General features: G+C 49.0%; 45 protein-coding genes, 2 tRNA genes and 1 pseudogene. 26 read left to right on the plus strand and 22 right to left on the minus strand.

All coding sequences use genetic code 11. The annotated features are described in order from the left end of the window. The 3 genes from AC4GL5_RS04940 to AC4GL5_RS04950 form a co-directional block, all read left to right on the plus strand. Window positions 1-1,237: ATP-binding response regulator (locus AC4GL5_RS04940; RefSeq protein WP_490381681.1), on the plus strand; the 1,237-nt coding region annotated here is incomplete at its 5' end. Between the two features lie 143 nt (window positions 1,238-1,380). Beyond that, window positions 1,381-3,837 carry a transporter substrate-binding domain-containing diguanylate cyclase gene (locus AC4GL5_RS04945; RefSeq protein ID WP_490381682.1) on the plus strand — a complete coding sequence of 819 codons (2,457 nt, stop codon included), beginning with the start codon at window positions 1,381-1,383 and terminating at the stop codon, window positions 3,835-3,837. Between the two features lie 143 nt (window positions 3,838-3,980). Further along, entirely contained in the window at window positions 3,981-4,616 is a 636-nt protein-coding gene (locus tag AC4GL5_RS04950) for a transglutaminase-like domain-containing protein (RefSeq protein WP_490381683.1), read from the plus strand. On the opposite strand, the gene AC4GL5_RS04955 is transcribed toward AC4GL5_RS04950, so the two are convergent. From AC4GL5_RS04955 to AC4GL5_RS04985, 7 genes are all read right to left on the minus strand, one after another. Continuing rightward, a complete protein-coding gene (locus AC4GL5_RS04955) occupies window positions 4,600-6,036 on the minus strand; it encodes a GGDEF domain-containing protein (protein ID WP_490381684.1) in 1,437 nt (478 codons plus the stop codon). The genes AC4GL5_RS04950 and AC4GL5_RS04955 overlap by 17 nt on opposite strands. A 1-nt stretch (window position 6,037) precedes the next feature. Next, the gene (locus tag AC4GL5_RS04960; RefSeq protein ID WP_490381685.1) at window positions 6,038-6,805 is read right to left on the minus strand and encodes a substrate-binding periplasmic protein; all 768 of its coding nucleotides are present in this window, start codon (window positions 6,803-6,805) and stop codon (window positions 6,038-6,040) included. A gap of 33 nt (window positions 6,806-6,838) precedes the next feature. Further along, window positions 6,839-7,543: a substrate-binding periplasmic protein gene (locus AC4GL5_RS04965; protein WP_490381686.1), complete on the minus strand. Its 705-nt coding sequence runs from the start codon at window positions 7,541-7,543 to the stop codon at window positions 6,839-6,841. 216 nt (window positions 7,544-7,759) lie between these two features. Continuing rightward, entirely contained in the window at window positions 7,760-10,954 is a 3,195-nt protein-coding gene (gene ydiJ / locus AC4GL5_RS04970; RefSeq protein ID WP_490381687.1) for a D-2-hydroxyglutarate dehydrogenase YdiJ, read from the minus strand. 854 nt (window positions 10,955-11,808) lie between these two features. Then, entirely contained in the window at window positions 11,809-13,410 is a 1,602-nt protein-coding gene (locus AC4GL5_RS04975; RefSeq protein WP_490381688.1) for a glycerol-3-phosphate dehydrogenase/oxidase, read from the minus strand. A 225-nt stretch (window positions 13,411-13,635) separates the two neighbouring features. After that, entirely contained in the window at window positions 13,636-14,154 is a 519-nt protein-coding gene (locus AC4GL5_RS04980; protein WP_490381689.1) for a substrate-binding periplasmic protein, read from the minus strand. A gap of 484 nt (window positions 14,155-14,638) precedes the next feature. Next, window positions 14,639-14,926, minus strand: a complete 288-nt coding sequence (locus tag AC4GL5_RS04985) for a hypothetical protein (protein ID WP_490381690.1) — start codon at window positions 14,924-14,926, stop codon at window positions 14,639-14,641. 302 nt (window positions 14,927-15,228) lie between these two features. Between AC4GL5_RS04985 and AC4GL5_RS04990 the strand changes: the two genes are divergently transcribed. Next, window positions 15,229-15,744, plus strand: a complete 516-nt coding sequence (locus AC4GL5_RS04990) for a MarR family winged helix-turn-helix transcriptional regulator (RefSeq protein WP_490381691.1) — start codon at window positions 15,229-15,231, stop codon at window positions 15,742-15,744. Window positions 15,745-15,850: 106 nt separating this feature from the next. Here AC4GL5_RS04990 and AC4GL5_RS04995 read toward each other — a convergent pair whose 3' ends face one another. Next, window positions 15,851-17,188 carry an adenylate/guanylate cyclase domain-containing protein gene (locus AC4GL5_RS04995; protein WP_490381692.1) on the minus strand — a complete coding sequence of 446 codons (1,338 nt, stop codon included), beginning with the start codon at window positions 17,186-17,188 and terminating at the stop codon, window positions 15,851-15,853. Window positions 17,189-17,329: 141 nt separating this feature from the next. Between AC4GL5_RS04995 and AC4GL5_RS05000 the strand changes: the two genes are divergently transcribed. After that, window positions 17,330-19,474 (plus strand): SLC26A/SulP transporter family protein, encoded by a 2,145-nt coding sequence (locus tag AC4GL5_RS05000; protein WP_490381693.1) that lies wholly within the window; start codon window positions 17,330-17,332, stop codon window positions 19,472-19,474. Between the two features lie 97 nt (window positions 19,475-19,571). Here AC4GL5_RS05000 and AC4GL5_RS05005 read toward each other — a convergent pair whose 3' ends face one another. The 6 genes from AC4GL5_RS05005 to AC4GL5_RS05030 all read right to left on the minus strand — a co-directional run bounded on the left by AC4GL5_RS05005 (window position 19,572) and on the right by AC4GL5_RS05030 (window position 27,495). Continuing rightward, entirely contained in the window at window positions 19,572-20,252 is a 681-nt protein-coding gene (locus tag AC4GL5_RS05005; protein ID WP_490381694.1) for a DUF3540 domain-containing protein, read from the minus strand. Window positions 20,253-20,255: 3 nt separating this feature from the next. Then, a complete protein-coding gene (locus AC4GL5_RS05010) occupies window positions 20,256-20,666 on the minus strand; it encodes a PAAR-like domain-containing protein (protein WP_490381695.1) in 411 nt (136 codons plus the stop codon). Window positions 20,667-20,728: 62 nt separating this feature from the next. Beyond that, the gene (locus tag AC4GL5_RS05015) at window positions 20,729-21,826 is read right to left on the minus strand and encodes a pentapeptide repeat-containing protein (protein WP_490381696.1); all 1,098 of its coding nucleotides are present in this window, start codon (window positions 21,824-21,826) and stop codon (window positions 20,729-20,731) included. Then, entirely contained in the window at window positions 21,827-22,753 is a 927-nt protein-coding gene (locus AC4GL5_RS05020) for a pentapeptide repeat-containing protein (protein WP_490381697.1), read from the minus strand. Continuing rightward, window positions 22,750-24,564 carry a DUF2169 family type VI secretion system accessory protein gene (locus tag AC4GL5_RS05025; protein WP_490381698.1) on the minus strand — a complete coding sequence of 605 codons (1,815 nt, stop codon included), beginning with the start codon at window positions 24,562-24,564 and terminating at the stop codon, window positions 22,750-22,752. Before AC4GL5_RS05025 ends, AC4GL5_RS05020 begins: the two co-directional genes overlap by 4 nt. Before the next feature lie 6 nt (window positions 24,565-24,570). Next, complete coding sequence (locus tag AC4GL5_RS05030) at window positions 24,571-27,495, minus strand: type VI secretion system Vgr family protein (protein ID WP_490381699.1); 2,925 nt, start codon at window positions 27,493-27,495, stop codon at window positions 24,571-24,573. 304 nt (window positions 27,496-27,799) lie between these two features. On the opposite strand from AC4GL5_RS05030, the gene tssB reads away from it, so the two are divergent. The 17 genes from tssB (at window position 27,800) to hisA (ending at window position 48,513) form a co-directional block, all read left to right on the plus strand. Next, the gene (gene tssB / locus AC4GL5_RS05035; RefSeq protein WP_490381700.1) at window positions 27,800-28,288 is read left to right on the plus strand and encodes a type VI secretion system contractile sheath small subunit; all 489 of its coding nucleotides are present in this window, start codon (window positions 27,800-27,802) and stop codon (window positions 28,286-28,288) included. A 10-nt stretch (window positions 28,289-28,298) separates the two neighbouring features. Next, a complete protein-coding gene (gene tssC, locus AC4GL5_RS05040) occupies window positions 28,299-29,762 on the plus strand; it encodes a type VI secretion system contractile sheath large subunit (RefSeq protein WP_490381701.1) in 1,464 nt (487 codons plus the stop codon). Between the two features lie 25 nt (window positions 29,763-29,787). Beyond that, the gene (gene tssD / locus AC4GL5_RS05045; protein ID WP_490381702.1) at window positions 29,788-30,306 is read left to right on the plus strand and encodes a type VI secretion system tube protein TssD; all 519 of its coding nucleotides are present in this window, start codon (window positions 29,788-29,790) and stop codon (window positions 30,304-30,306) included. A 140-nt stretch (window positions 30,307-30,446) separates the two neighbouring features. Continuing rightward, window positions 30,447-31,136: a type VI secretion lipoprotein TssJ gene (locus tag AC4GL5_RS05050; protein ID WP_490381703.1), complete on the plus strand. Its 690-nt coding sequence runs from the start codon at window positions 30,447-30,449 to the stop codon at window positions 31,134-31,136. A 146-nt stretch (window positions 31,137-31,282) separates the two neighbouring features. Further along, window positions 31,283-32,677, plus strand: coding sequence for a type VI secretion system baseplate subunit TssK (gene tssK / locus AC4GL5_RS05055; RefSeq protein ID WP_490381704.1), 1,395 nt, complete (start codon window positions 31,283-31,285; stop codon window positions 32,675-32,677). A 2-nt stretch (window positions 32,678-32,679) separates the two neighbouring features. Then, window positions 32,680-33,354: a type IVB secretion system protein IcmH/DotU gene (gene icmH, locus AC4GL5_RS05060; RefSeq protein ID WP_490381705.1), complete on the plus strand. Its 675-nt coding sequence runs from the start codon at window positions 32,680-32,682 to the stop codon at window positions 33,352-33,354. Between the two features lie 37 nt (window positions 33,355-33,391). Beyond that, window positions 33,392-36,877: a type VI secretion protein IcmF/TssM N-terminal domain-containing protein gene (locus AC4GL5_RS05065; protein ID WP_490381706.1), complete on the plus strand. Its 3,486-nt coding sequence runs from the start codon at window positions 33,392-33,394 to the stop codon at window positions 36,875-36,877. Next, window positions 36,878-38,515, plus strand: a complete 1,638-nt coding sequence (locus AC4GL5_RS05070; protein ID WP_490381707.1) for a type VI secretion system contractile sheath domain-containing protein — start codon at window positions 36,878-36,880, stop codon at window positions 38,513-38,515. Next, window positions 38,515-39,006 (plus strand): type VI secretion system tube protein TssD, encoded by a 492-nt coding sequence (tssD, locus tag AC4GL5_RS05075; RefSeq protein WP_490381708.1) that lies wholly within the window; start codon window positions 38,515-38,517, stop codon window positions 39,004-39,006. Before AC4GL5_RS05070 ends, tssD (AC4GL5_RS05075) begins: the two co-directional genes overlap by 1 nt. Then, the gene (gene tssE / locus AC4GL5_RS05080; protein ID WP_490381709.1) at window positions 39,006-39,440 is read left to right on the plus strand and encodes a type VI secretion system baseplate subunit TssE; all 435 of its coding nucleotides are present in this window, start codon (window positions 39,006-39,008) and stop codon (window positions 39,438-39,440) included. The genes tssD (AC4GL5_RS05075) and tssE overlap by 1 nt, the downstream gene beginning before the upstream one ends. A 98-nt stretch (window positions 39,441-39,538) precedes the next feature. Continuing rightward, window positions 39,539-41,263 (plus strand): type VI secretion system baseplate subunit TssF, encoded by a 1,725-nt coding sequence (tssF, locus tag AC4GL5_RS05085; RefSeq protein WP_490381710.1) that lies wholly within the window; start codon window positions 39,539-39,541, stop codon window positions 41,261-41,263. Beyond that, complete coding sequence (gene tssG, locus AC4GL5_RS05090) at window positions 41,227-42,264, plus strand: type VI secretion system baseplate subunit TssG (protein ID WP_490381711.1); 1,038 nt, start codon at window positions 41,227-41,229, stop codon at window positions 42,262-42,264. The genes tssF and tssG overlap by 37 nt, the downstream gene beginning before the upstream one ends. Window positions 42,265-42,277: 13 nt before the next feature. After that, window positions 42,278-43,630, plus strand: a complete 1,353-nt coding sequence (locus AC4GL5_RS05095) for a TAXI family TRAP transporter solute-binding subunit (RefSeq protein ID WP_490381712.1) — start codon at window positions 42,278-42,280, stop codon at window positions 43,628-43,630. Between the two features lie 13 nt (window positions 43,631-43,643). Further along, window positions 43,644-44,474 (plus strand): hypothetical protein, encoded by an 831-nt coding sequence (locus AC4GL5_RS05100; protein WP_490381713.1) that lies wholly within the window; start codon window positions 43,644-43,646, stop codon window positions 44,472-44,474. Between the two features lie 48 nt (window positions 44,475-44,522). Further along, window positions 44,523-46,502, plus strand: coding sequence for an MFS transporter (locus tag AC4GL5_RS05105; RefSeq protein WP_490381714.1), 1,980 nt, complete (start codon window positions 44,523-44,525; stop codon window positions 46,500-46,502). A 3-nt stretch (window positions 46,503-46,505) separates the two neighbouring features. After that, the gene (locus tag AC4GL5_RS05110) at window positions 46,506-47,540 is read left to right on the plus strand and encodes an ABC transporter substrate-binding protein (RefSeq protein ID WP_490381715.1); all 1,035 of its coding nucleotides are present in this window, start codon (window positions 46,506-46,508) and stop codon (window positions 47,538-47,540) included. Window positions 47,541-47,751: 211 nt separating this feature from the next. After that, window positions 47,752-48,513, plus strand: a complete 762-nt coding sequence (hisA, locus tag AC4GL5_RS05115) for a phosphoribosylformimino-5-aminoimidazole carboxamide ribotide isomerase (RefSeq protein WP_490381716.1) — start codon at window positions 47,752-47,754, stop codon at window positions 48,511-48,513. A gap of 85 nt (window positions 48,514-48,598) precedes the next feature. On the opposite strand, the gene AC4GL5_RS05120 is transcribed toward hisA, so the two are convergent. The 6 genes from AC4GL5_RS05120 to AC4GL5_RS05145 form a co-directional block, all read right to left on the minus strand. Beyond that, on the minus strand, window positions 48,599-49,669 hold the full coding sequence (locus AC4GL5_RS05120; protein ID WP_490381717.1) for a 3-deoxy-7-phosphoheptulonate synthase: 1,071 nt from the start codon (window positions 49,667-49,669) through the stop codon (window positions 48,599-48,601). Window positions 49,670-49,859: 190 nt separating this feature from the next. Next, window positions 49,860-50,189: a TusE/DsrC/DsvC family sulfur relay protein gene (locus AC4GL5_RS05125; RefSeq protein WP_490381718.1), complete on the minus strand. Its 330-nt coding sequence runs from the start codon at window positions 50,187-50,189 to the stop codon at window positions 49,860-49,862. 1 nt (window position 50,190) lies between these two features. Then, window positions 50,191-50,481, minus strand: a complete 291-nt coding sequence (tusB, locus tag AC4GL5_RS05130; RefSeq protein WP_490381719.1) for a sulfurtransferase complex subunit TusB — start codon at window positions 50,479-50,481, stop codon at window positions 50,191-50,193. Window positions 50,482-50,507: 26 nt separating this feature from the next. Continuing rightward, a complete protein-coding gene (gene tusC, locus AC4GL5_RS05135; RefSeq protein ID WP_490381720.1) occupies window positions 50,508-50,864 on the minus strand; it encodes a sulfurtransferase complex subunit TusC in 357 nt (118 codons plus the stop codon). Between the two features lie 2 nt (window positions 50,865-50,866). Next, window positions 50,867-51,259 carry a sulfurtransferase complex subunit TusD gene (gene tusD / locus AC4GL5_RS05140; RefSeq protein ID WP_490381721.1) on the minus strand — a complete coding sequence of 131 codons (393 nt, stop codon included), beginning with the start codon at window positions 51,257-51,259 and terminating at the stop codon, window positions 50,867-50,869. Window positions 51,260-51,402: 143 nt separating this feature from the next. Further along, on the minus strand, window positions 51,403-52,068 hold the full coding sequence (locus tag AC4GL5_RS05145) for a Bax inhibitor-1/YccA family protein (protein ID WP_490381722.1): 666 nt from the start codon (window positions 52,066-52,068) through the stop codon (window positions 51,403-51,405). 145 nt (window positions 52,069-52,213) lie between these two features. Here AC4GL5_RS05145 and AC4GL5_RS05150 point away from each other — a divergent pair. The 4 genes from AC4GL5_RS05150 to AC4GL5_RS05165 all read left to right on the plus strand — a co-directional run bounded on the left by AC4GL5_RS05150 (window position 52,214) and on the right by AC4GL5_RS05165 (window position 54,946). Then, window positions 52,214-52,304 (plus strand) — tRNA-Ser (locus AC4GL5_RS05150). Window positions 52,305-52,561: 257 nt separating this feature from the next. Then, a tRNA-Ser gene (locus AC4GL5_RS05155) sits at window positions 52,562-52,652 on the plus strand. A 512-nt stretch (window positions 52,653-53,164) separates the two neighbouring features. Continuing rightward, complete coding sequence (gene hda, locus AC4GL5_RS05160) at window positions 53,165-53,869, plus strand: DnaA regulatory inactivator Hda (protein WP_490381723.1); 705 nt, start codon at window positions 53,165-53,167, stop codon at window positions 53,867-53,869. A gap of 162 nt (window positions 53,870-54,031) precedes the next feature. Continuing rightward, complete coding sequence (locus AC4GL5_RS05165) at window positions 54,032-54,946, plus strand: GGDEF domain-containing protein (RefSeq protein ID WP_490381724.1); 915 nt, start codon at window positions 54,032-54,034, stop codon at window positions 54,944-54,946. A 353-nt stretch (window positions 54,947-55,299) separates the two neighbouring features. On the opposite strand, the pseudogene AC4GL5_RS05170 reads toward AC4GL5_RS05165, so the two are convergent. Both AC4GL5_RS05170 and AC4GL5_RS05175 read right to left on the minus strand, forming a co-directional pair. Next, a pseudogene (locus AC4GL5_RS05170) lies at window positions 55,300-56,118 on the minus strand (IS110 family RNA-guided transposase). Between the two features lie 109 nt (window positions 56,119-56,227). Beyond that, complete coding sequence (locus AC4GL5_RS05175; protein WP_490381755.1) at window positions 56,228-57,547, minus strand: sodium-dependent transporter; 1,320 nt, start codon at window positions 57,545-57,547, stop codon at window positions 56,228-56,230. Between the last annotated feature and the right edge of the window lie 124 nt (window positions 57,548-57,671).

The following is a 57,671-nucleotide window of genomic DNA, read 5'->3' on the forward strand; positions in this document are numbered from 1 at the left end:
GGGTTTTTTTGTACTGACACAGGATATTACGGAACGCCGCCGAACGGCTCAGGCGCTCAGAGATGCCAATGTGCTGCTGGAGCATCGGGTTGAAGAGCGTACCTCTGAACTGCTGGAAGCGAAAAAGCAGGCGGAAGAAGCCAATCTCTCGAAAACGAAATTTCTTGCGGCGATCAGCCATGATTTGCTGCAGCCGATGAACGCTGCCCGTTTGTTTAACAGCGCGTTATCGGAATATCCGTTGGACAATGCCGCCCGAAAACTGGTGACGTCCACGGCCTCATCCCTGAGTGATGTTGAGGGCCTGATTGGTGCCCTGGTTGATATCTCTAAGCTGGACGCCGGTGTCGTTGAAGCCCAGATGAACAATTTCTCTCTGGATGATTTATTGCAGAGCCTGTGTCATGAATATCAGGAACAGGCTGCGCTCAAACAGCAACGATTCCGTGCTCGTGTCGGTGGCTGTCGGGTCTATTCTGACTCCCAGCTTCTGGGGCGGATTCTGCGTAACTTCCTTACCAATGCTAACCGTTATACCGAACCCGGAGGCCAGATTATGCTGGCAACCCGAAAAAAGGGCAGCTGTATCAGTATCGAGGTGTGGGATACCGGTGAGGGGATCGAATCTGAAAAGATGAGTGAGATCTTCCGGGAGTTCAGTCGTCTGAAACGCCGTTCTTCTGCCAGTGATAAAGGGCTTGGTCTGGGACTGGCCATTGTCGATAAAATCGCCCGGGTACTGGATCACAAAATCCGGGTGAGTTCTGTACCCGGTAAGGGGTCCAGATTCTCTGTAGAGGTGCCTTTGGCAGACCCTAACCAGTTCGAGCAGACAGATCGGGTTCAGCCTGCGCCACAGATCAACCCTCTTGAAAACCGACCGGTACTGGTCTTGGATAATGACCCCGCGATCTGCCAGGGAATGGAACAGTTGCTGGATGGCTGGGGCATGGATGTTATGACCGCTCTGGGGCGTGAAGAGGCCCTTCAGCTGATTGAGGATGGCTTTCGACCGGATCTGATGTTGGTGGACTATCATCTTGATAACGATGAAATAGGCGTTGATGTGGCTCGTGAATTGAATGATTTGATTGATAATCCTGTGCCTGTCATTGTGATCACGGCGAATTATTCAAAAGCGCTGAATTCTGAAATTCAGGCGATCAGTTACCAGTTACTCAATAAGCCCATTAAACCGATGAAATTACGCCTGATGATGGGACAGCTGATGAGTTAGGCCCGATTCGCCTTTAGGGTAATCCCTAGTCGATTTCTTTAACGCTTCATCGTAAAGTCATCTTTAACCAGCGACTAGACTTCAGTGTCTTTAAGGGCTTCTTAGTGGCAGATACAGGCAGACCCGAAGGTTCGTTTTCTTTTATGTCAGATCTTTTCCACGATCTTCAGCCCCTGAGGACCGTACAGCCTGTCACTCTCTTTTTTCTTATCTTTTCTCTGTTGTTTTCCTTACCCCTATCCGCCGATCAAAATGCTACCGACCGCAAGGGAGCAGGAGACTCGGTTGCTGACACCGCTTCTTTAACAGCGGTAACACTGCAGTTGCCCTGGTTGCATCAGTTTGAGTTTGCAGGATTTTATGCGGCCATTGATAAGGGCTTTTACCGTGAAGAGGGACTTGAGGTCTCTCTGAAAGAAGCTCATGCCGGGGTATCTATCGTCGATGAGGTTGTCTCAGGTCGTGCCGAATATGGCCTCGCTAACGCCGATCTTTTTGCCAGCTGGGGGCGGGGAGCGCCTGTGGTTTTGTTGGCTAATTTGTTTAAACACTCTCCGTTGGTGATTCTGGCCAGACAGGAGAGCGGCATCCGTCAGCCCAGAGATCTGGTCGGTAAGCGACTGATGACTCAACAGCCGGATCTGAACAGTGCCGAGATCAGCTATATGCTCTATCGGTCTCAGGTTCGCCCGGAGCAGTTTGTCAGAGTTCCCCATACTTTTCGTATCGATGAGCTGGTATCCGGCGAGGTAGATGCGATGACCGCCTATATTACAAACCAGGCATATGAGCTTCAGGTTGCGGGTGTAGCGACTGTTGTAATAGACCCGGCGAACTACGGGGCGGATTTTTACAGCAATAACCTCTTTACCAGCCAGAAAGCGGTTCGGGAGCATCCGGAACAAGTGGCTGCTTTTCGTCGGGCCAGTCTCAAAGGGTGGCGTTATGCTCTGGAGCATCCGGCAGAAATCGTCGACCTTATTTTACGGCAATACAGCCAGCGCAAGAGCCCGTCGGCTCTTCATTTTGAAGCCCGTGAAGTGGCTAAGCTCATCGCACAGGAAGTGTATCCTTTGGGCAGCATCGATCTGCAACGGTTGCGACGATTGCAGGAGGTTTATCTGCTAAGTGGTGCCATGACCAATGCCAGCGATGACCTGCAGCGTTTTATCTGGCGTGGTAAAGATGAGCCTCAGCCTGATATGCGGTTAACTCAGAAAGAGAGGGCTTTTATCCGGAAACGCCCCCAGGTTCGCCTGTGCGCTTATCCCGGTTGGTTACCTTATGAAGGTGTAAAGGATGGAGCCTCAGCGGGCATCGGTCCGGACCTGTTACGTCAGGCTTTAACCGCTGCCGGTCTGGAGGTGGTCGATGTGGTGGCAGAGAGTTGGAATGAAACACTCATCGCGTTAAAGGAGCGACGCTGTGATCTGATCTCTGCCATTGTCGCCAGTCCGGACCGGCAGCCACTGATCAGCTTTACGGAGAGTTTTATTGATGCCAGCAATGCTATTGTCACCCGAGACAATCAGGCCTATATCTCGGATATCCGTGAGCTGAAAGGGAAGCGTCTGGGAGTTCTGGCCGGTGGGATTCATGAAGAGCTGCTTTTGCGTTACTTTCCGGATATTCAGCTGAAAAATTACCCTTCGATGGATGCCGCACTTAATGCTCTGTCAAAAGGCGCGATTGACGGCTTTATCGATACCGTAGCGGCTTCAGGTTATGGTATTCGTCGTTCTGGACTGGACAATCTGCATATAGCTGGCTTGTTTCCCTACAAAACCCCCTTGTCTGTTGGGGTTCGTTCTGACTGGCCTGAGCTGCGCAACCTTACTCAGAAGGCTTATGACAGCTTTCCGGAAGGACGCATGAACGAGATTATTCGTCATTGGGTTCAGGTTACTGCGGAACCGCAGGAGAATCAGACGGTTTTGCTGCGCTCAGCTTTAATTGTGCTGTTGCTGATGGCGGTTTTTCTGATGTTCTACAGCCGATTACGGCGGGCAAACCGGGCGTTGGCCAAAGAAGTGGTGCAACGACGTAAAGCTGAAGAAGCCACGTTACGCCTGAATGATGAATTAATCAGTAAGAATCAGCAGCTGGAGACGCTGTCCCGAACCGATGCCCTGACCGGACTCAGAAACCGCTACCATATCGAAAATACACTGGAAGATGCGGTCATCCACTGCCTTTCCCGTCAGCGCAATCTTAGCGTCATGCTGCTGGATTTGGACCGCTTCAAGGCGATTAATGATCGTTTCGGACATAACACCGGTGATCAGGTACTGAAGAGCTTCGCCAATATCCTTAAGCAATTTTGTCATGAGCATTTACTGGCGGGTCGCTGGGGGGGAGAAGAGTTTCTTCTGATTCTGCCGGAAACAAACCTTGATGATGCCCACCAGATTGCGGAGCGAATTCGACATCAGGTGGCATCGTGCTCCTTGCCCGATGTCGGTGGGCTCACTGTCAGTATTGGTGTGGCAGAGCTTCGTCCCGATGAGAATGCCTACCAGATTATCAGCAGGGTCGACCGTGTTCTGTATCAGGCCAAATCTGCAGGTAGAAACTGCGTTGTGGTGGATACCTCTGTGTGATGCTTTCCCGGCAACCAGGAGCGTTCTGTCCGGACTATTGAGTTGTTAACTAACGTCCTGTCATTAAGTTGTCAGCAAGGCTTCAAGTAACTGTCATTCTTTTTCGGCATGATCGGCTGACATTATTTCGGCTGGAGTGCCTCATGAGTCCTTTTCTGCGTTCAACCATGATCGTTAACTGGGATCACCCGGAAGTGCTTGCCCTTGCCAGCTATCTGGCAAAGCAGGCTGACAATCCTCAGGAGCTGATCACCCGTACTTTTAATTGGGTAAGAGATCAGATTGAGCATAGCTGGGAATATCAGAAAGAGGCGGTGCCTCTGAAAGCCTCAGACGTACTGATTAACAAACACGGCTGTTGTTTTGCTAAGAGTCATCTGCTGGCTGCTCTGCTAAGAGCTAATGGCATTTCAACAGGTTTTGCCTACCAACAGGTGGACAATGAGTGGGGCGCGGGGTCATCCCGGTTGCACGGCTTTAATACCGTCTATCTGCCACATTCTGGTTGGTATGATCTGGATGCCAGAGGGTGTCGTGGGGAGACTAAAACGCGTTTTAACCCTCCAGAGGTGAGTCTGACTCATCCGGAGGGGCTGCGTGTGAAAGGGATCTGGCCGAACCCGCTCTCCTGTGTCGTGGACGCGATGATAAACGCTTCTCATGTTCGTGAGCTTTATCAGACACTGCCGTCTTCATCTCAGATCCGGAAAGAGGATATGGTGTTTGACGGGACGGGTTCCGGTGTTAAGCACCTATCGAGTTCTAGACCGGCGGCTTAATGTCTTCTGCTGAAACGCTGCTAATAATGCCGTTAGCTGTAACGTGCACCACGGTCTTTTTTAAGTCTGGCAGGGCTGGCTTAAGCGCAACCGGAGGGGCGGCGGGCTTAGTGGTTTCTTCTGTTGGCCGGAAAAGGATGACTTGGTTTCGGCCACTGGCTTTAGCCTGATAAAGCGCTTTATCCGCCTGTGACAGTAGCTTGTCTACTTCATCCGTTGCGCTCTTAACAACCTCAACACCCAGGCTCACGGTAATAGCCGGAATCGTTCCGCTGTCGATCGAGTTATTGGCGATCACAAGTCGTATTTTGTCACTCAGTTTGACAGCTTGATCGGCATCGTAACCCGGAAGAATCAGAGCAAACTCTTCGCCGCCAAGACGGCCGATAACGCCCTCGTCGGGAAGCTGCGCGCGAATCCATTTGGTGGCCAGTTTTAGTGTATCGTCACCGACGGCATGGCCGTATTGGTCGTTCACCTTCTTAAAGTGATCCACGTCCAGCATGACCAGTGCCATGGCTGTCTTGTTTCTATGGGCATTACTGAGCGCCTGTTGTGCAAGTTCCAGGAAGTATCCCCGGTTGACACATCCGGTTAAAGAGTCCCGTGTGGCCATATCATGCAGTTTTGCTAAGGTCTCTCCAAGGCTGTTGACCGCTTTGTTAATCGTATGGAGTTCCTGATAGCGGGCATCGGTCAAAGGCGTGTGTTCGGACCGTTGTTCAAGGGCTGTAAGAGCGCTGCTTGCTTTAATAACAGGGGTGATCAGGTGCTTGTAGAGGTTATAGCCGATAAAGAAGATAACCATCAGCAACAAAGAAACACCAGTCCCTACAGTAACCAGCATCATATTATTGGTTGAGGTAATCTGATTCATATTGGCGTTTTGCAGTGAGGTGGCGTCGCTAATGATTTTATTCTGAAGTTCAAACAGTTCCTGTTTGTATTCTCCCCAGCGGATCCGAAGTGTTTGTTCGAGCTGAATCAGGTTTTGGCGTTCAAGACTGCTCAGGCGTTCTGACTGACTGCTGAGAAGCATTTGACGGGTGCGCCGAACTTCCCGGAGAAGCTCAAAGGCTGACCGGACGGTCTTGCGGGTTTCCGGGCTTAAGTTAAACGACGGTTGAAAAGCCAGTACCTGCGCCGCAAGAGCATTCTTGCGGATCAGCGTAATGCTACCGCCATAAACCACCAGGTCGCCCATGCGTTCCAGCCGTTCCAGATTGAGCGCAGCGCGCTGATGGTCATGAATGGTGGGCAGAAGTTCCTCCTGACTGGTTTTGATCAGTTGGAGGCTATAGCTGTGCATCACTGCAACCACAGCCAGCGTGCAGGTGATAAAAATCACCAGCATCGCGATCAGCCTGAGCAGTAGTTTGCGGATATGAGGGCGCTGGTTGAGAGAGTCCTGATTTATCATATCAATACACGTTAAAAGGGAAGTATTTATCGATTAGTGCCCGTAACTCACCGGAGTCTACCAGCTGTCTAATCGCTTGATTAACCTGATTCTGCAGCTCTGGTCTCGCTTTGGTCAGCCCCATATGAACGTCGCCTTCCAAACTGACGTCGTCGATTGGCAGGCCGATAAAGTCCAGGTGATTGTTTTCAGGCTGTTGCAGGTAGTTCAGGGCAAATAGGGTCGGTATCAGAAGGTAATCTCCGTCACCTTGTTGCAGGGATACCAGTGCCGCTTTCAGGGTATCAAAACCAATAATCTCTGCTTGGGAATGCTGTTGCAGGTAATGCCATTGAGTTGACCCCCGAGTGACCAATATACGGGTTGTCGGCTGCTGCAGAAGGGTTGCCGGGACTTTAAAACTATCATCAGTCGGGCCTACCAGACTGGTTGTTGAACGATAATACTTATCTGTAAAGTTGATCTGTTTGAGGCGCTCGGGGGTTTTCAACAGATTGCTGGCAGCCAGCTGGATATCATTATTTTCCAGTGCCGGAATAATCTTGTGAAAAGGTATCGTGATAAACTCACAGGTTACCTGCATCTTTTTACAGATTGCCCGGGCAACATCAGCGTTATAGCCGCTGATCTCGCCATTCTCATCGATAAAATTAAAGGGTTTGAACGAAGTGGAGATTCCCACTTTGATAATCTCCTGAGCCGCTGACGGGTGACTTAGCATCATTAAAAGACAGCTCATAACCGCCAGTAAGACGGTATGGATACTCATGGGGTGTCGCTTCTGATATTGCATGACTCAACCCTAATAGATATTGAAGGGAAAATATTTGTTGTTCAGGTGGTTGTAACTGCCATCGGTCAGCAGGCTGCGAATCGCCTGATCGATACCGGTTTTAAGCTCTGGTCGCTCCGGAGTGATGGCGATAGCAACATCGCCTGTCAGTTTCGGATTGTCTATAGGGCCTTCAATAAGGTCAAAAAGCCCGCTGCGATCGTCATAAAGAAATCCCAGCTGAATAATCGCAGGCAGTAAAACTCTATCTGTTTCTCCGCTTTTCAGGGCGGCATAGGCCTCATCAACGTTGGTATAGGTCAGTGTTTCCATCGAGTGACTGAAGTTCTGTTGCAGATAAAACTCCTGTACGGAATCTTTGACGACGCCAACCTTTGTCGGACGGTATTTAGGTTGTTTTTTGGGGTTGCCCACATAAATTGAAACAGACCGCATGTAGCGTTCCGAGAAGGTGAGGTATTTTTTACGCGCGTCGGTTACGAGGATGCTGGAAAAAGCCAGATCCAGATGGCCCTGGCGGACACCTTCCAGGTTGAGTCCAAAAGGCTGAAGAATAAACTCACATTGGTAGTCGATGCGCTCACAGATCTGCTGGGCGAGTTCTGCCTCAAACCCGCTCAACTGATTATCGGCATCGATGTAGCCCATCATTGGAGAGTCAAGAATGCCGACCAGCAGGGTTTCTCCAAATGAAGGCTTTGATATTAGCAGCATTAGGCTTGCCAGAAGGCCGGCCAGCTTTTTATATAAACTTGGCTTTGTCATGAAGTGCTTCCCCGTTGACGCTCTAAATCCCTGCGTAAAAAAACGGCTGCATGATGATGCAGCCGTTCCTGTGCTTTGCAGCGTTTTATATCTTACCCGTGGTAACCCTTAAATGGTAAGGGTTTTTACTAGTATAAACCGATTGGGTTAAAAGATTTATGGTTTTTATATGTTTTTTAGAAGCCATTGCAGAGGATGGGGAATCTGCTGGCTGTCGATGCGTTTCACCTGACTGCGACAGGAGTACCCGGTGGCCACCAGTTTGCCCTGTTTGCTGCTGTCCGCCACGATACCGGACCAGCTCTGGCTGTAGATGGTTTTCGAGGTTTCCAGATTTGCGGTTTCATGACCGAACGTGCCGGACATACCGCAGCAGCCGCTGGCCTGCGGGGTCAGTTTGTAGCCCAGTGCCGCATAAACCTGCTGCCACATCTTGATCGTCGCTGCCGCGTTGGTTTTCTCGGTGCAGTGAGCCAGCAGGAAGACTTCTTTGTCTTCTGATGCTTCGGTGTCAGCCGCTTCCTTTTCAGCTACTTTGCAGGCTTCCAGGTGAGCGGTCTGGTTGCCCAGCCACTCCTGCAGCAGTAACACCTCTGGGGCGTCACCTTCCGGCAGTGCCTTGGTGTACTCCTGACGGTAGGTCAGGGTCATGGACGGATCGATACCCACCAGCGGAATACCGGTCTGGTTCAGGGCCCGCAGCATCTCAGCATTATCGGCAGCGGCGCGGCCAAACTGCTTCATCATGCCGTGAACATGCAGGGGTTTACCGTTCGGTTTGAACGGGGCAATAAAGACGCGGAATCCTAGACGGGTCAGCAGGTCGAAAATATCCAGCACCAGACGGGTTTCAAAGAAGCTGGTGAAGGCGTCCTGCACGATAACGACTGTCTTGTCTTTCTGATCCGCAGGAACACGGTTCAGGGCCTGTGGTGTGGCCCAGGCGACACCGTAGTGCGCCAGTTCTTTGGCGATGTTCTCTTTGCAGATCAGCGGGCTGTCGACCATTCCGGCGGCATTTTTCAGCAGGCTCTTAACCGGGCCAAACTTCATCGGCAGGTTATACAGCAGCGGCACCTTAGCGAAGTAAGGGATCACGTATTCCAGCGTACCGACAAAATAATCTTTCAGCGGGCGCAGGTAGCGGCCGTGGTACAGCTCCAGGAACTTGGAGCGGAACTCCGGCACGTTAACCTTGATCGGGCACTGACCGACACAGGATTTACAGGCCAGACAGCCGGCCATGGCGTCATAGACCTCGTGGCTGAAGTCTTCGTTCTCTTGGCCGCCTTTACGCTTGGCCAGCGTGTTTTTCAGCCGTGGAATAAAACTGCCGACAAAACCTGCCCGACGCACATCACGCACTTCCTGCTGCAGATCGGCACCGGCGGCTTCCTGTAGACGCAGCCATTCACGGATCAATGAAGAACGGCCTTTTGGCGACTGGGTGCGTTCACGGGTCGCTTTCCAGGACGGGCACATGGCATCGTTCGGGTCATAGTTGTAGCAGGCACCGTTACCGTTACAGTACATGGCGGCACTGAACTCGTTACGGGTGGCTTCGGTGATTTCGCGGTCATGCTGACCACGGGTCGCTACACCATCGATTTTTAACAACCCTTCATCCCTAAGAGCGCCCTGTATAAATACAGGTTGGGCACCGGACTGTGCCGGAGTCGCAATCTTACCAGGGTTCAGCTGGTTGCGCGGGTCAAAGGCGGCCTTCACTTCCTGAATAAACGGATACAGCTCACCAAAGAACTCCGGTGCGTATTCAGAGCGCACACCTTTACCGTGTTCACCCCAGAGCAGACCTTTGTATTTCTGGGTCAGCGCCACCACGCCATCGGTAATGGTGCGGATCATGCCTTCCTGAGCCGGGTCTTTCATATCAATGGCGGGGCGGACGTGCAGTACACCGGCATCCACATGGCCGAACATACCGTAGGCCAGATCATGGCTGTCCAGCAGCTCGCGGAACTCCATAATAAAGTCCGCCAGATTTTCCGGTGGCACGGCGGTGTCTTCCACAAACGGGATCGGACGTTTTTCGCCTTCGGCGTTACCCAGCAGGCCAACGGCTTTTTTACGCATGCCCCAGATCTTACCGATCTCACCGGCACCTCGGGCGATGGTGTAGGCAAAGCTCTTGCCGTTACCGGCCAGCTCAGAACCTGCGATCTGATCCAGGTGAGCGGTCAGTTTGTCCAGCTTGGCGTTCAGTTCCGCTTCATCGTCACCTGTGTACTCCACCAGGTTGATACCGGCGATCTGTCGTTCTTTGCCTTCAGGGCCCGTGGTTTTAGGGTAGTACTCGCGAACGGTGTCCCAGACGATATCGCCCATGGCCAGATTCAGAACCTTGGAATCCACGGTCTCGATGGAAGTGGGATTCCAGTCCATCAGGTCTTTGGCGTCTTTCAGGGCATCGTTGAAGCTGGCGTACTGAATATTCACCAGAGCTGAGTATTTCGGGATCTTCAGCACATTCAGTTTGGCTTCGGTGATAAAGGCGAGACTGCCTTCGGCACCGCACAGCAGGGCGTTCAGGTTGAACTGGTCATTATCATCACGGATATGCGCCAGATCGTAACCAGTCAGGCAGCGGTTCAGTTTCGGGAATTTGGCTTCGATCAGCTCTGCCTGCTCGCTGAAGATCTGATCCGCTAAGCGGTGCACGTCACCGACACGGTCTTCACGCTGTTTGATCTCTGCCAGTGCTTCGTCAGAGATGGGGCCGGAGGTCCACTCGGTACCGTCCAGCATGACAGAAGTCAGTTCCAGCACGTGGTCACGGGTTTTACCGTACAGCACCGAACCCTGACCGCTGGCGTCAGTATTGATCATGCCGCCTATGGTGGCGCGGTTACTGGTGGAGAGTTCCGGCGCAAAAAACAGGCCGTGCTCTTTCAGGGCTTTGTTCAGCTGATCTTTCACCACGCCGGTCTGTACCCGCACCCAGCCCTCTTCGGCATTGATCTCCAGAATCCGGTTCATGTGTTTGGAGATATCGACGACTAAACCATCGGTCAGAGACTGGCCGTTGGTGCCGGTACCGCCGCCACGGGGGCTTAACACCACCTGCTCAAAACCGGGCTGGTTGCTCAGGCGGGCGATCAGCTGCAGATCTTTATGGTTTTTCGGATAAAGTACCGCCTGCGGCAGTACCTGATAGATGGAGTTATCCGTGGACAGCACCACGCGGTTGGCGTAGTCCGGGTTCAGGTCGCCCTGAAAGCCTTCTGCTTTTAACGCTTCAATAAAGTTCAGATATTCCTGACGAATGGGTGCCGGTGCATGTTGTTTAAGATTCGCGGCAGCGTCGGTATATAAAGCGGTGTCAGCCAGTTGCTTAATCATCGGGATCGGATGCCTTCCTGAGGATACATGGTATTGCAAGCTTATGTGGTCTGGTCAGTGATCGTTCGGATCATAGCGTTTTGTACCTTAACCACATTTAATGCCCGTAGATGAATTCGGGCCGCTTGGCATTAAAAAGGGCAATGATTCTATCTCAGTCTGCCGGAATAGTCAGTAGAGTGACGGGGGGAGGATGTGTAACTTTATTCGGCTTTGGAATAGGGGGTATGCAGTAATTCAATCACCTTCCCGGCAGGAAATTCAGGTTGATCAAAAAATAGCCAATTTAAGTCTGTGTGCCTTTTTTTGTCCGCTTCAGCTAAATTTCCTCAACTTATCCAAAGAGTTATTCACAGCTTTTGTGGGTAAGTAATTTATTCTTAAGATGCTAATCATCAATAAGAATGAAAGGCTGTCGGTCGCTGAACGCCTTGAAAAACAAGGGATTGCGAGGTTTGATAGACTTGTTAATACCTGAGTGCCCAGACTAAAGCAAGCCTGGATTGAGAGTTTTTTTACAGGTGTCATTAAAAAAACGCAGAATTGTCATCTAAAGGAGAAGTCAAGCGGTTTTCTGGGGATAAATGACTTTTTTTACGTAGAGAGATAGTGTTTTTCGTTGAGTCTTTCTGAGGTGGGTGCTGTTACAAAAATTCCCGCAGAGAAAACAGAAAAAAGTTTTTCAATTGATTCGAACTTTTAGCGGGCTGGCTACTCTTATTCTGTGCCAATCTTGCGTTAAGCAAGTTGATCTGATGACTATCGTCACACTCATCAACCTTTTGGGAGCCTGGACAGGCTCCCTTTTTTTGTCTGCTATTTTTGTCCAGTTTAGTGGCCTTCAGGCCACTGAGTCAGTGTCGATGCTGATAAAGCTCATGGTAGATGTTTTGGTAGCGCAGCCATTCCTGTTCGAAAGTTTTTTCATCCCAATGCAGGTATGTCTGGCAAAGACCGGACAACTCCTCTTTCATGCTGGCACCGCCATCGGCATAGAAAAGTCCGATTCGGGTGCGTCTGAGTAAGAGGTCGTCCAGGTGGCAAACTGCCAGGTGCGCTAATGCCCAGTGCAGCTCGGCTTTGTAGTAGGGCGTGGCCGCTACTTTTTGCTCAGCAGGTACTTTTTTATTTAATGGTAGGACATCTGCACCATACATCTGATGCAGGACTTCCGGTATCAGCAGGAACTCACCCTGATTGTGGCTGTTTGCGCCCAGCTCTGGCCAAGGCTTGGCTACTGGTGCCTGTGGCCTGAACGTCAGCTGATTAATGGCATCTTCAGCCATTTTTTGAAAGGTTGTCAGTTTGCCCCCGCAGAGGTAAAGCTGGCCATCCTGCCACCATACTTTGTGCTCTCTGCGCTCCTCTGAAGGTGATATATGGTCCGGGTCGCTACCTAGATCTGATAAAACAGGCCGGACTCCAGACCATACACTCAGGCAGTCTGCTGGAGTGAGCTTGCTGGCCGGGAAGTAATGCTTAAGTGCTTTGAACAGGTAGTCCTGCTCCTGCTGCTGCATTTGAACGGGGTCATCCATCGAGGTTTTGTGGTCCAGATCGGTTGTGCCTACAAGCGTGTGTCCTAACCAGGGGAGTGCAAACATCAGGCGGCTGTCGTCAGGGTGAATCAGGCAAACGCCTTTTTCTAAAGGGAGTCGTTTCTGTGAAAACAGTAAATGACTACCTCTCAAAGGACGTACTTTAACCGGATCATCATCCGGATCTGATGGATGAGGGCGGGGTGATGCGGTCCATGCCCCCGTCGCATGGATCACCTGTCGTGCAGACAAGCGAATATTGTTATGGTCTTCCGGAGAGAGATCCACCTGAAAACCCCCGGTCTGATTACCGGACTCAAGTAGCTGAATATTGCTAACATTACAGTAGTTAAACGCTTTGCCACCAAATTGAGCGGCTTCCATCAGAACCCGAAGCGTCAGGCGCGCATCATCGGTTACAGCATCTTCAAACTGAGTGGCTCCATAGCACTGTTGGCTACGCAGGCTGGGTGCTGCTTTTTGCATCTCAGCCGGGCTAAGTCCTTTGTGATACTTTTTGCCTGCCAGAAAATCGTAAAGCCACATCAGTGCTCTGAATTTGAAGCGTCCCGGAAGATGGTTGCGGTAATGGGGCATCATGAGCGGGATATGCTCAACTAACCCAGGTAGCTGTTTGCAAAGGTGTTCTCTGGCCTGAACGGCTTGTCGGGTAAGGGTTAACTGGCCCGTTGCAAGATAGCGGATGCCACCATGGACAAGTTTGCTGGACTGACTGGATGAGCCTGAAGCAAAATCGTTTTTTTCCAGCAGAAGCGTACGATATCCCCGTCGACTGGCCTCAAATAAAAGTCCAGCACCGGATATGCCTCCACCGATAATAATGATATCCCACTCTTCATCTGCCAGATGGTCCAGTGCTTTCTGACGCCCCTTGGCGGACCAATGTTCAGGTAACATAATTAAAACTCCTTGTATTCGGGCAGTTAGCCGATCGCTTGGCTGAGTCACTGCGCGTCTTGAGAATGGCACAAGTTGGGATAACAAAAGTAGAGAGGTTTGGTTGTCAGCCTGTATATCTTGTGGCGCAAAGTCTGCTATTGGTCAAAATAACACTCTGTGTGGGTAAAATTTTAACGATTTCGCTGATTGTCTGAAAGCCCGGTTTTTGGGGGGCTGAATGATCTAGTGATTGAGCAAAATCGAATTCAGATTGCCAGCGGCCTTCAGTCTGATGATCTCTGCATCAAACATCTTTTTCAGTCGGTGACCTCGCTCAGTGTCCTGAAAGATGAAGAATACCGGTTCACGACTTAAAGGCTTACCAAAATCATACAAAATGTTGCCTGCTTTGCTTTCTCCCAAGGCTTTAAGCCCTGAGTAGCGTTCAACAATAAATACATCGATCCGGCCGGCTTCAAGTTTCAGGAGGTTTACGTCATCACTTTGAGCTTTCTGAATATTGAAATTTGAGTATTGAATGATCTCGCCATAGTTATAGCCCGCAGTCAGCCCTATCTTCAGATTTGTAAGCTCAGCAAAGCTTTCCGGAACTTCGCGACCTTTACGAACAAAGGCAAACAGTTCTTTGTAGAAGACCGTTTCAGAGCGAATATGTTGGCTGGGGATACTGGTTTGCAATCCCGGAAAATACACATCGGCCTGAGCGAGCTGGAAATTCAGCTGCGCTCGTTTAGTGGGCATTAGTGACACTTGGATAGGATATCCGATCGCTTGCTCAATGGTTCTGTAGAGCTGAATGAAGCTGCCCCGGTTGGCCGATTCAGAGAAGTGGGGGATAGTGAAACTGGTCAGTTGTACTTCGGAAGGTTCGAGTTTCTCAAAAGATGTTCTGCCGGTATGTCCTGAAGAACCTGTCGCGAAAGAAAGTTCAGAAGCGAAAGCGGTTTGTGACAGTAATAGCCCGATAAGGCAGGCTAGAGGGCGAAGATAAGGGGCCATATCTCTCTTATATCAGGATGTTGTTTGTACCACGTTAGGCAGCATGTGATAAGAATAGAGATCGTTTCGTTATGATAAAAGCTCTCATTTGTAATTATTTGATTCAGAACAGTTTTCATTGGGCGCTTTTGTATAAAAGCGCTATTTGGTTTATTGCCAACCTGGCACTGCCTGGCCCGAAGACGCATCAGGCTGCCAGCGATGATCTAATGCAGCGGCTGTCGTTTTAGGAATCAGAGCTGTCAACAGATTCAGTTTCGATACTGATATCAAGAATATTACTTGCACCCGGGCGTAGGGCGATGACACCGTATTCCGTGAGGCTATCATCTTCATCCTCAGCACTGCCAACTTCCAGTGTCATTGACGGGCCTTCCAGGTGATCCGGAGACAGTAGCAGCGTTGCTGGTAAGCCCCGATTCCATTCCAGTTGAAGTTCGCTGATGTTGGTTAGCTCGATTGTTTCGCCATCAGTTGTGATTGCTTTAATTCGGGGTAATTCATTCTGGGACACAGAAGGCTCCTGGGGAGATGTATGTGGGTGTTTGGGTGTAGCCTATCAGCTTAAAACTCGATTAAAGCCTGAGTATACGATAAAGCCTGAGGTTTTATCCTTTCATTATATTTTCAGGTGCTCAATAAACAATAGGCCATTAAATAATCCATGTGTATACGGCCTTTAATACTCCTGTCGGCTTTGATCTGGTTACATAAGGGATTATAATGTTGCCTGTTTTTATGCGACTAAAGTATGAACAGGGCTGCGATGGCCTCCGCGACCCGAAGTAAACTAAAAAATAAAAAACGAGAGACGGAATGCAAGCTCATAAGCCTTTGGCTGAAACCTCACATGGAACGACTTCAGAGTCTGATGAACAGGTCATCAGTACTTCTCTTCAATTGGAACAGTATCTGCCTTATCGTTTTAACCAGTTGGCAGATCAGATCAGCAGTAATCTGACTTCTATTTATTCCTCGGAGTTTGGCGTTAGTTTGTCTGAGTGGCGTATTCTTGCTCTGCTGGGTCAGCAGAGCAGTATGATTTCATCAGATATCAGCCAAAGAACCAAGATGGATAAAGCCAAGGTCTCCCGTGCTGTTCATAAGCTGGATAAAGAGGGTTTTCTGCATCGCGAGCGAGATGAGCAGGATCACAGAGTAAGCCACTTGAGTCTGACTCAGTCAGGTATCCGCTTGTATAACTCTATTATTCCCAAAGCTCTGGAATGGGAAGGGAGTCTCGTGGCAACGCTGACTGAAGATGAATGTCAGCTTCTGCATAGCCTGATGAACAAACTGGATAGTCAGATGAAGGCTATTACTTTGGATTGATTTTCTCCGGATGTGCTGATTAACAATAAAACCCCGGGACAGCCAGCTGTTCCGGGGTTTTATTGTTAAGTAAGGACAGGAATCCTCTTTGCTTTACTGCCGATCTTCAGTCGTATTGGGCATTCATTCGCAGCTGAATAAATTGACGAATCATAGATGCTTGCAGAACCACCTTTTGTTTGCCAAATCGGGCGATCACTTTTTCCTGATGTTCTGAACCTGATTCACTCGCTAGCCGACTCAGATCCAAACTGCCGGATGAGGCCTCAAGTGTTACGGGCGATTGAGGTTTAACCTGCCAGCTCACCTGGTGATGGGCCTGGCCATTCTCTGTTCGGCTTACGACCTGAAGTTTTGCCAGCGTTTCATAAGACTCAAGCAATCCTTTGTTGTTCACTGCCTGATAAGACCAGGTCGCTTCTTTGATGCTCTCCTGGTTAGAGGTTTCTGCAGCTTGTCTTATATAAAAAGCGGGGAGATTGAAGTTCTTGTAGTTTGGAGATAATAGATTGTCTCCACGGTCGAGTTTGACAGTGCTGTAGCGTACGCTACTTTCCGAAATCAGATAAAAAAGTGGGTACTCTTTTGGCTCAAATTCATAGGCGGCACGGCGTTCAGTATCTGTAGCCTTACCCTCAAGAGGAACTTTCTGCCAATTGAGCGTATACAGATGATCCGGGTAGGGGGTTTTTAGCCGAACATCGGTTGCCTGAAATGCATTCACGGCCAGCGTGATGGCGACCCCCAATAAAACGGCGGCGGCAATATAGAGATTACGGGGTTTGTTTTTTACCGGTTTGGCATTTTTTGGGGGGGCCGGCTTGCGTAGAGTCTTATCCCAGGCTTCAAAGATTTCAACAGGCTCGCTGATGCCTTTAAGTCGGAAGTAGCCATGAGACTGCCAGCCGTAATCTGTTTGATGGCTGAGCCAGCTGCGGGCACTATCAAAGACGGTATAACTCATGAAGACCTGGCCGCCATCGGCAAGACTTTCAATGCGGGCAGCCCGGTTAACGTGGCGACCGAAAATATCGAAAGTGACTTCACCTTCAATCGTGACCTGCCCCATGTGGAGGCCGATACGAACCTCTATATCGTCCCACTGAGGGTTTTCACGGTTAAAGTTGACGAGTTTCTGCTGAATAAGAATAGCCCGGTCAACGGCACGGCTGGGTTCGGCAAAAACTGCCATTACTGAATCACCGATATGCTTCAGGATCAGGCCGAAGTTATCTTCTTCGATAATCCCCTGCAGTAGAACGTCATGGGCGCGACGAATCTCTTCGACATAGCTTTCACCTTTCTCTTCTGTCAGCTCAGTGTAGCCTTTGATATCGGTAAACATCACAGTTAATACCGTTGTGTGATGACTCGATATATAATCCTGCAGGGAGGAGCTTTCCTGACCTGAAAGTTCAACAGATTGGGTTGATTGCTGGCTCATTGAAGTCTCTCACTGATTCATATCCTTTAGGGGATTTTTAACATACCCTTTAATGGTTTGATTGCAAGGGATCTACTTGTAATCTGTGACGTACATTGAAAAAATCCGGTACTGTAATCTGGAATAAAAATTAGGGAATCCATGTTCACATCTGCAATGCGTAACCTTTCATCCGGTGTGATGTTAGGCCTGATAGGAACGGTACTTTCGTTATCGTTTGCATCCTTACTTTTTGGTGGCAGCGGTTACAGTCAGTTTCAGGCGGGTATTACGACGCTCCTGATGACGGCGGTAATAGCCACGCTGGTAATAGGATTGTTCAGCTCCCGTGTGGGCATGGCGGCAATCCCTTTGCCAAGTGCCGTGGCGATGACGGCGGCTTTGGTGGCTGAACAGGCCATTGAGCAGCAGGATATCCGACTGATCATGATCTGCGGCACCTTGTTGGCGGCGTTTGTGATGATTCTTATGGGGCAGGCTCGACTGGGACGGGTGATCCGATATCTTCCTTTGCCTGTCCTGGCGGGTTTTTTGGCGGGTGTGGGTTGGCTGTTTTTCAGCGGTGGGATTCGACTGGTTCAGCCTGAGCTGCTGAGCCTGGAACTTGTGCTTAATCCTTCAGTTTGGCTGGTGCTGTTTTTTGGTGGCATGCTGTTTTTTGCTCAGAAGAAGTTGGGTGGCTCTATGGTGTTGCCCACCGGATTTCTGACACTGGTTTTTCTTTTTAACCTGCTTGGGGCTGGTTTCCCCGAATGGTCTGGCAGTTGGTTTTTTGAGGGTAAGACGCTCTCATTCTGGTCGATGAACTGGTTGCCACATTATGATCGGATCACTGTTTCTGATGCCACCAATCTTCCTTGGGGGGGGATTTTGACGCTGGCGATGATCAGTGTTTTTTCGATGCTGCTACAGGCTACATCGCTCGAATTAGCCGTTGGTGAGAATGTTGATCTCGACAGGGAGCTTAAGGTTGCTTCCGGAGCCAATCTGTTGACCGGGCTGATGGGCGGTACCGTTGCTTCTCTTTCGCTCAGCCAGACAACTCTGAATCATCAGATGGGAGGGCAGGGTAAAGCTCCGGTGATTATTGCGGCTGTTGTGCTTTTGCTGTTCTGTGTTGCCGGTAATGCTGTCTGGGCGTTTTTGCCGCTGCCTGCGGTTGCTGTTGTGCTGATTTATCAAGGCCTGGTCTTTATGGATCAGTGGCTCTATAAATCCCGAAGCCGTTTTGGTGCGATGGATTACCAGATTATTGCGCTGATCTTTGCCGTGATTATTTTGAGTGGTTTTCTGCCTGCGGTCCTCCTGGGTACGCTGATTACTATCCTGATGTTTGTTCGTCAGTACAGTCGGTTACGTGTGATTCACCACAATACGGATGCAACAACCCTGCGTAGTCGGGTTGAGCGTCCGCTCCGCCATAAGAAAGCGTTGGAGAAATATGGTGATCGGGTACGTATTGTCCGTCTGAAAGGCTTTCTCTTCTTTGGTACGGCCTATACGCTGCTTGAAGAGCTGAAAACCATGCTTCAGCCGCCCTGTGTTTTTATGATTCTGGATTTTTCCCGAGTGAGCGGGACCGATTCATCCACAGCGAATGCCCTTTTGCGGCTGCATCAGGCTTGCGTGCAAAAGAAGATCATTCTGATTCTGACTGCCGTGCCCTATGAGCTGAAGCAGCTGCTGGAGTCCTCTGATCTGAACATGCTGGAAGATGGCGAGGAGACGAGCCTGACCACACGGGGGCTTATGGATACCGTCGGTCTTTTTGTTAACTGGGATCGTGCTCTGGAGTGGTGTGAGAATGAACTGATCAGTCGTTTGCCCACCAATGAGTCTGGCGAATATACCCTGGAATCCGTTCTGAAAGAGCGTTTGGATCTATTGCCTTACGAAGTTGTTCACCTGGTGCGTTATTTCGAGCCTGTTGAGGCACAGACTGGGGAAACGTTTATTCAGCAGGGTGATAAAGCTGATTCTTTGTATCTCATCACTAAGGGTAAGGTCGATATTGAACTTGAGATTGGTGAGGAGAATCGTCAGCGTCTCAAAACCATGATGCCGGGCACTATTATTGGTGAGATGGGCGTTTATACCGGTGGCGTTCGCACGGCTTCAGCAACCGCTGTTGTGGATACTCAGCTGATGCGCCTGACGGCCAAATCTCTTCAGGAAATGGAAACCCACAACCAGCTGATGGCGGTACGTCTGCACCGTTTTGTGGTGATGTTGCTGACTCAGCGACTGAGCGACTCTAACAAGGTTCTGGAAGAGTTGTTCGATTAAGCATCATTGGTTTGATCGATAAAAAACGGGCCGGTTACTGATCTGTAACCGGCCCGTTTTGCTTATAAGCCTATACGCCTTCCTGCTTGTTTCCTGGTTAGCCCATGTGGATTCGCTTACCGTCTACCTGCACATCTTTTCGGGCCTTGATGATGGTGTGTTCGGCACGAAGAGAGGCGGTTTTGTCGACACGCTGAACAAGGCTTCCGGCTTGTTGCTGATCAGCTTCTTTGACAACACGGTCACTTCGGGTAAAGCGCTGCCGGATGGTCTCAGCTTTTTGCTCAACCCAGTCTGCGATAAACTTTAAGCGCCCAACGTTACTTTCCGCTTCTTTGGCCTGAAAAAATAGACTCAACGTCCGGAAACGAGTTGATAGATTATTAATGGCAAGTTTCTCGGAGTTCAGCTCCAGTTGGTCTGGTGTTTGAATCTGAACGCCATTTTGACCATTAATTTTAATCGCACCATCAGACGTAATACAGAGATCTTCTGCTATGGCTAATTGCAAAGGCAGGTCAGAGGTCCGGGATAATATTTGACTGATAAAGCAATCCTGAGGGGTTACAGTCAGAAGAACCAGATCTCCTATTTCGGGTTTTGCTAGGCAGTCAAAAGCCCGTTTAGCTTCAAAAGGTAAGCCTTCAGCTAAAACCGAATAGTTATCCTTAGCTACCTCGTTGATTGTTCCGGATAAAAACCTGACCTCAGAAATAATCGGTGCATTGTCAGATATTGTGCCCACAGGGTGTGATGTTACGTTTTGATTTTGTTTCATGGTTTACCCCATCAACATCACTTTATTTTGAGCTGGCTTTAGCGTATTGCCCGGTGGTCCATTCTGAGGTGAACCGTTTTGTCCGGTAATTGCACTCATCTTGGTCGCAGGCTGACCTTCAATCATGACCTTGGCGCTTCCCATCAGGTGGCGGCACTCAGACATGATTTTGCTGGAGATAAGTCCCCCTGCAACCCCGGCTGTATCTCCCATACTTAATGGAATGATGGTTTTAAGGGAGTGTCCCGGCATATTGGCAATCATCACTTTCTTTGATGCTGTGCCGGGATTGGCCATCATGCCCTGGGCCTGATTTGGAAAGGGTGTCGGAATCGGAGGTGCAGGCGGTGCCGGAACTTTGCAGACATCCGGCATCATCATGCACATATGACCTTGTTGATTATTCGCAAACATAGTCTGCCTCATCTCCCATAAATAAAATGACTGTTGGTTGTCGAAGCGGTCAGTTAATGAGCCTATTTCTTTGGCGCTGGTTTTTTCCAGCTTTCGGCATCAAGTTTCTTCTCATCAGTCTGAAGTGCTGATTTACGGTTAGAGCCGCTCCAGTCCGTATCTTCTTCTGTAATATTATGCAGATTGCAGCGTTCCAGTTCGCAATGACTGATGACAGCCTGACTCAGATTCGCGTTGCTCAAATCCCCATAGCGGAGCATACAACCGTCAAAGTTGGCATTTTGGGCATCAACATCCGTTAGTTGAGCCATTTCAAGGTTACTTCGGCTTAGCCTCGTTTTTACCAGCGTAGTGCCCTGGAAACTGCTTTTATCGAGCTGACTGTTTGCCAGATTGCTTTCTGACAGATCGACCTCTGAAAAAAGCGCTCCGGTGGCGATGACGCTTTGCAGGTTGGTTTGCCTGAGATTTGAGCCGGTGAAGTTCGTTTGAACCAGCTTTGCTTCTGACAGGTCGCATTGGCTGAGATTAGAGTTCAATATCTGGGTCATCGACAGATCTCTTCCGGCAAGCGTGGCCTGACTAAGATCGCATTCGCTGATCAGCAGCGTCTCCAGGCTGTTTTCCCTAAAAGGAAAAGGCTGTAGTTGGCAGTTAAACAGGCTGATTCTGAAGAGGTTACCACCGGTAATCAGGCTGCTATGGAACGTATGCTGAGTAAACGACGCATGCTCTAAATCGGCATCGGTAAACTTACAGGTGTTCCACTGACATTCATTGAACCCTGCCTGTTTGAACAATGGCAATGTCAGTTGGCAGCTTTCAGTGATCGTCTGATGCCATTCACTATTGCTGAAATCGCATTTTTCAAAAGTACAGGCAATGAAGCGACAGCCGATAAAATTGCAGTTCTCGAAATCATTGGCCGTGAAGGTACATTGGTCAAACAGACAGTTGACGAACTGGCCGAAGCGCCAATCAATCTGGCTGGATGAGAGCCTGCTGAATGCGCAGTCATAGAAGCGGCCATAAGCCATATCAGCCTGAAATAAGCTTTTCTTTGCCCATTGTAGTTGATTGACTTCCTGGTCTGATTTGACCTTAAGTTGAAGCTCTTGCTGAGTCTCAGGTGGGTTCTCTTGAGCAGAATTTGTGTTCATTTAAGGATGCCAGTCAGCCAGGATTGTCTGGTTAAGGTTTGCTCTGAAAAAACTATTATCGCCCAATATAGCCTGATAGAAATCGACACCATAGAGGTTTGCTGAGTCGAACTCTGTTCCGGTCAGCCGCGCGCTGATCATTAAGGCGTTCATCAGGTTGCTGCCATAAAGATCCGCAGCGTTAAGGTTGCTTTTGGTCCAGACACTTCTTGGGGCGTTAATACGGTTCAATATAGCTCCATTGAGTTCTGTATCGCAGAAATTAGCGTTCTCCAGTCCACATTCCGATAGGTTGCCTTCATTTAAGCTGGCCTCTGCAAAGCTGGCATCATCCAGCTTGCAGGCAATAATTTTGGCTTTGTTGAGGTTGCACCCGCCCAGAAAGCGGGCGTTGGTCAGGTCAGAATCCAGAATAGATATTGCGGGTAGTTCACAGCTAACCCAGCTGGCAGCGATGCCTGTACACTTCTCTAAATGACACAGGGATAGCGAGCAGTCATAGAAGCTGGATTCATCAAAAATACATTGTTCGCCGCTGACCGAATCAAATTTTGAACCGGTATAGTTACTGTCTGCCCCGTTGATCTGCAGTGCTTTTATGTTGCTAAGGTTGCATTCAAGCCATTCACTTTTCGAGATGTTTGTATCGTTCAGACTCACATTATTTAACGCGCAGCTTTGCCAGTTTGATTCGCTAAGATCAGACCCCGTAAAGTGGCAGTTGGTAAGTTGGCAATGTTCAAAATGAGTGGATTTGAGGTCGCAATCATTAAAGCGGCAGTCAACAAATTGGCACTGTCGAAATGACCAGCTAACCAGTGAAATCTCTGAAAGGTCAAGCTCTGAAATGACGGCGTTTGTCATTTCCTGGTCGTTAGGCATGGCTTCTTTATTCTCAAGAAGCTGCAGAAACATATCCGTATTCATCGATCACCCTTTAGTATTTTTTTGATCGACTCTTTCAGCAGGTCGATTGCAATGTCGTCGGGAGAAGGCGGTTTATCCTCACTTTGCGGTGTCAGAGGATGCAGGCGATTAAGCTCAGCCATAACGGTATCAAGATGCTGATCGACCTCTTCAGCAGGGATGCTCTTAAGGTCATCTTCTGAAGCCTTTCCTGCTAAGGTTCTCTTAAGCGCCTGATGCTGTTCATCGGACATGCTGTCGGGTTTGTTGGCAAGCTGATCCTGTAAGGCCTGCTGCCCTTGCTGTGTTTTTTGTTCTGCTAATTGGCTGGCTTGCGCCGGGTTGTCCTGAATGCCATCCAGGGCGGCCAGATCTTCTGAGTCCGGGAACTTTTCTTTCAGTAGGGCCATAAGAGCGGCTTTATCGTCGCTTTCGTCATTAAGCGCATCATCAAGTTGCTCCGGAGATATACCGAGTTGAGCGAGGGCTTCCTTAATTTTTGCCATAGCGCTCTCAAACTTCTGGGCGACTTCTTCCGGGCTGGGGCCTGCATCCGCAGATTCAGAAGTTACAGAATCCGGGGAGGCGCTTGCAGATCCTCCTGTGCCGCCTTTTGCTGCTGCCGCTTTAGCGGCCGCAGCCAGTAAGCCGCCTAGCCCCAATGCTCCAATAGCAGCTGTTCCCGGTGGCAATGGCGCGGGCTTTTCATCGTCTGGGGTGCTGAGTTTGCTGAGTGCTTGTCGTGATATAAAAAGCGTGGATACGCTTTCGGGTCTCAGTGGTTGGTAATTCTCAATCTGATCATCATCCAGAAGGTCATTCACTCTTGCGTGAGCGTGTTCCTGATAATGTGTTATGGGTTCCTTTTCTTCATTTCGGTCAGTGTAGGCTGCCTGCAGTAAACTGACTTCTTCACCATCGAATGTCCCGATGGGAAGTTCAGCCCGAGCTATTAAAACCGCCATGTTTGCTTCCGGCAGAAACAGGACGGTATCAGCAGGGCAGTCAAGCAACTGATCGGGTTTGTTGCTCACCTGGGCCAGTAAATGGAAATGAAAAGCCGGTAACCGTCCTTCGATTTGCCTGAAGGTCGGGTGCATATTTTTGATCAGATAGGGTTCGTTCCCCTGAAGATGATGGGGAAGCCATTGATCCGGTGCAGCCTGCATGAAAAAGTCAGGCTGAAGGTTACTGGCAAAAAAGGGAGCTTCATGCTTTTGCCAATGATCACCGTAACTGCCCCAGAGTTTCTTTCGCGGCATCCAGTCAACACTGGTTGCGCCTAGGCTGGCCGGCTTAGGTGTATGACCGGGGCGGGAAACCAAGTCATTATGGTACTCAACCTGAGGTAATGGATCACCTGATGAGGGATCAAAGCCGATACCGATTGGGTTTTGCAGGTAGTTGTTCCCACCAAAAGCGTTACCGTAACTGATTTCCAGCTCGGTGATCGGTTCTGGTATCGTCGGCGTCAGAATTTTTCGCCAGAAGCGGGGACCTGTAACGGTAAGTCGTTTCTTTAGATCCTGAAACCGGATTTCAACGTCACCGGCGCTGACGGCAAAGCCATCAGGCGCATGAAACTTACCATAGACAAGATACTCGGCTTTCGGCTTGGGGAAGCCGATATCGAACACGGCATCGTTGGCGATATTGTCAGCAATAGCCTGCCACATATCCTGAGCAGAGTAGGGAAGCCCGGTTATTGCTGCGGGTTCGTAGCCGTTATGCAGCGGGACACCCATTAACAGAGTAACCGCAAGTCGCTGTTGATTCTTCCAACCGTAAGGGTAGGTTTGGATAGTGATTTCTGGTGGTGTGATTAGCTGCATATCGGATTAGCCCAGTTGAACCAAGGTGCCCTTAACAGACACCTTTGTACTGGAAGTAAGATCAACTCCTGCGGAGGCGACTTTAACTGAGTTACCACCAGACTTGATGGTTGTTCCTGTGCTTGCGATTGCAACAGTGTTATTGTTTTTCCCTAAGTCAACCTGCGCTGAGTCGATTTTTGCGGATTCTGATGCAGAAACTTCAAATTCTTTAGACGAAATTTTGGATGTTTCCGTTGCTGTAGTAGTAACATTTTTTCCTTTGAGAGTGAGATCGTCATTGGCTGTAATGTCAGTTCTTTTTGTGTGGCTCAACGTTGCTTTTTCATCGGTAAGTTCAAGTTTTTGAGTATCAGAGGCACTTGTTTGAAGGCTGAGGATGGATTTTTTGTCGCCATGCGACAGTTCTAGCTCTGCTTTTGGAAAGGGTTTGTATTTGATTTCAAAAAAATTTGAATCGATATCTTTAACTGATTGGGCAAGCGAGGCTATTCCAGCTGCCACTCCTGCCCCAGTAACAATACCTGTTATTGGGGTGGGTAAAACTTCGCCTGATACGGCTGTGAAAGTTGTTCCAGCCTTTAGGTCTATCGACTCTTTGACACCTTTCTCATATTCACCGGCGAAAAATTCGATTTCTCTGGCTGCCTTAGAAAGGCTAAGACCAATTCCGGTTAAATCGACACTCATTCTAACAAGGCTGGCATCCAGCTCTAAACTAAAACCTGACAGTTTGGCATCAATATCTGCGCCATACACTCCAGCTGAAATATTTGATGTTAAGGCTTGCCCTTCCATGGCTGCATGGCCGACGTGGACAGAATAGGATTCACCATAAAGCCTGTCTTTAGCTACTCCCCTTTGATAGTCATAAGTATCACCAATAGTTTTAGAGGTCAGCATTTTATCAATATCGTCATCGCTAAACTTTTCGTCGATCGGAAAGTTACCGTCCCAGTCGGTTACGCTGTCTGGATCTACGTAGTTGATCTCGTAGGCATTTCCATAGCTAAAGTCTTTAGAACCGCCAAAGGTATGGGTATTACCATCGTTCCAAAAGTACTTTTCACCGAATTCTCTTTGAATAAAGTATTCTCCGCTTCTTTCTTCCGCAGCCGTCATTTCATCCCCCAGCATGCCGGTGTCATCGGCTTTTTGAAAAGTGGTGAGGTTGCGTTCATTTAATAGGTCTTTTGCAATGTCGCTTCCATCCAGCAAATTGAGCGGTTGTGTTCCTGACACGTTTGTTCCGTCAGTCATATCTGCAGAATCTTCACCTTCAGCCGGTGTGGGGGCTTCGTGCAGGGCATCGCTTAGATTTGAACTGGTCACAAGGGTTACTTGGTAACCTCCGCCTATTTCCTGATAGTAGCCGCCGGATGTCATCATCATGATGCCGTTACCATTGATTGGGTTGGCGGCACCTAGGTGAAAGTAACTGTTACTGTTTGGCGAGTAGAGTTTAATACGTTCGGAGTCAGCCTCATCCTCCATCTCAATGATGTTGTTGGCCGCTGTTTTGATCTTATTTTGTGTGTGGTTGTCTTCCCGGACAACGCTGGGTTTCGATGCATTAGGGACTGCACCGGTAATCACAGGCCGATCTGGGTCACCACCGATAAAACTCAACAACACTTCAGCACCTTTCAGCAGGGGGAAGTGCATGCCGCTGTTATCACCGGCGTTGGGCTGTGACATGGGAATCCACCATGATGCCTGCGCACCATCGCGTCCTTTACGATCAAAAGGTAGGACAACCTTATAACGCCCCCGGCGGTCCAGATGAGCATATTGACCATCCCCTTCAGAATCGACGATAGCATTCAGGACACCATAGAAACGGGGTTTATCTGTACGTTGTTCAGGGCGAAACTGAACGTCAGCATTAATGGCCTGAATCGTGTTGCTGTAGGGCTGTTCGTTGATCTGATGGATCTGGCTAAGGTCAGGAGCATAACCGTTATGACTGACACTGATAGGGGTGTATTCGCAGTTAAGTTTGCCAAGGGGGTGGCAGGTTAGGCTTAACGGGAATGCCGGACTAATTTCAACATCTAGGGAATTGCCAAAAAAACGCGTTTTCTGCATTAAAAGCTCTTCAGCACGAATATCTGCCAGTTCCATTGCTTCATCGAGATCCAGAAGATTGTCGCAATAACGGAAGACTTCTCCCATACCGTTGTCGTCAATAAGTGCTTTTGCAGAAAGATCAACTGATGGTTGGTCATTGTTATAGTCTTTTACAATAACTTCTTTTGGAACCCTTTGGTTATTTTGGGTCCACAGGAAGATTACCGGAAAACCTTTTTTGTATGAATTGCCTGTAATAGAAGAATAGATGGCATTATGTTTTTCTGCTGGGTGTTGATTGTTTTTATTACAAAAGATGACTTTTGTTTTTTGGTTGTTTTCTTCAAAATAAAAATAAACCCCTTCGCGTTCAGTAATGCGTTTCAGGAAATTATAGTGACTTTCACCAAATTGACAGCGGTAGTCCCATTTTCGGTAGCTGCTGATCAGGCTTAGGTCATATTCATCTGAAGTTAGTCCTGCTTCGTCAAATAGTAATATCAGGGTTTCAGAAAGATTGAGACCTAAATAAACTTCGTTGGTGGTAAATTGCGTTAGCAGCCAGAGACGGGGCACTAAAGTTGCTTCATATAAGTAGCCATTTTCTGTGGCCTTCAGGTAATTAAAATTCGATAAAATACCGTTAAAACTGCGCTTTTTGCCGTATCCTTCTATGGTGAATGTGCAATTGCCCTCAAGTAACGCATCAGTATCCAGTGCATCGGAGTGGCTGATAAGCTGGATGTCAAACTGATAAAGATCCCCCAGACTTTCTGTGCCGTTAAACTGCAAAACTCGAAACTCGTCGCTGACAATGCTATCGCACTGGAATGAAAAGTTGACATCGGACGAGAGGCTCATATTGTTACCTATATATTACTAATATTGTGAATGTGGGCATTGCTCATAGTGTAGCAGTCTATTTTCTAGCGATTGGCAAGTGCATAACTACATCAGTCGAGTATGTTTTTGAAACGGTTGTGATGCAATATTATGAACTCGGTCATAAAAATGTTTAAAACTTTATTTTGTAATTTACATTGTTTTTACTTTATCTTACAAAGGTTAAACGTAAGTTTGCCCTAAAGTTTTGCACTGCATTGGGTCGTCAGACATTGATTGGTGGTGCCAGGGCTTAACGATAATAAACCCGGAGTAGTGACGGATGGCTAGCAAAAATTCAGGGTCGGTGGCACCGAAGGAAAGAATTAATATTTCCTATCGCCCGGCTACTGGCAGTGCAAAAGAGCGTGTAGAGCTCCCTTTTAAGGTTTTGGTGATGGGGCAGTTTACGCCTGCTTCTGATGCGGAGTCTCTTGATGAGCGCGCGATTAAGAATATCAATCGCACTAATTTTGATGAAGTAATGTCCGCTATGAATCTGAAGCTGGATTTTGCAGTTCCTAACAAATTAGATGCCGATGGTGACGATATTGCGGTCAGTTTAGACCCGAAAAGCCTGAAGGATTTTGAGCCTGATAGCATTGTTCAGGCTGTCCCAGAGTTGCAGAAGGTTCTTGAGCTACGGGAGGCTCTTAAAGCTCTTAAAGGGCCGTTGGGTAATACTCCGAAAATGCGTAAAACGATCCAGTTGATGTTGGAAGATAAAGATTCCCGTAAGCAGCTGATGCAAGAACTTGGTCTGAAGAAGTAGGGGCGGCAAGATGAGCGAAGAGACTCAGGTACAGGAAAACACGCAATCTCAGCCTTTGGTGGGGGAGATTCTTGAGTTTACCCGTCTTGCTGAGCAAGACGAAGGTTATGAGCTGGCCCGTCAGGGTGTTGAAGCAATGCTTTCCGAGCTATTGACCAAATCAGAACCGATTGAGCGGGTTGATAAATCACTGGTTGATCAAATGATTGATGAGTTGGATCAGCGCCTTGGTCGGCAGTTGGACGAAATTCTTCATAATGATGACTTTCAGAAGCTTGAAGCCGCTTGGCGTGGTCTTGCGTTTTTGGTAAATCGTACAGACTTCAATGAGAATATTCGTGTCGAACTTTTAAATGTCGATAAAGACGAGCTGTTGGAAGACTTTGAAGATGCACCGGAACTGAACCAGACGGCGATGTTCCAGAAAGTATATACCGAAGAGTATGGCCAGTTCGGTGGAGAACCCTATGGTGTTCTGGTGGGGGGGTATGAGTTTGGCCCAAGTGCTCAGGATGTTAAGTTGCTGGAGAGTTTATCTGGTCTGGCCGCTGTGACCCATGCTCCTTTTATCGCATCAGCCGGCCCATCTTTCTTTGGCCTGAACGAGTTTGATGAGCTGCCGGATCTGAAAGAGCTGGATTCTATGTTTGAAGGCCCTCAGTACCTGAAATGGCGCGGCCTTCGCGATACCGAGGATTCACGTAATCTTGGTCTGACTCTGCCGCGTTTTATGGGGCGCCTTACCTACGGTGAGAATAAGCCGGTTAAGAGTTTCAGTTATACTGAGGAAGTTGATCAAAAGTCAGATTATCTGTGGGTTAATGCTGCATATGCTTATGCAACTCGTCTGGTGGACAGTTTTGCTCAATACCGTTGGTGCCCCAATATAATTGGACCTCAATCAGGTGGTGCCGTCACAGACTTAGCGGTGCATCTTGTAGATGTTGATGGGACATCTGTTCTGAATGGTCCAGTGGAAACCTTTATTTCTGATCGCAAAGAGTACGAACTCTCTGAGTTGGGCTTTATTCCTTTGACTCAGCGCAAGAACGCAGATAATGCGACCTTTTTCTCCTCAAGTTCTGTACAGCGCCCTAAACAATTTGGCACTGAGCCTGAAGAACGCCAGGCCGAGCTGAATTACCGTCTGGGTACTCAATTGCCTTATCTCTTTATTATCAATCGGTTAGCTCACTATATTAAGGTTTTGCAGCGAGAAAACCTTGGCAGCTGGAAGAGTAGGGCGGATCTTGAGGGAGAGTTAAATAAATGGGTTCGGCAGTATGTTGCTGATCAGGAAAATCCATCGCCAGCGACAAGGAGTCGTAGACCCTTAAGGAAATCTCAAGTTACTGTTACTGAGATTGATGGCGAAGCTGGCTGGTATCAGGTTGGTCTGGAGGTTACGCCTCACTTCAAGTTTATGGGGGCTAACTTTACTCTATCTCTGACCGGTCTTTTGGACCGTGTTTAACCCCTAAAATGCTGAGGATGTTTTTATGCCAAGTGAAATTTTCTTAACGATAGAAACAGAAGACGGGGAGTCTCTCTCCGAGGGCGCTTCAACCGAAGACAGTATTGGCGCTTTTGCCAAGACCGAACATGAAGACGAGATTTTCGTTTTTGGCTTTGATCATAAGGCAATTATTCCCACAGACCGTTTGAGCGGTCAGGTAATGGGTAATCGTAAGCACGAATACTTGGAAATTCGTAAGCTGATTGATAAAAGTTCGCCTTTGTTGTTTCAGTGTATTGCAGAGCCTAAAGCCCTTACCTGCACGCTTGAGTTTTTCAGACCTGCGGATACTGGCAGCGATGGGCAGCCTGTTCATTATTACACTATTGAGCTGGAAGGGGCTAAGGTTGTATCTATTCGCACTTGCTCACCAAATATGCTTGATCCTGCAAATGACGGATTTCCGGCATTTGAAGAGGTCCGCTTCACCTACAATAGCATTACTTGGAGCCATGAAATCGCTTCCAGTACTGCTATTGATAATTGGGCCGGCGCAGAGTAGTTATTGTGAGTAGCGTTGTAAAAAAACAAACCTCAATGCCAATGGCGAAGGACTCGCTGCTAATTGCGGTGGGTCCTTCTGGCCTCTCAGCTTGGGGTTCAAAAGCAGCAAAATGGCTTATGCCGTTTTGTCTGCTTTTTTTGTCTGCTTGTACAGTTTGTCCGCCCTCCAAAGACAGCTGGGGTGGCGGTATTCCCGCGAAGCCTGAAAAGCAAAAAATTGAGGCTGATGCCTCTGAAGCTAATAGCAAGGCGGGTTTATGGATATGGCAGGACGGCGCTGACCAGTGGAAATACAGTGCCCGAGAGAAGCCCCTTGCTCCTGGTAATCAGTGGGTTTATGAGCCTCGTTCGATTCTTTTAAGAGTAAAAGCGACTGACCGGCTTAATCTCTATATGGGGCAACCTCATACATTAAGTTTAAAAGTTATTCAGTTAACTAATCCTGCGATTGTCTCTGAATTACGTGAAAGCCCTTTTGGCTTGTCTGATCTGATGGCAGCGAAAGGCAAAGAGTTATCCGCCAGTATCGTGCGGGAAGACACCTTGGCAATTGATCCGGGAAGTAATAAGACTTTGGTTTTGGCGCGTGAGCAAGGTGTTCGCTACCTTGCCCTAGTTGCGGGTTATTTTGAAATGGAAGGCAAGAAGAGTGTTCGGATTGTTCCTATTCCTTCTGTTCAGGCCCGAATACTTCCCTGTTATGACACAACCCCTTGGCCTTTTGGCGACCCACCGCCACCAGCGCCGGATGATGTTCCTGCGCGTCTGAAACTTTGGTTGGGTATGGATCCGACTGAAATAAAAAACCTTCAGGTGCAGGCGTATTAGCGGTTTTTGGCGTGTTTAGCCTGAACCATTGAACAAAGAATGCAATGCTGTAAATGATTCGGCAACCCGCTGATCGTTTCGCCGGATGTTCCGTCATTCCGGATGGCAGCCAAGACGGATATGAAAGGATATAGGCAGGATTCACTTTGAATACGAATAAACCACTGTTCTGGCATCAGGGCCTGTTTCTGCAGCCAAACCATTTCCAGTATCAGGATGCATATAACGAGTTTATCCAGTCGGTTATCCGTCGCACCGTTGCGCCTTTGGCCTGGGGGGTTGCCAGCTCTAGATTGGATACCTCGAATCTTGATGCTGGCATGGTAGGGTTTAGTCAACTCCGAGTTTTGTTTCAGGATGGTACTCTGTTTTCATTTCCTGAGAATGCTCGCCTTAGCGGGCGAATCTTTGAAGGGCCAGTCTGGGGGGATCGTAATAAGCCGTTGCGGATCTATCTGGGTATCAAGAAGCGTAATGAAGAGCCCTTGGTTCAGCGCGAGCTTCCCGGGGGAGATGATAGTACGCTGAACAGTCGCTATGTGGTTGATGTTCAGAATGCGACATTGACAAACCGTTATGAACAAGCCGAGAGAGTCGATGCACAGGTCTTATCACTTGAAGGTAAGTTGTGGTTTGAGTCAGAGCTGGATCATGCTTCCGGTTATGATCTGATCCCTGTTGCTCAGCTGATCCGTACTGGTGATCAGATCAAACAGGATGAAAGCTTTATTGCCCCTTGCATCACAATGCGTGGTGATCAGAATCTGGTTGAGTTATTAAGGGGAATTCGCGAAGAAGTTCTGTCGCGTACCCGTCAGCTGGAAGAGTATAAACAACCCGCGACCAGTTACACTGTTTCGGAATTTAACCCCCGTCAAATGCGCTACCGTCTGGCACTGCAGGTGATGGCGCGGTATGTGCAGTCTCTGACGCACCTGCTTGAGATACCTGACCTGACTCCTGAGCGAGCTTATGGATGTTTGCGGGAGTTGATTGCGGAGCTTTCTGTTTTTACACCGCTTTCCAGCTCTACCTGCGAAATTGCTCCGGAAAACATTGTTCTTCCGGCCTATAACCATCTGAATCTTGGTGGCTGCTTTGCAGTTGCTCACACACTGATTCATCGGTTGTTGAATGAGATCACCGTTTCCTCGGAAGCAATGGTTAGTTTTGAGCGCTTGGATGCTTCGAGCTTCCGGGGGGCGTTAGGTAGTGACATGTTGGAGCGCAAAGGTACTTACTTCCTGATTCTGCGCACCGAACAATCACAGGATGCCTGGTTAGAAGATTTTCGCCGTTACTCTAAATTGGGAGCGGAAAGTCAGGTGGCTCTTTATCAGGCCCGTGCACTGCCGGGTATTGGTAAGCGGTTGCTGAACAGTCGTCCTGAAGGTCTGCCAAGTCGTCCCAATTCCCATTACTTCAGTTTGGATGTTGCATCCGGTCTATGGCAAAGCGTGGAAAGTGATGCTTGTCTGAGTCTGATCTGGCCTGGTGCCCCTGACGATCTGAAAGTCGAACTGGTTTCACTCAGAGGTTAACCATGCACCTGATCGATAGTTTTGTAGATGTGCTGGTTTTTGTCCAGCAGCAGAAAAAGCTGATTAATGATGGGCAGCAGCCTTCATTTGAGGAAGTCCGGCTGAATGTGGAGCGTCTTTTAACGGAAAAATCCACGCTGCATCTGGAAGGAGGTTATCAGTCAGAGCACTATGACGAGGCTCGTTTTGCCGTTGTTGCTTTTATTGATGAAGCCTTGTTGGACAATGCCTGGAACGACTCTGGTCGGTGGGCTGCAGATCTTCTGCAGCGCAACTATTACCACACGGCGTCAGCGGGCATTGAGTTTTTTGATCGTCTGGCCGGGCTTAACATGATTGACCCGGCACACAGGGATATCCGGGAAGTATATTACTACTGCTTAGCTCTTGGTTTCAGTGGGCGTTACTTTGATCGCTCGGAACGCGCCAGTCTTGAGCGCATTCGTCTGGACACTTTTCAGCTGCTGATGGCTGGCCAGAATGCGCGCCTGAAAGATGACGGAGAGCTACTCTCCCCGGAAGCTTACCCTTCAAATGGTGAGCAAAAAACAGAAGTTAAATCCGGTCGCTGGACCCCCTTTATTTTTGGAGTTCCGGTTCTGGTTCTGGTGGTTACCTATGTCGCTATGAAACTTGATGTCGTAGGTATGGCCAATCAACTGGTTTCCCTGATCTGATCAGGGTTGTTGCGGACTTAGAATAAGAAGACGGATCGTGAAAACATTTCTTCGAGTGCTTTTTTATCTGCTTATCTGGCTGGTGATCTTCGCGGTTACCATCGGACTAGCACTGTTTCTTGGCTTCACGCCTCAGCAAGGTGTTGTCGCTGCAATTGGTATCTTTCTGCTATGGCTGACCTACAGGCTGATTAAGCGCCTGCTGATTCGTCTGCATGCGAAAGGACGTATCAAACAGCTGATTCGCTTAGGGCGCAAAGATGAAGCTGAGGAGCAGCTCAAGGCTGATACTTCAGGTTTGGAGCGACGCTTTACCTATGCGATGCGTTTTCTAAAGCGTAGCCCTAACACCCACGCTTCTGACCCTGTTTATCAGTTGCCTTGGTCTGTGATGCTACCAGCGAAGCGCGATGATGCTGAACGTATGGTGTCCGCTGGTCAGTTGGTACTTCCCTCGGGTCATAAAGATATTTTTACGGGTGATGATTGCCAGACTGAATGGTGGCTACACAACGAAGGCGTTGTATTGCAGACCCCATCGGGCATCTGTGCCAGTGGTGGAGCACTAAATCCTGAATGGGGGCGTTTGCTGGAGCTGCTGGCGTCCCGTCGACCGGCTGAACCGATCAGCCATGTTCTGCTGACTGTCTCTTTGGCTGATATTCAGTCTAAAAATGATGATGAGCTTTACCAGCAGGGGATGATTCTTCGCGAACGTCTTGATCAGATGATTCAGACATTGAAGGTGAATGCCCCCGTCTACCTTGTCTTTAATGATCTGGAGTTTTTTGACGGTGGACGTTCTCTGCTCAACTATCTGCCAGAGCAGATGCGGGACCAGGCCTTGGGGCGTCACTTCCCTCAGGATGGTGATCAGCTGGAAACGGAAACCCGTGTTAACAGTGCATTGGACAGCCTTGCAGAACAGTTAAAGCAGCTGAATCTTGAGCTGATGGGAAGAGGTGTTGTTGATGACGCCATTATGATGCTGCCCTCAGAGCTTGAGCAGCTTAGATCCGGTATTCGGGCCTTCACCAAAGGTGTCTTTCAGAACAGCGTTTTTCAGGCTTCGCCGCATCTTCGTGGTGTCTATTGGATGGGCGCGGAGGGCAGTTCTTCCGACAGTGAATCTAAAGTTGGCTCAGGATTGTTCGTAAAAGAGTTTTTCACAGAAGTTTTGCCGAGAGACCGGGGGCTGGTGAATAAAATTCCTGCCGCTGTTCGTGCTGAACGCTGGATTCGCAATCTTTGGTTTACCGGCTTTGCTTCTATCATGGCGGTGCTTTGGGTCGCTCTTATTTATACCTATATCAGCGATAAGGGTTTTATCGAATCGTTAGAACAGCAGTTTGCCGGGCAGATTGTTCAGCGCAGCGATCTGGTCGGAAATATAAGAAATGGTGAACAGTTTGTTGAGTTGATCCAGTCTTTGGAACAGCACAGCTTTTTCCCTTGGATTGATGACGCAACATCCGAACCTGTCTTTGTTGGTAAGTTGAAGGCTATTTATGTCGACCGGGTTTGGAACGATCTGGTGATGCCTGTGGATCGTCGTATTGAGCGTTCTCTCAATAAGGCGCTTTTCGATAATAAATTACCGCCAGAGGAGGCTGCTCAGGAGATCGCACGATACGTCGGTATTCTGGTGCGTGAGATTAATATCCTTCAGGACTTTCTGGCAGGTAAAGATTTTGAGACCTTGTCTGCTTTGCCACCTCTTTATCAGGCGGAAGATGAGCTTCTGCATGAAGAATTAGCTGAGTCTGAGTTTGACAGTCTTAACAGCCTCTATCTGAAGATGCTGTACTGGTCCTCATCGACCGATAGCTATGAAGCAACCTTGCAACGCAAGCAGCGCTTACTAAAACGTATTCTAGCAGATCACCCAGACAACCTGAACTGGTTGGTAAATTGGGGGAACACTGCGGGAAAGTCCAATGAGGTCAGGCTAGCAGACTTTTGGCAAGGAAGTGTGCCCCTGGACCGTTCTATTCAGGTTGCGCCTGCATTTACATTGGCAGGTAAGGCGATGATTGACGATTTTATTTCGCAGATTCTGGCGACAGATCAGGCTGCTGAGAAGATCAATGCACTGATACCGGGTTTTCAGGAAAGTTACCGTAAGCGCTATCTGGATGCCTGGAGTCGGTTTGCACTTAATTTCTACCAGGGAACAGAGGGGTTATCCGGTCCTTTGGATTGGCAGAGTGCGGTTGATACTCAGGCCACGGGACGGAATCCTTTCTTTAATCTGTTGGATCGAATGGCAGAGGAGCTCAAGCCTTATGAAAAGATGGAAGAAAAGCCTGATTGGTTGTTCCTGATTTTCTACTACAAACAGATGGCAGCTTATGCCCCAGCAGATAAAACCGATGCCGGAGGAAATGGCGCACTGGCTAAGCTCGCTCTAAAGGTTGTTGGTAAAGCCGGGGCTGCTGGTAAAGCGGTAGCTAAAGCGGGCAAGTCAGCCATGAAAACGCAAAAGAAGCTTAATAAAGGAAAGAAAGGAGGGAGTGGCGCCCCTTCTGATGAAGAGCGTTTAGCGGTGCTTGAGCAGGCCGGTACGCTGTTTGGTGAGTATAAGCAGCTGATTGAATCTATAGTGTTTAACTCAGGAATACGTTCTACATCTTTTACCTCTGTGTCCGGTTTGTATTCGAATCCTGATAACCCTGCGGCTGGTGAGACGGCTTTGGCTCAAAGCTATGCCCGAATGCAAACTCTGCAAGGAATGCTGGGTAAGCGCAGCCGTCAGAACGAAGCTTTTTGGGCGGTATTCTCTGGCCCGGTACGTTTGTTTCGTGACTATATGACTCAGGAGGCTGCTTGCGAGTTGCAGGAGCGTTGGGAAAATAACTTTCTTGCGGGTATGCAAGGTGTTCCGGCCTACAAGCGCACTGGTTTTCTCTACGGTGAGGGTGGACACCTGTGGAGTTTTAAGGATGCCCAGTTAGACCCGTATGTAAAACCTAAATTTGGTGCAGGGTTTGTACCGGTTAAAGCATCCGGAAAGGCTTTTCCACTTGAGACAGATCTGCTTGAATATTTGGCCCGTGGCGATGATTTTCGTAAACAGCAGCAAAGTCGTTATACCGTGATTGTGAAATCCCGGCCAACCTCAGCGAATCCGGAAGCCAAGTACCTGCCAAGACGAACACTTCTTGAGATGCAATGTGAGCTTGGACCAACTCAGCTTGAGAACCTGAACTTTGCTCAGGACCGGGCTTTTGTCTGGGATCAGACCTGTGCAGACACAACGCTTCTGATCAACATCGGCCGCTATACACTGGAAAAACGCTATCCGGGGCCCCAGGGGTTTGCTCGGTTCCTCAAGGACTTCCAGAGTGGGCAGCGCCGTTTTGTTCCGGATGATTTTCCGATTATGCGTGATCGACTGATCGACTATAAGATCTCTTATATTGATGTTCGCTATGAGTTCAGGGGGCACAAACCTGTCATTAAGACTTTGGTGGCATCTGATCTGGAACCCCCACGCCATATCGCTTCCTGCTGGAGTTCATAAATGGATTCCCGTAATAATCTGGTTGCATCACTGATGATTAAGCCTCAGGAGCAGGAGGCGCAACTACCTGGTCGTGTTTTGTTGGTCGGTCCGTATAGCGGCAATCATGCTCTGGGTGACGATACCCTTTTTAAGCAGATTATCCTGAATAGTGATCTCCCTGAGCAGGCAATGGATGAACTCGCCTGCGCGGTCGATTTCTCTCAGCTAATGCCTGAATGGAAGGACGAATATTCGGTGAAGTCATTAGATGATTTTCACCCCAGTGTTTTAATTCGTCGTTCACCGGTTCTGAGTCGGGGAGTGCAGCTGCGTGATCGCTTGCTTGCCGATTCAGACCCCTCCCCGACATTATTGGAAGAGGCGAGGGATTTTCTGGATTCCTATTCCGAGCTGGATCGCGATCAGCTGGCGGATGATTTTCTCTATGCGGACCTTGAGGTTTGCCTTGGCGAATTACTCAGTCAGGTTTTGCACTATCCGGCGTTTACTGAACTGGAGTCCCTGTGGCGTCAGATATTCGCTCTTTGCGCCTCTGTCCGCTATCACAAGGCCAGTGAAATCGTTCTGCTAAATGCCTGTAAGGATGCACTGACGGAGGACCTGTCAGGTGAGATGATCCGTAGTGAGCTGTATGAGCGGGTATACAGTCATGAGTTTGGTCAGTTTGGTGGACAACCGTTTAATCTGACGGTTGTGGATTTTGATATTGCAAATACCGAACAAGATCTTGCTTTGCTTGAGAGATTATCCGACATCGGCAGAAGTGCTCATATGCCCGTTATTTTACCGGCATCCCCGCGCTTTATTGGTTTTAGTGGTTACGATCAGCTGCTTGGCCAATCGCTGAATGAGTGGTTCGAGAATCCTCGTTTCCAGCCTCTGCATCGCCTGGCCGCCAGGCCACAAAGTCGTTACTTGTTTCTGGTTATGCCGGAGCAGGTCGTGCGGGCGCCTTATCAGGGTGACTTTTCCGGTCTGTTTTTTCAGGAACAACTGGATGCGGAAGGCTTGTCTTTGCTGTGGGGAAGCAGTTGTTATTCTCTGGCTGCAACGGTTCTGAACACTTTTGATCAGCAATCTTCGTTCAGTCAGATGACCGGTAGTGATTTTGGTCGCGAGTTGCTGCATAAGCCCTGGCAGGACCCCCTGGCCGATCTGAAGCTTTCGCCTCTGGAAGTTGAGCTTCCAACGTCTATGATTACGGATCTGTCTCGCCACGGTTTTTGTGTTCTCTCAGCGTTACCGGAAGAGCGTTCGTCTTATTTTGCTCAGTTAAACAGTTTTCACCAGCTGGCTCTGGATGATGGTCAGCTTGTGCCGGATGCTCAGATGCCTTTCCTGCTGACTGTCTGTCGTATTGCGCACATGATGAAGCGGGTCTTTCGTGAACAGATTGGCTCTGTTGATGAACCTGAGCAGTTGCGACAGAAGCTGGAGCAGTGGCTGAAGAATTTTGTGGTCGACCTAGAAGCGCCTGCTTTGGATGTGATGATGAAAAAACCATTCCGTCAGGCAGACGTAGTGTTACGGCAGTCTGAAGGTTGCTTTATGGAAGTTCGCTTGCAGCCGCATCTGCGTTTTATGGATGAGCGTTTTCAGCTCTCTCTTGATCTGATTCTGCAGGAGGCGGTCTGATGGCTCGTCCAGGATTTATCAGTTTTACAAGTTCTGCGCAAGGGACCCTTGCCGGACCAGAGAAACAGCTGGCTCGCGATGGTTTAAGCCATGTTTTGTGTTTCAGCCATGGCGTTGAGTTGCCCAGTGCTGACGACAGTCGTGTTTTGGGCGGGCAGCCAATGCATCGTCCCGTTGAGGTTGTTAAACCTTTGGATCGTGTGTCGCCTCAGTTGTATCAGGCGCTATGTGATCGGGAGGTGCTCACCACGGTGATCATTTTCTGGTCCCAATACAACAGTGCCGGAACTCTGGAGTTGGTGTACGAAATTGAATTAAAAAATGCGCGGGTCGTTTCTTTGCGGCCCGTGATGCCTGATCTTTTAGAGAAGGGACAGGAAGATCACCCTTACTGCGAGAGGGTCAGCCTGCTCTATGAGTCGATTAACTGGCGATACGGACCGTCCGCTGAGGTTGAGTTCGAAGCACGAAATGAAGCAGGTAAAGCCTGATGCGTGCGGGGTTACTGAAACGTCTTAATGGCGAAGATGCGCTGCAGGGAGATGTTCAGTCTCTGGCAGCTTTTATCGCCCTGCATATTCGGGATCTGTTGAATGTTCGTGCGGGATCCTGTCCTTCGAGAGGCGATCTCGGTTTGCCCGCGATCTCACCCGTGCAGTTGCAGGGTGATGCTGTTCAGAGTCTTCGGTTGGCTCAGGTGATACAGTTGCAGGTTGTTCGCTTTGAACCTCGTTTACTGGATCCGAGGGTGACACCGGAAAGCGAGTCTTCGGGAGTACTTTTATTTACTTTGGAGGCTGCTTTTGAGCAGGGCTATGACCGCTGGCAGGCTGTTTACGAAATTCGTATCGATAGCGACAGTCGGGCGAGTGTTCTGTGTCGAGGTTTGCAGCCTGATGGTGCGGCTCGTCGAGCACTTAAATAAAGTGTCTATGAGGCGGCTCGCAACAACACGTTTCAAGTTTAAAGAACCGGTATCCGGCAATATAGCCATGTTCGCTGGTCTGAAAAAGAAGAGTACTTATGGCAAAAATTGATCGCCATTATCAGGATGAATTGAACCGTCTGCATGAGATGGCTGCTGAATATTCAGCACTGAATCCGTCTCAGGCGGGTTATCTGGCGGGTACCAGTACGGATCCCGATGCTGAACGTATTCTGGAAGGTGTTGCTTTCCTGACTGCAGGGCTTAGGGCTGAGCTGGAAAAAGATCAGACACAACTGCTGCAGAATGTACTTCAGGTTGCATCTCCGGATCTGTTACGGCCGTTGCCTTCGGTAACCCTGATGCAGTTTAAAGGTCGTCCTGCTTTGAAAGAACAACTCTTTCTCGATGCCGGAACACCGGTTGCTGGAACCGCGCCTCTCAGCGATAAGCGTTGTGAGTTTCGTACCCTGACACCAGCAAGTGTGTTACCGGTCGAGATCAAAGAGGCTGTTTATCGCAAAAGTAACGAACAGGAATCGGGTGCCCACTGTCTGAGCATTCGTTTTAGCTGTGTTTTCGGTGATAGTTCTGACCTTGCCGGGCGCGCTGTTCCCCTTTATTTGAATGTAACTCAGGCCTTTGCTGCTCGAATGCTGGACGCCATGTTGGACCACTGCGAGGGCGCAGAAGTTATTTGGCCGGATCAGCAAAGAGACAAGCTAGAGCTGCCGCAGTGGAATACTGAACTTATGCAGTGGACTTTCCTGCATGACGAACAGCCTGAGCTTCCGGCGCAACGATTAGCCCGCCGCTTTTTTACTGCTCCGGAGCTGGCTCAGGGGGTTTCTTTCACGCTACCACAGTCTGCAGAGAGCAAATCTTCGTCTGAATTTACCGTACAGTTTTATTTCAACCGGTTGGCTGATTGGCCCAAAGCGGATCTGAATAAAGTGTTGCGCCTGAATGTTGTCCCGGCAGCGAACCTCTTCACCCGTGATGCGCCTCCCAGGGTCCGTGATATGCGTCAGACCTATATGCCGTTATCGCCTCGTCAGCGCGATGATGAGCAGCTGAGCGTTTATGGTATCCAGCAGGTAAGCGGACAATATCGTAGCATGAGCGAAAGTCATCAGTACCTGCCTTTTTGGCAGCAGGCGGTATCCGATACTTATCGGTATCAGGAACAGCTTACTGCACACCCGGTTACTGATGAGCTTGAACTATCAGTCGCTCTTGGGGGGGATGCGCGGGACGAGCAGGAAGTGATCAAGGCGCGTCTTTATTGTACCAACGGGGTGGATGCCTCCAGCATTCCTCCCGGTGGCATAAACACTTATATCTCAGGTTCTCCGGAGTTGGTTCAGTTTGAAAATCTGACCTCACCAACGCCATATCGGAAGGCATTATCCTCTGAGCAGCAGTATTGGCAGGCAGTGCGTCAGCTGAGTGGCAATCTGATGGGGCATTTGACCACAGAGCGCCTGCAGGCCGCACTCAAAGAACTGGTTTTGCAGGCGAGCCCGGATCGAGCCCGGCAGCAGATCAATATGAAGAAAGTGGATGCTATCCGGACTGTAAATCTGGTCATGGGTGATCGTTTGGTTTCTGCAATGTCCGTCAGGGGTTACGAAGTAGATCTGTTATTGGCGGGTGATCACTTTCCAACTAAAGCAGAGATGCACCTTTTTGCCCGTTTGCTGCAACAGTTTTTCATCAGCATGGTGCCGGTGAACTATTTTTGCCTGCTTAAAGTAACGGATCAGCAGACCGGCGAACTGATTGAATGGCCCGCTATGCTTGGCAGGAAGCCGCTGCTGTGATTCTTGATGATCTTTTAAACCATGGCCACAGATACAGCCTATTACAGGCTTATCGCCTGCTCTTACAGGTTGGTGGCACTGAAACCCGAATTGAGCTTGAGCCTGCTTTGGGTCTGGACAGCGCCCGCAGTGTTATTGAGCGCATAGAGCAGCTTGATGAGTGCTATTTTCGCATTGAGCTGAATATCTTCAATCTTTACGGCCGTAATGGGGTGTTGCCTGCATATATGACTGACTATCTATTGGAGTCAGAACAGCAGGAGAAGGGACAGGCGAGGGCTTTTTTGAACCTTCTGAACCAGCGGATTTATCAGATGTTGATTCAGGCCCACGAGCGTTCCATGCAGGTCTTTCGAAGTGGTGAAGCCCTTAATAACGGATTTTATGATCGGTTAAGGGCTCTGGCGGGGTTATCTGATGCGGATCAGGAGCCTGAAGGAGGTTTACTGCGCTATTTCCGACTTCTTTCGTCGCCTTACCGTTCTGCAGCAGGTTTAGAAGCGTTAATTCAGAGCTTCCTTGACGGAGTGTCGGTTGAAGCGATCCAGTGCGAGTTACGCCAGGTGTCGTTGCCGCGTTCAACGCATCTTAAGCTGGGACAGCAGTCTGCAGGCTTGGGGGAAGGTTCTCTGTTGGGTAGCCGTTTACCAGAGGCGACCGGTAGTTTTGTACTGCGCATCGGACCTCTGGCCTATAACCGTTTTGATCGGTTGCTGAGTGATCCTCAGCAGTGGCAGCAACTCAGGGGTCTGATTCGGCTCTATCTGCGTCAGCCTCTGCGTTGTGAACTTGAATTTTTATTGGATTGTACCGGCCTAGAGCAGGACAGTTCAGGCGCTTCCTTTAGTAGTCGTTTGGAGGGGCCTGATACGGCTCTTAATACGAGTACTGGCCTGAATGGTTGGGGACGCTTGGGCAAGAATGCCTGGTTACTGAGACCTGATTTTACCACTGTTGATGGTTCGTCTTATCAGTTACAAGCCCGAATAGCGCTGGATTAATTTGGAGCATCCTATGTTGAGCTATCGTATGAAAAATATGATCAGTTGGTTTCTTCTGGCGATTGCCGGGATACTGATCCTGTATTGGGGCTATCAAAAGAGCCACGAATCGAAATTGATCCGTATCGCAACGGCATCGAAGGGTGGTTATTACTATCAGTATGGCACGCTTTTAAAGCGCCATATTGAGCAGAAAACCGGATATCAGGTTCAGCTACTGGTAACCCGGGGCTCAGTTGATAACCGAGGTAAGTTACTCAGTGGTGAGGCTGATTTCGCCATTGTGGGGACTAACTCCGTATCCTTGCAAAATCTTTATATGATCGCTCCTCTCTGGCGTGACTATATGCACCTTGTGGTCCGTAAAGACAGTAAAATTAACTCCCTTTCCGATATGGCTGGCAAGAGCATTGCCCTGGGTAAACCGGGTTCCGGCTACCGGGCTCAGTCGATGAAGGTTCTGGAGCATTTTGCACTTGAAGCTGATCAGTTCCGAAGCAATGATGTGTACTTCACACAGCTACTTAGTGATAGCTCTCTTGAAGGGGCTATCGTGACAACAGGACTGCTGAACCCGGATCTGCGTCAGGTTATGTCCAGTGGTTTGTTCAAACTGGTGACCCTTGAAGGTGCAGAAGGCTATGCTCTGAATCATTCCCAGTTAACTACAGCGAAGATCCCGGCTGGGGTTTACAGTACTGTTGCGGGCCCTGCACCGTCCGAGTCTGTTGAAACGATCGTTACTTATGCGGTGATGGCGGCGCGCCCAGGTTTGCCGGAAAAAATGGTTCAGGCCGTTATGGGACAGCTGAATAGCGATCAGATCCGGGCAGAAGCCCCTGTTATGCTGGATATTAATCCAATCGATGATCCGGTACTGCGCTATCTGCCTTTGCACTCCTTGAGTAACCGTTACTACAACCCGTTTGTCGGCCTGGATAACTTCTCTCGCTTCCTGGGGCAGGTTGCTGAGCACAAAGTGCTGATTATTGAAGCACTGATTATTCTGATTGTTGTGATTGTGCAGCTTAGTCAGCTTCGTCGCCGTCGGATTGAACAGGTTCGGGTGAATCTTGCGGCAGAGCTTGAGTCGGTTTTCCGACAGACCGTTGAGATTGAACGTAATCAGAAGGATGCCCGTGATTGGCGTTTGCTGAAACAGTATCTGATCGAAGTGATGCGCCTGAAGCAGCAGGCGGTTAATCTGGTACAGGGATCGGAACTGGCTGAGTCGATGTTGTTCCTGAGTACCATTCAACAATGTGCGGATGTGATGCGTCAGCTGGAATGGCGTTTGTCGGCTATGCAGTTGAGTGAAGCGGCGCGTCAGGAAGTAGATGCTGCCCGTACTCTGGCAACAGAATAATTGAGGGTTTGTGATGGCCTCAGTGATATCTCAGTCTGATCAGAATAAAAATAGCAGTAAAGCCAGCTCTCTGATGGGGCGTCTGGGTCTTACTCTGGTCTTTGTGCTTGTTTTTAGTGTCAGTCTCAGTGCGTTACTGGCGTATTTTAACTTTGAGAAGCGCCATCGGGAGCTGATCAGTTCCCGTTTACAGGTGATGCTGGACGAAGTCCGGTTAGGCATCGATTACGGGACTGGTCTTGGTCTTCCACTGAGCAGTTTGTCTGAAACCGGAGAACAGCTTAGGACTCTTGTCGCTGCCGATGAGGCTATTGATAAAGCGGTTGTGTATTCTGACCAGAAGCAGGCTGTATTTCAGGCGGGTGCGGGTGATATTCAAACGCAGGTTCCGGAGGTCTGGTTCGAACAGAAAGCTGTTGAGGACAGTGGCGATAAAAGCCAATTGCTGATTCAGGAGACGGATAATTACTTACTGGTAGCAGAGCCTCTTTTTAATACCTTCGATGTCCAGTCCGGTATTGTCGTTTTGGCTTATAACCGTGGTGTTTATCAGGCCGAGAATGCACAGTTGCTCAAACAGCAGGCCTTGCGTTCCAGTCTCGGTGTTTTTGTGAGTGCTCTGGTTGGATTATTGTTTCTGTGGATGATGATGCGCCGTTTGCGTAAACAGATCCTCCGTCTTGGTGGAAATCTGGATCGGCAGCTACAGGGTGAGGTTTCGCCAGATTATTCTGATGATCTTTCTCAACAACCGGATGAATTGGAAGCCCGGTTTCAGTTATTAAATGACCGAGTGCAGGAGGCACGGAAAGCGTCATCAAACTCAGATTCGGCTCAGCAATAAGAAGTTGTTGCAGGGCTTGACACTGATAAGGTTCTCTCGGGCTGAAGTATGAAGCGTATCTCTTTATCCGGTAGTGTTGTATTTATAGCGGTTCTGGTGATTGTCCTCGGAACTGCTGCCAGTGCCTGGATCTCTCTGGGACTGATTAAAGATTCTCTTCAACCAGCGCAACAGGAGAAAGCGGCCATTGTTGCGCAGTCGACTGATCGTCTGGTTCTGCATCTACTGGATCAGGGGGTTCCTTTGGAGCGCTTTGGCCGTATGGAAGACGTGTTGTCCAGTCGGCTTCAGGGACATGCAGATCTGGAGTTTCTGGCGATCTATGAGCCGAAATCTGACACCTTGCTGTATCAGGCCCAAGCGGGAGGTCATGAACGGATCGTCAGTCAGGCGTGGGCTGAAAAGCAGTTTGCACTCTATCGCTATCCTCTGATGCAAAATGGCCAGACCCTTGCAGAGGTATGGGTTGGATTTGATCCGGGTTTTATGGCACAGGTTTTTGAAGAGATTGGTTATGACATCGCAACGATTCTGGTCGTTACTCTTTTGCTGGCGATGGAGTTGCTGATGTTTATTACCACTTACCATATTAAAACTCCGATGGCGGGTATTCATGCCATGTTGGATAGGGTGGCGGAAAAAGACCTGCGTGAAGTGGTGTATTTTCCAGGTAAAGACGAACTGTCTCATCTGGGGAATCGAGTGGCGGCTGCGATTGGCAGTATGACCGAGGGACTTAAAAACGTAGCCACAGGCCGTCGTGCGGATCTTGGTTATCAGTTGCCTGATGGCAGCCCAAAACAGGTGGGACTGGCACGACTTTCATTTGTTCGTCCGCCTCTGTTTCTGGTGATCTTTTCTGAGTCGATGTCACTTTCGTTCTTTCCTGCTTATGTTAATGCCCTTTATGAGCCTATCCCTGGTTTATCTCCGAGCTTGGTAATTGGTTTGCCAATCTCGGTATTTATGTTGGTCTGGGCGCTTTCTCTTCCAGTAGCGGGGCAGTGGTCCGACAGCGTTGGCCGAAAGAAGGCCTTTATGGTAGGGGCTGGTTTGACAGCAATGGGGCTCTTTCTGACGGCCTGGTGTGACAACCTATGGCAGCTGTTGATTGTTCGTTCTATCACTGCCGTGGGATATGGCGTTGTGTTTATTACTGCTCAGGGTTATGTGACGGATAATACGACAGTTGAGAACAGAACCCGGGGTATGGCGATGTTTTTGTCGGGTTTTTTCTCGGGCTCTCTTTGTGGTGCAGCGATTGGCGGTATTCTTTCTGATCGTATCGGTTTCGAAGCCACTTTTATCTTGTCGGCAACTCTGTCTCTGGCTTCTGCAGTTTTTGTTATGCAGTTCTTTGAAGCCAAGGTGGTGGATCCTAACGCACCACCCCCCGCGGTGCTTTCGTTCAAAGATTTCACCACTCTGCTGACGGATAAGTATTTCCTGTTGATCACCTTCCTATCAGCAATTCCGGCAAAACTCTTACTGACAGGCTTCCTCTATTACACTGGGCCGGTTTATCTGAATCAGCTCGGTGCCAATCAGTCTTCCGTTGGTCGTATTCTGATGGCTTATGGTCTGGCTATTGTGCTGATCTCGCCATTAAGCGCTTGGTTGGGAGATCGCCTGAAAAATAAGACCGCCTTTATTATTTTTGGCGGTGGCTTATCAGCACTAGCTTTGTTTGCGGTTTACCTGATACCAGGGGTTTATGGCATGTTTACCGGTGTACTACTTCTGGGTGTCGCCCATGCGGTGGGCGTTTCGCCTCAGCTATCGTTGCTGACGGAAAAGGTGAAGCTCAAGAATGGTCTGACACTGGGTAAAACCATCGGTATTTTTCGACTTACTGAGCGTATCGGTAACATCGCCGGCCCCCTTGTGGCTGCGACGCTGATCAGTTTGTTAGGTTTTCAGTCCTCATTTCTTTGGTTATCAACCGGAGTTGCGACCAGTCTGATACTTCTTGTTGTCCTTTATCTCATGTTCCGCACCATGGATCAGCGCCAGTTACAGGAGGCATAAGCGGTGACAAAATTCGGTTCTTCTCTTCGTGTGATGATAGGTTATCTGCTGACGATGTTGGTTATGGTCACTTTTGGGATCTCAACATCGAGTGCTGACGAAACTAAGGCCAAGCCAGTTAAACAGGTGTATATGGTACTGTGGCGTGGTGTAACGGAAGCAGAGCGGGGGTTTATGGATTCTATGATGAACCAGCCCGATCCTGTGGAGTTCGTGATTCGAAATGCGGGCAAGAGCCGTCAGCAGGTGGCTGTAATTCGTGATGATATTATTAAGCGCAAGCCGGATCTGGTGTATAGCTTTGGCACAACGGTGACATCAACCCTGGTGGGCACGGAAGCTGATAGCCATTCGGGCGAGTATATTCGTTCTATTCCACTGGTTTTTAATATTGTGGCTGATCCGAAAGGTGCAGGCATAGTCTCTGATTATCAGATGCCGGGCCGTAACGTAACGGGGACGTCTCATCTGGTGCCGGTTGCTACTCAGGTGGCCGCAATGCAGGAGTTAGGTGGCATTAAACGGGTTGCGGTTATCTTCAACCCTAAAGAAAAGAACTCTACGCTTCAGGTTCAGGGCCTGCAAAAAGCCTGTGAAGAGGCTGGGCTTGATCTGGTTCGCTTTCCATTACCGGATGCCGACGAAATTAACGTGAGTAATCACTTCGCAGCGTTCGCCCGTTTTCTGACGGATAAGAAAGCGGACATCACCTATCTGCCTTCTGACTCTTTTCTGATCTCGAATGCAAAGTCTCTGGTCAGCGCCAGTCACGGGGTTGGTGTACCGGTATTTTCTGCGACCGAGGGACCGATTCGTAAAGCGGGTGCTTACATGGGGTTGGTCAGCCGATACTATAATGTGGGTCAGTTTGCGGCCTACAAAGCGCAGCAGATTTTGTTTGCAGGTAAAGCGGTCTCTGAGGTGCCAGTTGAAACTCTCAAGCGCTTTAGTTTTATCGTCAATATGAACTCTGCCAAGTTGTTAGATCGATACCCTCCGGTTACGATTATGCAAACTGCTGAAGTGGTTAAGGATTAGAGCGCCGTCTAAGAGTTAAAGTTTTAGGTCCACGACGGAGAAATCTAAGCCGGATTGTCGATATGAGTTCTGCTACAATGGCCCGTTTGCGCGGGCCTTTTTTATTTCCGTCGTTTTCTGTTTCGGATGAGCCCTTACTTGACCGTGTCTCTCTTTATGGTTCGCAAAGCATAGCCCGTTAAGTTGCTTCTTAATTCGTTGGAGTAAAATTTTGACTCAGTTCCGTCCATGTATCGATCTGCATCAGGGGCAGGTTAAACAGATTGTTGGTGGCAGCCTGAATGATAAAGGTGCAGACACTAATTTTGTTAGTGAATACAGCAGCCGTTATTACGCTGAACTTTATCGTAAACATCAGCTGACCGGTGGTCATGTGATCGCATTAGGACCCGGTAATCAGGAGGCGGCGCTTGCAGCGCTTGCAGCGTGGCCTGATGGATTGCAGTTTGGTGGCGGAGTGAACGCTGACAATGCCGCCTCTTACCTGGATGCCGGAGCCTCTCATGTCATTGTGACCTCTTATCTTTTTGAGGGTGGCGAGTTCAGTTGGGAGCGTCTGGAAGCCGTTAAAGCAGTGACCGGCAAAGAGCGTCTGATTCTGGATCTGAGCTGTCGTCGCACTGAGTCGGGCTGGAATATCGCCACAGATCGTTGGCAAACGGTGACAGAGCTGGCGGTAAATGAGCAAACACTTCAGGAATTAAGCAGTCACTGCGCCGAGTTTCTGATTCACGCAGCCGATGTGGAAGGTTTGCAGGCAGGCATTGATGAAGATCTGGTGCGTTTACTGGGAGAAGCCTGTCCGATTCCGGTGACCTACGCCGGTGGGGCGCGCTCGCTGGAGGATCTGAAGCGTGTTGATGAGCTTTCAGGCGGTAAGGTGGATCTGACGATCGGTAGTGCACTGGATATCTTCGGTGGCAGCGGTGTCACGCTGAAAGAGTGCATTGAGTGGAATAATCAGCAGAACTGATTTCTCTGGCTCTGAGCATTAAAAAAAGGCCCTGACAGCGATTCTGTCAGGGCCTTTGTTTTTTCTGTCGTCCGGTGTCGGGCGATTAACGACGCTCAGGCAGTACCGGGCGCAGTTTCTCTGCCATTTTCAGCAGTGTTTCTTCTGTGGTATCCCAGTCGATACAGGCATCGGTAATGGATACACCGTATTGCATCTCGTCACGATTTGCAGAGATTTTCTGGTTACCCCAGCCGATGTTGCTCTCAATCATCAGGCCAACGATGGACTTGTTACCTTCCAGAATCTGGTTGGTTACATTTTCCATCACCAGAGGCTGCAGGCCCGGATCTTTATTGGAGTTGGCATGGCTGCAGTCGATCATGATGTTCTTAGGCAGCTTGGCTTTATCCAGATCTTTTTCACACAGAGCAACACTTACGGAATCATAGTTAGGCTTGCCGTTACCGCCACGCAGAACAACGTGACCATACTGGTTGCCTTTGGTGCGGATAACCGCAACCTGCCCCGCCTGATTAATACCCAGGAAGCTGTGTGGGTGGGAGGCCGATTGCAGGGCGTTAGTGGCCACTTCCAGGCCGCCATCGGTACCGTTTTTGAAGCCGATCGGCATAGACAGACCACTGGTCATTTCGCGGTGGGTCTGAGATTCCGTAGTACGGGCACCAATCGCAGACCATGCGATCGCATCCTGCAGATACTGAGGTGAGATAGGGTCCAGTGCTTCTGTCGCCAGGGGCAGTCCCATCTCAGCCAGATCTACCAGCAGCTGACGGCCGATGTGCAGGCCTTCTTCCAGCTCGAACGTGTCATCCAGGTGCGGATCATTAATCAGACCTTTCCAGCCTACCGTGGTACGTGGCTTTTCAAAATACACACGCATTACGATATACAGGGTGTCGCTGACCTTGTCAGAAAGTGCTTTCAGACGTTTGGCATAGTCTTTAGCGGCTTCTACATCGTGGATGGAGCAAGGGCCAACGACCACAAAAAGGCGCTGATCTTTACCATCCAGAATGTTTTGAATAGTTTCTCGACCCTCAACCACTGATGCGCGGGCAGGATCTGTTAACGGAATCTTTTTCTTGAGTTCTTCCGGGGTGATCAGGATATCCTGAGACACCACATTGACATTGGTCAGACGAGTTTTAGGCATCTGAAATCGTATCCTATGTTAGCTGTATGAATCGTTTAGGGTTTTGTTCTTAAGTTATTGTTCTTAGTAGAATATTGTTTTTATCGGCCAAGTGATAGAGGCTAACTCTATACTTTGGCAGATAAATTCAATATCCGGGACGGTGTGTCGGCGCAAAATCGTCTTTTCCGCTGGCACAGCCAATCCGATTTCAAAGACAGTTGGTCGGTTTTGGAAGCCCAGCCAGCTTACTGGCTGTTTTTGCCGGACTTTCACCAAACAACTGCATCAGGTAAATACTTTTCGCTTTGTCTTTATCGAGATGTATCCCAATATATTTTACCAGCGGACGCATCGCAGGTGAGAGCTCAAACTCCTGATAAAACTGACGTAACAGGTTGAGAATCTCCCAATGGGATTCTGTTAACGTCAGCCCTTCTGTCTGGGCAAGCAGCTCGACCACATCTGGTCGCCAGTCGGAGAGGTTCTCCAGATAACCTTCTTCATCAGTCGGAATCTGCTTGTCTGCAAGGTTCAGCATCTTAAAACCAGCTGCAGACGGTGTCTGCTTTCTCAGTAAGTTCAACAAAGCCTTCGTAATCAACAGGCTGCCATTGTTTGGAGATAAGGCTGTTATTAAGGCCTCGGGCGGCCATATCGTTTAACAGCACAAAATAGCTCAGATCGTCTCTTAACAATTCAGAGAAAGCCTGAGTGGCGGCATAAACGCCATCCTCAATCAACAGAATCTGATCGCCGCTACTGGCGCTGAACAGGCATTCCTTCAGAGTAGAGGTGGTCGCGGGCGACTTGTTTACAGTATGTAGAATCATATTTCTGTTCGCTCTGCTGTGAGCATCTAAAAGTTAAAAACCTGTTTGTGGGTTTTGAGCAGTGCCTGCAGCTCTGTTTGGCCAATCAGCTCACAATCAAACCCAAGCTGTTTTTTGCTCAGGCCGCGCTCATTAAGGCTTTCTTCAGAGACAAAGACCTGGTCGATGTCATACATCGGCAGCGCCTTCATCATCGCCTGCGTACCCTTTTGCTCAACCTGATCCGGCTGCTGGTTGCCTAACAGCTGATAAATACCGTCTCCCATAAAGACCAGAGAGGCTTGCTGACCAAAAGCTGCGCCGACCAAGGCCAGATCCAGAGCTTCTCTTGCCCAGGATGTGCCGACTGGCGGTTTGCGGAAAATAATTAGCACGTCAGACATGATCAGGCTCCAAAGGTGATGAGTCGGTCGCAGGTCATGCCAGCGTCGATCAGCTGACCAAGGCCGGACAGAGTAAAGCCATCGGCCAGATTGTGAGTACTTTTGCCGTAGCGTTTGGCTTCTTTTTCATCCATAAGGCCTCGGCGAACGGCGGCTGCGATACAGACCACTAACTCGATATTGTGGTCTTTCGCCAGATCCTGCCATTGTGTCGATACATTGGTCTCATCCTGAGGCGGGCTGACGAGAACTGAGCTGTTGTACACGCCATCATGGTAGAAAAATACCCGTTGGATACTGTGATTACGCAGTAGCGCCGCTTTAGCAAAATGCAGTGCGCTATGAGCAGATTGGTCACTGTACGGACCGCCGTAGATGGCAATGCTGTAATTCATCTCTTTTGAACTCTTAGTTTGTCCGGACATATCAGGGAATAAAGCGTATCTGTGCACCCGATATTTTTTTAGGCAAAAATCAACGTTCAGAAACAAAAACGCCCTGCAGTGCAGGGCGCCTAGTATAGCTCAGAAAGCTTGTTCTAGTCGTCTCCACTCAGCGCGCCGATCAAGTGGAGCAGGCTCATAAAGAGGTTATAGATGGAAACATATAACCCGATTGTGGCCATGATATAGTTGCGTTCGCCACCGTTAACCAGCTGGCTGGTTTCAAACAGGATGGCGGCAGAGGCAAACAGTGCGAAACCTGCAGAGATTGCAAGGCTCAGGCCAGGGATCTCAAAGAAGATACCCACCAGCATTGCTCCGACCAGAATCAGAAAGCCCGCAAACAGGAAGCCACTCAGGAAGCTGAAATCCTTTTTGGATGTCAGAGCATAGCCTGACAACGCCAGGAAAATAACAGCCGTACTTGCCAGAGCCGTGGTAACCACTTGACCACCGTTAGGCAGTGAGAGGTACATGGAAACAACAGGGCCTATGGTAAAGCCCATAAAACCGGTGAAAGCAAAAGCGCTTACCAGCCCCCAAATGCTATTCTGAGTTTTGTGGGTCAGGAACATGAGACCGTAGGCTCCGATCAGGAACACGAAGATATTCATTCGCCCTAGGCCCATTGCAGCAGAGATAAATGCCGTCAGTGCACTAAATGCCAAGGTCATGCCCAACAGCATAAAAGTACTGCGAATTACTTTATTAACCGGCTCGGCAGAAGCCGAACTATAGGTTTTGTACTCTTCAATAGCCATTGAATAGCTCCTCTATTCTCTGTAATCCATAATTCTGACCTATTTTGTCTGTTTCCGTTCAAAAGTTAAAGCCCCGGATAATCTGATAAAAAACAAGAAATTACTGTTGACGAAAAAAAATATCTGCGTATCATACGCATCTGCTGGAGGGATGGCTGAGCGGCTGAAAGCACCGGTCTTGAAAACCGGCAAGGGTTAATAGCCCTTCCAGGGTTCAAATCCCTGTCCCTCCGCCATTATTTAAAAAGGCGCAACATTCAGGTGTTGCGCCTTTTTTCGTTTTAGTTTCGGTCTGTCGGTACGCCTTTAAACGGTCTCAAGTATTGGTTGTCGGTTAATCCTAAGCTACATATGAATCAGATGTTCAAAGTGGCAAGTACAATTTCCTGGATACAGTTTTGTTGCTCAATATGGTGGCATCCTATTGAATCTAAAGATTTTTTTCATGTTGGTGTTGACCTGTGAAAAACTATCCGTATAATGCCTTCTTGCTGGAGGGATGGCTGAGCGGCTGAAAGCACCGGTCTTGAAAACCGGCAAGGGTTAATAGCCCTTCCAGGGTTCAAATCCCTGTCCCTCCGCCATTTTTCAAAAAACCTGCTCTGTAGAGCAGGTTTTTTTTTGCCTCTGTATTCATTATTCGTTAAGTTATTTACACCTCAAATTGTTGGCCGTTAAGGACGAAATCGGCTGGCTTTTATAGTCAAAGGTTAGAGAGCTGGGGTTCATCCTAGTTATTTTTCCCGTCTGTATTGACTAAGATTCGCCTTTGACAAACGCATAGACAAAAGGAGTTGCTGTTATGCGCGATGATACTTCCCTACGTTTTCCCCTCTGGGTCAAACTGCTATGGGTGGCCACCAGCGCGGCGCTGGCCTATCGGTTGGGTGTTGCTGCTGGCTGGTTCTGATCCGAGATGTATTGAGGCTTATGGATCTGCTTTCTCTCTTTGCTATTTGGTCAGGTCAAGCTGAATCCAATCCAGCGGGACAAGTGCTATTAAATTGCTGTATAAATGAACAAGAGGCTTTCTTTTATCGTTTAAAGCAGCTAATTTATTCCTCATGATGGGTTTTTTAAGGTAAGTCATTGAAATATGGCTGAATTTCAAGCTTCGCAGCTATCGTTAAGCATTGGTCTGAGAGACGATGCGACCTTTGCCAATTTTTATCCGGGAGATAACGGTTATCTTCTGGATGCTCTGCGTACCCTTATCGGGGGGGCGGGAGAGGCATTTCAGTATGTCTACGGCCCGCATGATTCCGGCAAAAGTCACCTGCTTCAGGCGCTGTGCCATCAGGCTGATGCGGCAGGGCTGCGTTCTGTCTATCTGCCACTTGATGAACTCGCTCTTTTGTCTCCGGATCTTCTGGAAGGCCTTGAGGCGCTTGATCTTGTTTGTATTGATGATCTAAACCTTGTTGCGGGGCGTGCCAAGTGGGAAATCGCGCTGTTTCACTGTTTCAATCGATTGCGTGATGCCGGAAAGATTCTGGTAATCTCAGCGGATGCGCCACCGGCGAAGCTGGGTGTTAAGCTGCCTGACTTGTCATCGCGTTTGGCATGGGGGGTAACGTCAGCCTTGCATAAGCTTGATGATGAGCAAAAAACTGCAGCTTTTAAACTAAGAGCACGTGAGCGTGGGCTGGAATTAACGGATGAGGTGGCTCGCTATATCTTGCATCGAAGCCCGCGAACCCTTCGTGAATTGTTTGATATGTTGTCAGTATTGGATCATGCGTCTTTGATGGCTCAGAGAAAACTAACCATTCCATTTGTTAAAGAAACACTTCGTTGGTAGTACAAAGAAAATTTTCTGATTTTTTCGAAAATTGATACACTGGCCTACGTGATTCATGGACAGATAAAGACAAAACGTTACCTTTTGATGCTTTTATTGGGATAGGGATACAGGTATTTTTATTAACTTCCTGATAAGAACAAAAGGCGTAAGGAGAGTTCTATGATGGCTGTTTCAGATCAACTTATCGGGGCTGCAATTGCTCAGTCCCGGGAGTTGTTGCTACTTCTTGATCCTAAAAGCCTCAGCTTTGTTTACAGTAACTCTGCTGCGGAAACTTCCCTTGGTTATGCCAATGGTGAGATCTGCAACCTCTCTCCGCATCACCTTTTTCCGGAGTTCTCTGCGCCTGAACTGACAGCCATTCTGGATAATTTGTCGTCTTCAGCCGATAAATCCATGACGATGAATACGGTTCTGGTCTCAAAATTGATTGGCATGCGTGATTATTATCTTCAGTTACAACGTGTTGATATTGATCATAATGATATGATTCTTATCTCTGGTCATGATGTGACTGAGCGTATGGCTGAAACAGATCAGATGCATGAGATGTTGGCTGAGGCTCAAATGGACTCGATGTTGGATCCCGCAACAGGTCTTATGCAGCGGGTATACTTCCTGCCTTATATGCATGGTGTTATGTCTAAGGCGATGGAAACAAAAAAACCTTTTGGGCTAATGTTGCTTGACATGGAAAACATGCCGGAAATAAATGAGCAATACGGTCAGCCAGCTGGAGAAAGAGTTCTGCTGCATACTGGACAAATTGTTAGACGGGTTGTTGAAATGCCTGAATATGCCGCCCGTTTTTCCGGTAAAAAATTGTGCTTGTTGCTGCCTCTGGCAACTAAGAGTTCAGTACAGGAGCTGGTTTCTCATTTGATGCGTGCTATTGCCCGCCTTTCTTATCCTGAGTGGCCTGAGTTGAAAGTAAAAGCCCGTATGGGGATTTATTTTGGTAACCCCGAAGTTGACCCTGAAGTGCTTCTTGAGCGTGTCGGTACTGATTACCGTGATCGTCGTCTACAGGGGGATGAGCTGTTGACTTTACTCAATCCTAAGCTGGATGCTTAGCTGCCAATTCAGTATAAATAGCTTGATAACTAGGCAGATCTCAAAGAGTTTTGCCTTTTTTATTCCTTGTTGTCTCTCTATTTTTATCTTTCTGTACTGTTTGTATCGGCGAAGCTAGGCTTTTACAAAATGTATGGCTCCCCTCGTTGTTGCAAGCACTTTACAACGACGAGGTGGTTTTGCGCTAATGTATTCGGAGTCTCTTTGGGCTTATCCTCCGCTCCTCGATGAGCATCCGCGCCAGATAGCCCTAAAAAGACCACAGTAATTTCTACTGTTTTTAGAGAACGGGATCCTATCCGGACGGTTCAACCGTTTTCATCATCACTAGTACCTGCAAACCCGGTGATCACTCAAGCCTTAAACGCGGTTTTACTGCTAAGCGCTGCCCATGCAATAGGCATCCGCTTATTGGCTAAAGCGACATAAGCCACGTTGTACGGCTTTGTTTCAAGCAACCTGTCCAACCATTGATTGAACAGGCCTGTTTCTTCTTTCCAGTGGGCTAGCGCAGTCTCTTTGCGCCATGACAAAGAGACTGCGTAATCGTTTATTGCCTCGCTTACTGATGCCTAGCAACGTATTACGTCCGCTGGTTGAGTACTGTCGAGGCACCAGCCCCATCCACGCAGCCATGTGCCGTCTGTTTTTAAACTGACGCCCATCGCCAACACTGGCGGCCAGTATGCTGGAGACCATATCGCCCCCTGTATCGTTTTCACCAGTTGGCAGAGTTCATCCTGCTCAACCCAGGCTTTGATTTTCTGATCCTGAACGGTAATACGTTGATTCAGGTAGCAATAATGGTCGTGTGCCTCCTGAAGCTCGATGAACAGAGCCTGAGGTAAAAGAAGGCCTCGTTGCTGCGCCAACCAGCAGAACAAGGTTTCAACGTGGCATGTCCTTTGGGCAAAGACACTTCGAACTCCAGCAAAATAGCACCAAGGCGAGACATCGTAGCCGTGAGCTCTTTGACATAGGCTTCTTCACGTATTGGAGTGGGATTAAACAAACCTGATGGTCGTGCTGCTGGCACTGGCGTGCCAGCCAATGAGCGCCCACAACAGGCTTCAAACGCGATATGACAACAAGGAAGTTGAGAGATCACTTCGACCAATAAGATGAAAACAAGACTTGCCTAAATCGATACCAAGTACTTTGATAGTAGACATGAGATGACCCTCTCTTTTTAGTTCACTTTCAGATTACTCTGAAATAAGGGGCGCCATCTCATTAAGCCCCGGCTTTCTGTTAGAAAAGCTCGGGCAGGGGAGTTAATGTTTAACCAGTAATTGATTTATACATGACGATGATAACCGCCAGAGGAGTCACGTAGCGGGTTACGTTCCAGAACAGAGACATTGCGTCTTGAGACATATTCAGCTCAGCAGCAACATCTTCTTTCTTCATTACCCAGCCTACGTACAGTGCGGCCAGTAGGCCAGCCAGAGGCAGCATGATGTTAGCCGTGATGTAGTCCAGCAGGTCAAAGATCGTTTTACCTTCAAATGCTGCAAACATGCTCAGTGGGTGTACATCAGACCATACGTTCAGAGACAGTACGGTTGCGATACCCAGAAACCATACCGCGCCGCCAGCAACCAGTGTTGCTGTCATACGGTTGAAGCCGCTGCGCTCTTCCAGCCACTCTACAGAAGGCTCCAGCAGAGAGATTGCAGAAGTCAGTGCCGCAAATACCAGCAGCACGAAGAACAGTGTACCGATCAGGGTACCCATTGACATGCTACCGAAAGCCATTGGCAGGGATACGAAGATCAGACCCGGGCCGGCACTTGGCTCCATGCCGTTAGAGAATACGATCGGGAAGATCGCCATGCCAGCTACCAGAGCAACAACTGTATCCATAACACCAACGGTGATGGAGGTTTTTGCGATGGATACATCCTGATCCAGGTAAGAACCGTACGCCATCATAACGCCGGTACCGAGACTCAGAGTGAAGAAGGCGTGACCCAGTGCTTTCAGAACACCTTCAGAGCTTAGTTTTGAGAAATCCGGGTTGAACAGGAAGTCAACGCCCTGTGCGAAACCGTCAGTTGTCATCGCATAACCTACCATAACAAGCATAAGTACAAACAGAGCTGGCATCAGGTAGGTTACGGCTTTTTCTAGGCCGCTTTTTACACCGTGCGCCACGATAAACAGTACGCACACCATGAAGACACTGTGCCAGAAGAGCAGTGCTGCTGGATCGCCCAGCATAGCGCCGAAGATACCGCCAACAGCATCGCTGGTCTGGCCTACGAAATCACCACTGATGGTGTAGCCCACGTAGTTGATGGCCCAGCCGCCAATTACGCTGTAGAAGGAGAGGATCAGGAATGCTGCAATCGTACCCAGAGTACCGATAGAGACCCAGCCTGATTTGGCGTTATGTTGACGAATCAGATCACGCATACTGGCAATCGGACTCTTCTGACCTTTACGACCCAGAAGTACTTCTGCCATCAGAATAGGCAGACCAACAACGGCGATACATACCAGATAGACCAGTACGAACGCACCACCACCATTTTCACCTGTGATGTAAGGGAATTTCCAGATGTTACCCAGGCCGACTGCAGAACCGGTTGCAGCCATAATAAATGCCCAGCGGGAGGACCAATGCAGGCCCTGATGCCCGGTGGTGTTTGTTGTAGTTGTTTTAGACACGAGTTTCTCCTCGGTTTTTTTAAGCAATAGCTCGGTACACCTCGCCCTTAAA

This window comes from Oceanospirillum sp. (assembly GCF_982874595.1).

Coding starts and splice junctions, on each gene's coding strand:
- AC4GL5_RS05125 (WP_490381718.1), bottom strand. CDS start 50,189: ATGCTGAACCTTGCAGACAAGCAGATTCCGACTGATGAAGAAGGTTAT.
- AC4GL5_RS05020 (WP_490381697.1), bottom strand. CDS start 22,753: ATGAATACGGATATGTTTCTGCAGCTTCTTGAGAATAAAGAAGCCATG.
- AC4GL5_RS04950 (WP_490381683.1), top strand. CDS start 3,981: ATGAGTCCTTTTCTGCGTTCAACCATGATCGTTAACTGGGATCACCCG.
- AC4GL5_RS05015 (WP_490381696.1), bottom strand. CDS start 21,826: ATGAACACAAATTCTGCTCAAGAGAACCCACCTGAGACTCAGCAAGAG.
- tssD (WP_490381702.1), top strand. CDS start 29,788: ATGCCAAGTGAAATTTTCTTAACGATAGAAACAGAAGACGGGGAGTCT.
- AC4GL5_RS05000 (WP_490381693.1), top strand. CDS start 17,330: ATGTTCACATCTGCAATGCGTAACCTTTCATCCGGTGTGATGTTAGGC.
- AC4GL5_RS04960 (WP_490381685.1), bottom strand. CDS start 6,805: ATGAGTATCCATACCGTCTTACTGGCGGTTATGAGCTGTCTTTTAATG.
- AC4GL5_RS04945 (WP_490381682.1), top strand. CDS start 1,381: ATGTCAGATCTTTTCCACGATCTTCAGCCCCTGAGGACCGTACAGCCT.
- AC4GL5_RS04995 (WP_490381692.1), bottom strand. CDS start 17,188: ATGAGCCAGCAATCAACCCAATCTGTTGAACTTTCAGGTCAGGAAAGC.
- ydiJ (WP_490381687.1), bottom strand. CDS start 10,954: ATGATTAAGCAACTGGCTGACACCGCTTTATATACCGACGCTGCCGCG.
- tusC (WP_490381720.1), bottom strand. CDS start 50,864: ATGTCTGACGTGCTAATTATTTTCCGCAAACCGCCAGTCGGCACATCC.
- AC4GL5_RS05120 (WP_490381717.1), bottom strand. CDS start 49,669: ATGCCTAAAACTCGTCTGACCAATGTCAATGTGGTGTCTCAGGATATC.
- tssF (WP_490381710.1), top strand. CDS start 39,539: ATGGCAAAAATTGATCGCCATTATCAGGATGAATTGAACCGTCTGCAT.
- AC4GL5_RS05025 (WP_490381698.1), bottom strand. CDS start 24,564: ATGCAGCTAATCACACCACCAGAAATCACTATCCAAACCTACCCTTAC.
- AC4GL5_RS05105 (WP_490381714.1), top strand. CDS start 44,523: ATGAAGCGTATCTCTTTATCCGGTAGTGTTGTATTTATAGCGGTTCTG.
- AC4GL5_RS05100 (WP_490381713.1), top strand. CDS start 43,644: ATGGCCTCAGTGATATCTCAGTCTGATCAGAATAAAAATAGCAGTAAA.
- tssB (WP_490381700.1), top strand. CDS start 27,800: ATGGCTAGCAAAAATTCAGGGTCGGTGGCACCGAAGGAAAGAATTAAT.
- AC4GL5_RS04990 (WP_490381691.1), top strand. CDS start 15,229: ATGCAAGCTCATAAGCCTTTGGCTGAAACCTCACATGGAACGACTTCA.
- tssE (WP_490381709.1), top strand. CDS start 39,006: ATGCGTGCGGGGTTACTGAAACGTCTTAATGGCGAAGATGCGCTGCAG.
- AC4GL5_RS05095 (WP_490381712.1), top strand. CDS start 42,278: ATGTTGAGCTATCGTATGAAAAATATGATCAGTTGGTTTCTTCTGGCG.
- AC4GL5_RS04980 (WP_490381689.1), bottom strand. CDS start 14,154: ATGCCCACTAAACGAGCGCAGCTGAATTTCCAGCTCGCTCAGGCCGAT.
- AC4GL5_RS05010 (WP_490381695.1), bottom strand. CDS start 20,666: ATGTTTGCGAATAATCAACAAGGTCATATGTGCATGATGATGCCGGAT.
- AC4GL5_RS04955 (WP_490381684.1), bottom strand. CDS start 6,036: ATGATAAATCAGGACTCTCTCAACCAGCGCCCTCATATCCGCAAACTA.
- icmH (WP_490381705.1), top strand. CDS start 32,680: ATGCACCTGATCGATAGTTTTGTAGATGTGCTGGTTTTTGTCCAGCAG.
- AC4GL5_RS04965 (WP_490381686.1), bottom strand. CDS start 7,543: ATGCTGCTAATATCAAAGCCTTCATTTGGAGAAACCCTGCTGGTCGGC.
- AC4GL5_RS04975 (WP_490381688.1), bottom strand. CDS start 13,410: ATGTTACCTGAACATTGGTCCGCCAAGGGGCGTCAGAAAGCACTGGAC.
- tusD (WP_490381721.1), bottom strand. CDS start 51,259: ATGAATTACAGCATTGCCATCTACGGCGGTCCGTACAGTGACCAATCT.
- tssC (WP_490381701.1), top strand. CDS start 28,299: ATGAGCGAAGAGACTCAGGTACAGGAAAACACGCAATCTCAGCCTTTG.
- tssD (WP_490381708.1), top strand. CDS start 38,515: ATGGCTCGTCCAGGATTTATCAGTTTTACAAGTTCTGCGCAAGGGACC.
- hda (WP_490381723.1), top strand. CDS start 53,165: ATGGCTGAATTTCAAGCTTCGCAGCTATCGTTAAGCATTGGTCTGAGA.
- AC4GL5_RS05070 (WP_490381707.1), top strand. CDS start 36,878: ATGGATTCCCGTAATAATCTGGTTGCATCACTGATGATTAAGCCTCAG.
- AC4GL5_RS05030 (WP_490381699.1), bottom strand. CDS start 27,495: ATGAGCCTCTCGTCCGATGTCAACTTTTCATTCCAGTGCGATAGCATT.
- tssG (WP_490381711.1), top strand. CDS start 41,227: ATGGCCCGCTATGCTTGGCAGGAAGCCGCTGCTGTGATTCTTGATGAT.
- tusB (WP_490381719.1), bottom strand. CDS start 50,481: ATGATTCTACATACTGTAAACAAGTCGCCCGCGACCACCTCTACTCTG.
- AC4GL5_RS05165 (WP_490381724.1), top strand. CDS start 54,032: ATGATGGCTGTTTCAGATCAACTTATCGGGGCTGCAATTGCTCAGTCC.
- AC4GL5_RS05005 (WP_490381694.1), bottom strand. CDS start 20,252: ATGAAACAAAATCAAAACGTAACATCACACCCTGTGGGCACAATATCT.
- AC4GL5_RS05175 (WP_490381755.1), bottom strand. CDS start 57,547: ATGGCTGCAACCGGTTCTGCAGTCGGCCTGGGTAACATCTGGAAATTC.
- AC4GL5_RS05145 (WP_490381722.1), bottom strand. CDS start 52,068: ATGGCTATTGAAGAGTACAAAACCTATAGTTCGGCTTCTGCCGAGCCG.